49 protein-coding genes and 1 pseudogene are annotated in these 55,067 nt (G+C 40.3%); 23 read left to right on the top strand and 27 right to left on the bottom strand.

Annotation, left to right across the window (positions count from 1 at the left end; translation table 11 throughout):
* Positions 1-17 precede the first annotated feature (17 nt).
* Together F7734_RS31645 and F7734_RS31640 are read right to left on the bottom strand one after the other, a co-directional pair.
* Positions 18-656, bottom strand: coding sequence for a GNAT family N-acetyltransferase (locus F7734_RS31645; RefSeq protein ID WP_155748517.1), 639 nt, complete (start codon positions 654-656; stop codon positions 18-20).
* Positions 657-684: 28 nt separating this feature from the next.
* On the bottom strand, positions 685-1,542 hold the full coding sequence (locus F7734_RS31640) for a PD-(D/E)XK nuclease family protein (RefSeq protein WP_155748516.1): 858 nt from the start codon (positions 1,540-1,542) through the stop codon (positions 685-687).
* 636 nt (positions 1,543-2,178) lie between these two features.
* Here F7734_RS31640 and F7734_RS31635 point away from each other — a divergent pair.
* The gene (locus tag F7734_RS31635) at positions 2,179-3,072 is read left to right on the top strand and encodes an NmrA/HSCARG family protein (protein WP_155748515.1); all 894 of its coding nucleotides are present in this window, start codon (positions 2,179-2,181) and stop codon (positions 3,070-3,072) included.
* A 72-nt stretch (positions 3,073-3,144) separates the two neighbouring features.
* On the opposite strand, the gene F7734_RS31630 is transcribed toward F7734_RS31635, so the two are convergent.
* Together F7734_RS31630 and F7734_RS31625 are read right to left on the bottom strand one after the other, a co-directional pair.
* Entirely contained in the window at positions 3,145-5,739 is a 2,595-nt protein-coding gene (locus F7734_RS31630) for a hypothetical protein (protein ID WP_155748514.1), read from the bottom strand.
* Positions 5,740-6,090: 351 nt separating this feature from the next.
* Positions 6,091-6,519, bottom strand: a complete 429-nt coding sequence (locus F7734_RS31625) for a hypothetical protein (protein WP_155748513.1) — start codon at positions 6,517-6,519, stop codon at positions 6,091-6,093.
* Between the two features lie 291 nt (positions 6,520-6,810).
* Between F7734_RS31625 and F7734_RS31620 the strand changes: the two genes are divergently transcribed.
* On the top strand, positions 6,811-7,788 hold the full coding sequence (locus F7734_RS31620; protein ID WP_155748512.1) for a D-glycerate dehydrogenase: 978 nt from the start codon (positions 6,811-6,813) through the stop codon (positions 7,786-7,788).
* Between the two features lie 240 nt (positions 7,789-8,028).
* On the opposite strand, the gene glgA is transcribed toward F7734_RS31620, so the two are convergent.
* On the bottom strand, positions 8,029-9,507 hold the full coding sequence (gene glgA / locus F7734_RS31615; RefSeq protein ID WP_155748511.1) for a glycogen synthase GlgA: 1,479 nt from the start codon (positions 9,505-9,507) through the stop codon (positions 8,029-8,031).
* 236 nt (positions 9,508-9,743) lie between these two features.
* Between glgA and F7734_RS31610 the strand changes: the two genes are divergently transcribed.
* Positions 9,744-10,037, top strand: coding sequence for a DUF6679 family protein (locus F7734_RS31610; RefSeq protein ID WP_243147192.1), 294 nt, complete (start codon positions 9,744-9,746; stop codon positions 10,035-10,037).
* A 22-nt stretch (positions 10,038-10,059) separates the two neighbouring features.
* Here the strand turns inward: F7734_RS31610 and F7734_RS31605 are convergent, their stop codons facing one another.
* Positions 10,060-10,197 (bottom strand): hypothetical protein, encoded by a 138-nt coding sequence (locus tag F7734_RS31605; protein ID WP_155748509.1) that lies wholly within the window; start codon positions 10,195-10,197, stop codon positions 10,060-10,062.
* A 134-nt stretch (positions 10,198-10,331) separates the two neighbouring features.
* Between F7734_RS31605 and F7734_RS31600 the strand changes: the two genes are divergently transcribed.
* Positions 10,332-10,646 carry a hypothetical protein gene (locus F7734_RS31600; protein ID WP_155748508.1) on the top strand — a complete coding sequence of 105 codons (315 nt, stop codon included), beginning with the start codon at positions 10,332-10,334 and terminating at the stop codon, positions 10,644-10,646.
* 175 nt (positions 10,647-10,821) lie between these two features.
* On the opposite strand, the gene F7734_RS31595 is transcribed toward F7734_RS31600, so the two are convergent.
* Positions 10,822-11,148 carry a hypothetical protein gene (locus F7734_RS31595; protein WP_155748507.1) on the bottom strand — a complete coding sequence of 109 codons (327 nt, stop codon included), beginning with the start codon at positions 11,146-11,148 and terminating at the stop codon, positions 10,822-10,824.
* A 104-nt stretch (positions 11,149-11,252) separates the two neighbouring features.
* Between F7734_RS31595 and F7734_RS31590 the strand changes: the two genes are divergently transcribed.
* On the top strand, positions 11,253-11,570 hold the full coding sequence (locus F7734_RS31590; RefSeq protein ID WP_155748506.1) for a hypothetical protein: 318 nt from the start codon (positions 11,253-11,255) through the stop codon (positions 11,568-11,570).
* Entirely contained in the window at positions 11,567-11,908 is a 342-nt protein-coding gene (locus tag F7734_RS31585) for an aspartyl protease (protein WP_155748505.1), read from the top strand. Before F7734_RS31590 ends, F7734_RS31585 begins: the two co-directional genes overlap by 4 nt.
* 90 nt (positions 11,909-11,998) lie before the next feature.
* Here F7734_RS31585 and F7734_RS31580 read toward each other — a convergent pair whose 3' ends face one another.
* From F7734_RS31580 to F7734_RS31550, 7 genes and pseudogenes are all read right to left on the bottom strand, one after another.
* Complete coding sequence (locus tag F7734_RS31580) at positions 11,999-13,090, bottom strand: ABC transporter ATP-binding protein (protein ID WP_155748504.1); 1,092 nt, start codon at positions 13,088-13,090, stop codon at positions 11,999-12,001.
* Positions 13,091-13,254: 164 nt separating this feature from the next.
* A complete protein-coding gene (locus F7734_RS31575) occupies positions 13,255-13,851 on the bottom strand; it encodes a hypothetical protein (RefSeq protein WP_155748503.1) in 597 nt (198 codons plus the stop codon).
* A gap of 79 nt (positions 13,852-13,930) precedes the next feature.
* The gene (locus F7734_RS31570; protein ID WP_155748502.1) at positions 13,931-14,815 is read right to left on the bottom strand and encodes a carbohydrate ABC transporter permease; all 885 of its coding nucleotides are present in this window, start codon (positions 14,813-14,815) and stop codon (positions 13,931-13,933) included.
* 131 nt (positions 14,816-14,946) lie between these two features.
* Positions 14,947-15,852 (bottom strand): sugar ABC transporter permease, encoded by a 906-nt coding sequence (locus F7734_RS31565; protein WP_155748501.1) that lies wholly within the window; start codon positions 15,850-15,852, stop codon positions 14,947-14,949.
* 122 nt (positions 15,853-15,974) lie between these two features.
* Positions 15,975-17,285 (bottom strand): ABC transporter substrate-binding protein, encoded by a 1,311-nt coding sequence (locus F7734_RS31560; protein ID WP_155748500.1) that lies wholly within the window; start codon positions 17,283-17,285, stop codon positions 15,975-15,977.
* A 376-nt stretch (positions 17,286-17,661) separates the two neighbouring features.
* Positions 17,662-18,048 (bottom strand): annotated as a pseudogene (locus tag F7734_RS31555) (ATP-binding protein); the annotation flags it as partial.
* 260 nt (positions 18,049-18,308) lie between these two features.
* Entirely contained in the window at positions 18,309-20,321 is a 2,013-nt protein-coding gene (locus F7734_RS31550) for a cation:proton antiporter (RefSeq protein ID WP_155748499.1), read from the bottom strand.
* 268 nt (positions 20,322-20,589) lie between these two features.
* Here F7734_RS31550 and F7734_RS31545 point away from each other — a divergent pair, with 268 nt between their 5' ends.
* The 4 genes from F7734_RS31545 to F7734_RS31520 all read left to right on the top strand — a co-directional run bounded on the left by F7734_RS31545 (position 20,590) and on the right by F7734_RS31520 (position 24,447).
* Complete coding sequence (locus F7734_RS31545) at positions 20,590-20,787, top strand: HAMP domain-containing sensor histidine kinase (protein WP_347566320.1); 198 nt, start codon at positions 20,590-20,592, stop codon at positions 20,785-20,787.
* A gap of 1,065 nt (positions 20,788-21,852) precedes the next feature.
* Positions 21,853-22,038, top strand: coding sequence for a type II toxin-antitoxin system MqsR family toxin (locus tag F7734_RS31540; RefSeq protein ID WP_155748497.1), 186 nt, complete (start codon positions 21,853-21,855; stop codon positions 22,036-22,038).
* Positions 22,039-22,312: 274 nt separating this feature from the next.
* Positions 22,313-23,653, top strand: coding sequence for a hypothetical protein (locus F7734_RS31530; protein ID WP_155744658.1), 1,341 nt, complete (start codon positions 22,313-22,315; stop codon positions 23,651-23,653).
* A gap of 356 nt (positions 23,654-24,009) precedes the next feature.
* Positions 24,010-24,447 (top strand): type II toxin-antitoxin system MqsA family antitoxin, encoded by a 438-nt coding sequence (locus tag F7734_RS31520; RefSeq protein WP_155748495.1) that lies wholly within the window; start codon positions 24,010-24,012, stop codon positions 24,445-24,447.
* Between the two features lie 385 nt (positions 24,448-24,832).
* Here the strand turns inward: F7734_RS31520 and F7734_RS31515 are convergent, their stop codons facing one another.
* Both F7734_RS31515 and glsA read right to left on the bottom strand, forming a co-directional pair.
* Positions 24,833-25,150, bottom strand: coding sequence for a hypothetical protein (locus F7734_RS31515; RefSeq protein WP_155748494.1), 318 nt, complete (start codon positions 25,148-25,150; stop codon positions 24,833-24,835).
* Positions 25,151-25,398: 248 nt separating this feature from the next.
* Positions 25,399-26,376, bottom strand: coding sequence for a glutaminase A (glsA, locus tag F7734_RS31510; RefSeq protein WP_155748493.1), 978 nt, complete (start codon positions 26,374-26,376; stop codon positions 25,399-25,401).
* Between the two features lie 754 nt (positions 26,377-27,130).
* On the opposite strand from glsA, the gene F7734_RS31505 reads away from it, so the two are divergent.
* Both F7734_RS31505 and F7734_RS31500 read left to right on the top strand, forming a co-directional pair.
* Positions 27,131-28,237, top strand: a complete 1,107-nt coding sequence (locus tag F7734_RS31505) for a septal ring lytic transglycosylase RlpA family protein (protein ID WP_155748492.1) — start codon at positions 27,131-27,133, stop codon at positions 28,235-28,237.
* 174 nt (positions 28,238-28,411) lie between these two features.
* Positions 28,412-30,010, top strand: coding sequence for a bifunctional pantoate--beta-alanine ligase/(d)CMP kinase (locus F7734_RS31500; protein WP_166482271.1), 1,599 nt, complete (start codon positions 28,412-28,414; stop codon positions 30,008-30,010).
* A 103-nt stretch (positions 30,011-30,113) separates the two neighbouring features.
* Here the strand turns inward: F7734_RS31500 and F7734_RS31495 are convergent, their stop codons facing one another.
* Entirely contained in the window at positions 30,114-30,359 is a 246-nt protein-coding gene (locus F7734_RS31495) for a hypothetical protein (RefSeq protein WP_155748491.1), read from the bottom strand.
* On the opposite strand from F7734_RS31495, the gene F7734_RS31490 reads away from it, so the two are divergent.
* Positions 30,350-31,219: a DUF5895 domain-containing protein gene (locus F7734_RS31490; RefSeq protein ID WP_155748490.1), complete on the top strand. Its 870-nt coding sequence runs from the start codon at positions 30,350-30,352 to the stop codon at positions 31,217-31,219. The genes F7734_RS31495 and F7734_RS31490 overlap by 10 nt on opposite strands.
* Before the next feature lie 395 nt (positions 31,220-31,614).
* On the top strand, positions 31,615-34,314 hold the full coding sequence (locus F7734_RS31485) for a CHAT domain-containing protein (RefSeq protein WP_347566319.1): 2,700 nt from the start codon (positions 31,615-31,617) through the stop codon (positions 34,312-34,314).
* A gap of 359 nt (positions 34,315-34,673) precedes the next feature.
* Here the strand turns inward: F7734_RS31485 and F7734_RS31480 are convergent, their stop codons facing one another.
* From F7734_RS31480 to F7734_RS31465, 4 genes are all read right to left on the bottom strand, one after another.
* Entirely contained in the window at positions 34,674-35,408 is a 735-nt protein-coding gene (locus F7734_RS31480; RefSeq protein WP_155748489.1) for a DUF928 domain-containing protein, read from the bottom strand.
* Between the two features lie 45 nt (positions 35,409-35,453).
* A complete protein-coding gene (locus tag F7734_RS31475) occupies positions 35,454-35,720 on the bottom strand; it encodes a hypothetical protein (protein ID WP_155748488.1) in 267 nt (88 codons plus the stop codon).
* Positions 35,721-35,891: 171 nt separating this feature from the next.
* Positions 35,892-36,173: a type II toxin-antitoxin system RelE/ParE family toxin gene (locus tag F7734_RS31470; protein WP_155748487.1), complete on the bottom strand. Its 282-nt coding sequence runs from the start codon at positions 36,171-36,173 to the stop codon at positions 35,892-35,894.
* Entirely contained in the window at positions 36,142-36,366 is a 225-nt protein-coding gene (locus tag F7734_RS31465; RefSeq protein WP_166482270.1) for a hypothetical protein, read from the bottom strand. The genes F7734_RS31470 and F7734_RS31465 overlap by 32 nt, the downstream gene beginning before the upstream one ends.
* Before the next feature lie 252 nt (positions 36,367-36,618).
* On the opposite strand from F7734_RS31465, the gene F7734_RS31460 reads away from it, so the two are divergent.
* Positions 36,619-36,834 (top strand): hypothetical protein, encoded by a 216-nt coding sequence (locus F7734_RS31460; RefSeq protein WP_155748486.1) that lies wholly within the window; start codon positions 36,619-36,621, stop codon positions 36,832-36,834.
* Between the two features lie 7 nt (positions 36,835-36,841).
* Here F7734_RS31460 and F7734_RS31455 read toward each other — a convergent pair whose 3' ends face one another.
* Entirely contained in the window at positions 36,842-37,375 is a 534-nt protein-coding gene (locus F7734_RS31455; protein ID WP_155748485.1) for a hypothetical protein, read from the bottom strand.
* Positions 37,376-37,487: 112 nt separating this feature from the next.
* Positions 37,488-37,976, bottom strand: a complete 489-nt coding sequence (locus tag F7734_RS31450) for a hypothetical protein (RefSeq protein WP_155748484.1) — start codon at positions 37,974-37,976, stop codon at positions 37,488-37,490.
* 301 nt (positions 37,977-38,277) lie between these two features.
* Here F7734_RS31450 and F7734_RS31445 point away from each other — a divergent pair, with 301 nt between their 5' ends.
* The 5 genes from F7734_RS31445 (at position 38,278) to F7734_RS31425 (ending at position 43,380) form a co-directional block, all read left to right on the top strand.
* Positions 38,278-39,909, top strand: coding sequence for a filamentous hemagglutinin N-terminal domain-containing protein (locus tag F7734_RS31445; RefSeq protein WP_155748483.1), 1,632 nt, complete (start codon positions 38,278-38,280; stop codon positions 39,907-39,909).
* A gap of 40 nt (positions 39,910-39,949) precedes the next feature.
* Positions 39,950-40,603 (top strand): hypothetical protein, encoded by a 654-nt coding sequence (locus F7734_RS31440; protein ID WP_155748482.1) that lies wholly within the window; start codon positions 39,950-39,952, stop codon positions 40,601-40,603.
* Entirely contained in the window at positions 40,575-42,245 is a 1,671-nt protein-coding gene (locus F7734_RS31435) for an S-layer family protein (RefSeq protein ID WP_155748481.1), read from the top strand. Before F7734_RS31440 ends, F7734_RS31435 begins: the two co-directional genes overlap by 29 nt.
* A 170-nt stretch (positions 42,246-42,415) precedes the next feature.
* The gene (locus tag F7734_RS31430) at positions 42,416-42,868 is read left to right on the top strand and encodes a hypothetical protein (RefSeq protein ID WP_155748480.1); all 453 of its coding nucleotides are present in this window, start codon (positions 42,416-42,418) and stop codon (positions 42,866-42,868) included.
* A complete protein-coding gene (locus F7734_RS31425; protein WP_347566318.1) occupies positions 42,865-43,380 on the top strand; it encodes a helix-turn-helix transcriptional regulator in 516 nt (171 codons plus the stop codon). Before F7734_RS31430 ends, F7734_RS31425 begins: the two co-directional genes overlap by 4 nt.
* 373 nt (positions 43,381-43,753) lie before the next feature.
* On the opposite strand, the gene F7734_RS31420 is transcribed toward F7734_RS31425, so the two are convergent.
* Both F7734_RS31420 and F7734_RS66335 read right to left on the bottom strand, forming a co-directional pair.
* Positions 43,754-44,026 carry a hypothetical protein gene (locus F7734_RS31420; protein ID WP_243147193.1) on the bottom strand — a complete coding sequence of 91 codons (273 nt, stop codon included), beginning with the start codon at positions 44,024-44,026 and terminating at the stop codon, positions 43,754-43,756.
* A 239-nt stretch (positions 44,027-44,265) separates the two neighbouring features.
* A complete protein-coding gene (locus F7734_RS66335) occupies positions 44,266-44,370 on the bottom strand; it encodes a type II toxin-antitoxin system RelE/ParE family toxin (RefSeq protein ID WP_166482272.1) in 105 nt (34 codons plus the stop codon).
* Between the two features lie 5,046 nt (positions 44,371-49,416).
* Here F7734_RS66335 and F7734_RS31410 point away from each other — a divergent pair.
* A complete protein-coding gene (locus F7734_RS31410) occupies positions 49,417-50,955 on the top strand; it encodes a CHASE2 domain-containing protein (protein WP_166482269.1) in 1,539 nt (512 codons plus the stop codon).
* A gap of 148 nt (positions 50,956-51,103) precedes the next feature.
* Here F7734_RS31410 and F7734_RS31405 read toward each other — a convergent pair whose 3' ends face one another.
* Entirely contained in the window at positions 51,104-52,243 is a 1,140-nt protein-coding gene (locus F7734_RS31405; RefSeq protein WP_155748478.1) for an S-layer family protein, read from the bottom strand.
* Between F7734_RS31405 and F7734_RS31400 the strand changes: the two genes are divergently transcribed.
* Positions 52,231-53,244 carry a C2 family cysteine protease gene (locus F7734_RS31400; protein WP_243147191.1) on the top strand — a complete coding sequence of 338 codons (1,014 nt, stop codon included), beginning with the start codon at positions 52,231-52,233 and terminating at the stop codon, positions 53,242-53,244. The genes F7734_RS31405 and F7734_RS31400 overlap by 13 nt on opposite strands.
* A gap of 98 nt (positions 53,245-53,342) precedes the next feature.
* The gene (locus tag F7734_RS31395) at positions 53,343-53,843 is read left to right on the top strand and encodes a hypothetical protein (protein WP_155748476.1); all 501 of its coding nucleotides are present in this window, start codon (positions 53,343-53,345) and stop codon (positions 53,841-53,843) included.
* Between the two features lie 203 nt (positions 53,844-54,046).
* Here F7734_RS31395 and F7734_RS31390 read toward each other — a convergent pair whose 3' ends face one another.
* A complete protein-coding gene (locus F7734_RS31390; RefSeq protein WP_155748475.1) occupies positions 54,047-54,583 on the bottom strand; it encodes a hypothetical protein in 537 nt (178 codons plus the stop codon).
* Positions 54,584-55,067 lie beyond the last annotated feature (484 nt).

Below are 55,067 nucleotides of genomic sequence, written 5' to 3'. Positions count from 1 at the left end.
CCTTGTCCCCCTTGTCCCTACTCCCTACTCCCCACTCCCTCATTCTCCGGTTCGCCTACCAGAGTATTGAGGACAATTTCACCAGCGACTCCATCAGTTTTTCGGGGACGCATGGTTGGACGAGAACGCTTATAACCTGCTCTTTCAGCTTTTTGATGTTCGTAATCAATCAGTCTGCCATAGTACTCGTGCCTGCTAAGATTCATAGATAGGAAAATATGTTGGCGGACATTACCAAAACCTTTGCGGGTGAAGAATTTTACGGCTGGTACATTGGCAGGATCTGTGTCTACTAGCATGAATCGCGCCCCATCTTCTATCATGCGTGAAACAACTTTATCAACCAGTTGGTCTCCCACGCCGCGACGTTGAAACCTGGGACTAACTCCCAACCACAAAATGTATCCGTATGTCCAGCTTGCTTTGGTAATAATGGTTCCCAAAATGAATCCTGCAAGATCCCCATCAACTTCGGCAACCAGGCAGTATTCTGGATCGGTGTTGTAAAGCCCAATCACCTCCCATTCATCCCAGCAACGATATAGATAAGGATATAAATCGCTGGTAAATAACTCTTCGCCCAAGTGGTAAATAGGGGCAATGTCGTCTATTCCTAATTCGCGGACATAAACCGCATCACTATCATCAAAATGCATAAAATAGTAATTAAAAGTTATCTGCAATTTACAAGCTAACTTCTTGAATACTCTCTAGATTTAGTAAGGTTGTAGCTGCTAGAACAGGAGTTGCGATAAGCCGAGTACGGCTTGCGCTAAGAGCGGACGCAGATGTTTGCTCGGACATAGCTTGGGTTCGATTGCACCGTGTCGTGTACTGACAGTAGTTGCAGGCTTTGCTACCGTCAGGTTCTTGGGGAAATAATTCTCCTTGAGAGTAACGTCCTAACCAATATGTTAACCGATTTAGGAGTTGATTCAGCCTGTTAGCAGTTTGCTGGTGTTGAAAGGTACTGTAAACAAACTTAACATTTTGTAATTGACCTTCAGATTGGACAAACCAGTAAGTCATAGAAATATTTTCTGGCAAATAATTGCTAGTTTCAGCTAAAACGTACATATAGAGCCGTGTTTGCCAGTTTTGTTCTAATTTGCTTTTATTTGGTGGTTTTGGATAAGTTTTCCAGTCATGAATTTGTGCTTGCTCTCTATCTGCAATTAATAGGTCATAAATAACCGCCAGTAAATAATTTTGAACTTGGAGTGTCCGGTAATGTTCGCTTTCACGAAAGGTTTGGGTCTGAGAGGAGGGCATCAAAATTTCAGGTGCTGCATTAGCAAAGGCTGTCATCCAGCTTTGTAATTGAGCATCTTCTTTTAAGAGAGAGTCAATAGGCAACCCCATTTCTCGCTGTTGCATGAGCAGGTGAAAGCGACTACCCAAAGTTTGCCGTTCCTCATGCTCTGGGTTAGAGGGAGAATGAAGTTGTTCTAAGTAGGTGTGTTGAAATTGGCGGGGACAACGTTCAAGTACGTTGAGTTGTCCTTGTGAAAGTCGTAAAAGTTGAGGTTGAGTGGTTAGCATATTTATATTCTAAAGGGGTTTCCCGCCCACTCTACAGGAGCTACATCTTAACGCAATATGCAAGTTAAATACTTGACAGCTTAGCTAAATATTACTGATATCATGTCCGGTTAAACAATTATGGTTTACCTGACGCAAAATTTAATTGACTCTCTATTTCCAAAGCTCCAAGATTACCTTCACCAAAATAGTGAGCACTGGTGTTGGGATGTTTTTTTGTAAGAAATTACATTTGTAAATAGGAGTTGAACACTTCCCTGTAACGTAGTACTCAGAGCAGCGCGTTGCCGGGGTTCCCCCGGTTGAAGCGACTGCTCAAAGGTACTTAAGCGGGTCAGCTATCCTTAAAGGGGAGGCACGAAGCCCCGTCCTTTAGGTCGGGGTGCTGACAAGCATTTCATCGTGAGACATATTTCCTATTATGGGCAGTTTAAGCCCTCAGTACAAGAAATATGTCATTAAATCAAGTAATCTGTTGAAGATTAAGATAGGTTTATGACTTCTTCTAGCTAAGCAGAGCCAACAAATTTAGAATTAGCGGGGACAACGTTCAAGTACGTTAAGTGACCATAAGCCGTGAATGTTTTAATTTTTATGTAAATTTTAATCCTAAATTTTCCTTAGAAGGTGTAAAAAATGGATAAGATTTTGCTGATTGGAGTTACCGGAGGCACTGGCACAAATGTCGTCAAGGGATTTCTCGAACAGGGAATGACTAACCTACGTGCCATAACCAGGAAAATCGATCTTGAGCGTCCTTCCCTAGCAAAGATGAACGAAGCAGGAGTTGAGCTTGTGGAGGCAAATTTAGACGATGAAGCTTCACTAGAAGTCGCCTTTGCAGGAATTTCGGCTGTTTACTGCCACGCCACCTCTGCAGATTCTGCTCAACCCGATCCACAAGAAGTCGAGAGAGCAAAGAGAGTTGCACGAGTTGCAAAGAAAAATAACATCAGGCACTTTGTGTATAATTCTGCAGGTGGGGCAGATAGGAATTCTGGAATCAGCCATATTGAACAGAAGTACAAGGTAGAGCAGGTGTTGAAAGAGGCGGGTTTACCAACAACGATGTTGCGGGCTTGCTTGTTCATGGAGGAATTTTGGAAGAAGTACACTCGCCCGTCTATCCTCAAAGGCGTTTTCCCATTCTCTATTCAACCAGATAAACCCATGCATTTGATTACAACTAAGGACATGGGGCGCGTTGCAGCTTATGTAATGAAGAATCCCTCCAAGTATATCGGTCAAGACATTGAGCTTGCTGGCGATGTACTCACTCCAAAGCAAATGACAGAGGCTTTCTCCAAGGCGCAAGGAATTCCAGTAACCTACAGAGAGACACCATCTTGGATATTTTTGCTCCTCTTGCGAAAGGAATTGTTTGATTTGATTCAGTGGTATCGCACCAAGGGTTATCAAGCCGATGTTCAGCATTTACGGGAAGAGTTTCCCGGGCTTTTGACTACATTTAGTGAATTTCTGGCAGAAAGTCACTGGGCAAATAAAGAACTTACCTATGAAAGCTTATAATTCATCTGCGTGCATCAGCGTTCATCTGCGGTTAAATATTCATTCCTAACCCCTAATTCCTAATCCCCTTAGTCAAAATCGAAACCCTCCTTGTAATCGAGTATCCAATCCCTTTTCTCCTATACCAATTTGAGCTTCTAAATATTTATGTTTTAGAATAATGCCGTAGTTAAGGTTGGAAGCTCGACTGTCAAGACCAAGGTTAATTTCACTAAAATTTTTGACATATGCTCCAATAGATGTGTCTCGATTGATTCTTTGTAAGGCATTTAAATCAAAAAAAAGTTCTTTGCCTATTTCTAGTATTGTCTTACATTCTAAGCCAGTTTTTAGACTAAATTGTGTGGTAAGAAATTTTGTCCATTCACTGCGATCGCGACTTTCAGTAAAAGTAATACCTGGAGTCACTGAAAACCCAAAGTTCTGATTTTGGTAAGAGTAGGAATAACTGAGGGTGGCGGAAAAGGGATTGTTTCTATTACTAGCACTATTCCAATTCGCATTAAAGAATGAAGCGTAAGTTTTAATTGCTTTTGGTTTATAGCTAGCATCTCTTTGCACATCTATCTTCTGAAAGCTCAGCAATATATTGCTGTATATTCCTAAGGCAACTTCTTGCAAACCCATATTGTTATGAAACACACCAGGAGCCGTGTTAGAATTAGTATTAAACCAAAAACCTGTCGTAGTGCTATAGTTAAATTGACCAGAAGAACCAGCATACACAATTTCTACTGCTGGTAAATATAAATAGCCATTAAAACTGCTGAAGCGAATATCTTGACGATCTGTTTTGGTTAGTTCAATGCGATCGAAGGCTAAATCTGATGATTTAATACCAATAGGTACTATCTCAGTATTTACTAAATCAAATTGTTGAACAAAAGTTTTCCCGTTTGGATGTTGTAAGATAATCTCAGCAGATGCGGATTCGTTTATCGGAGTCACAGTAGTTTTCCCCAAGGGAAGTTGTGTGCTGATAAAAGTCAGCAGACCAAAGTTTTCATTGGAAAGTCTTAGTTGAGAAAACGAAGTATTTCCTTCTATGACTGGGCTACTATCCTTGTTGAAAAACTGTGTTCCCCGTCTGTAAAGCCCTGCTCTCACTTGAACAATGTTGGAATTGACGGGTGTAATTTTGCTTTTAAAAGTCATGGTTCCAGAAACCTGTTTTAAACCACTGACCAAATTAGCATAAGATAATGTGCGATCGAGCCTGTAATTGATTTGCCTTCTTTGAAGAGCAGTTGCTTTCGTTGTCAAGGCGCTAAACTTCTCTCGATTGTTAAAGCGGGTTTTAGCATCTTCGAGATGAGTCTTGAGGTTATTAATATCAATATTTTCAAAAATTAAACCAAACGCCATTCCTATAGTAGAATTGACACTTTGAGTTTCATCAATCTTGCCATCTTCTAAATTGAGGGTAAGTGATATACCAGGATTAGCAAAAACATTAGTATAAGAAGCACTAACATTCACAGGGTTGTACTCAATCGTAGTGCTGTTGCGAACACGGCTAAAATACACCCTGTACCAATCGTTCTCAGCTTGACGTTGTGTAGTAACGACAAACTTGGGTTTTCTTTGACCATAGGACACCCAATATAACGAATTGAGATAGTGTAAATCTCTTTCGATATCTGTTTGCAAGGGATTGACTAAGGTGTTTAATAAATCTGTATTATCAAACTTTCCTAACTGTGCAACTTTAATCCCTGGAAAAGAAGTGATTGGTGCTGTAAACTGAGATGGTTTTCCTGTGAAAGAATCTCCCCAGAAAATTCCAGTCGCTTCTAAAACACCTTTGGGAATAATCTCTCGTTCTGCCAATTTCACATGACCATCATTGAGTAGAGGTTTTAAATCAATAGTAGGAAAGCCTTGCAAAATTCGGGGAGAATTAGAAAAATTTAAGAATTGAAATAAAGAATTACCGCCGTTGAAACTGTAAGTCGAACCACTCCCCAGATTGGGAACAGTATTTTTCAAAATCGTTATATTAGAATTTCTAGTATCAATTCCACTGTGAATCATTACCCGATTGGCTGGAATTCCTGGTGGATTTGTTATTTGTCCTCCAATAGCCATGATGGAAAAGTTTTGATTTTCGACATCCCCGGTTAGATTCTCAAAATTATTGGGAATAAGCGAAACGGCTTGAAAACCTCCAAATGCTTGCTCTAGTGTGATGCTTTGCGTTATTTCAGTGTCAGTGGATTTGCCTTGATAAAGAATTCCTCCCTGCCATCCTTGAGTCTCGAAAATAATTTTATTACCGGGGAGTACCCAGTAGAATTGGTTTTGTTTAGGAAAAAGAGCAAATGTAAATTTCTGAATAATGGGATTTTCTTTAGCAAAATTTATATCAAAATCAAAATAGCTATTATCTGTATTGGGTTTAAAGACTTGAGGAGAAAAGGTTAAGTTATCGGTTGGATTAACAAGCCAAGGATATTTACTAGCACTAACTGTTAAAGCGTCTAGAAGAATTTCTTGTTGATTTTGATTTTTATCTCTCGGTTCTAAGTTTTCTGATTTTTGAGGGTTTTGTTCTGATTGAGGAGGGGGAGATATTTGGGCTTTTGCTGATTTTAAGGAGTAAAAGTTATAAGTTATTATAGAAAGCAAAAAGATACTGATATTTTTGATGAAAATCAAATTTTTCATTTGATGAAAAGTAAGAAAAAGAATTTGAGTAGTCTCATGTAAAATAAGTAATATTGGTTATTAAAATATTGGCGACAGATGAACGTAGGTTGGGTTGAGGAACGAAACCCAACATTGACAGACATTTGTTGGGTTTCCACACGGGTTTACCCAACCTACAATTTCTAGGTCTATTAACTATTTCAGACTGGTGTGTACACCGTAAGGGGATTTTAGGGGAATCTCAATGTCTTACTTTCATAAAGAGAATTGGGAGCGATCGGATTAGTAGTTGCGCCGATCGCGCTAAAGCGCAACTACGAACCAAATAGAAAAAATTGCATTTTGTTACATATCTATGCAAATTTCTTCTTATTCAAGACCGCTTAAACCATTGACTCCAGCACCTGATTTAATAATTGCTGATTGAGCAGCAACATCATTGGCTGTTATAGCAGCTTTTAAAGCTGCGGCTGCTTCTTGAAGAAAGGGATTAGCACTGACGGAATTCGTGACTGCGGTGACTGCACCAGGATCGATCAGTAAATTAGTAATGCTTTCGTCATTTCCACCTGGAGTTTTTCCTGCTGCGACTGTCGGTTTCACGTTCAGAGGTCCCTGAAAATAAAACCCAGCAGGTAAACTAATTTCTCCACTGATAGTTTGTGACCCGCCAGAAGGTTTAAATAACACAAAACTTCCACTTGCTTTGGCAGTCTGAGCAGCTACGGGTGCTGCTAAAAGTGTTGTGATTCCTAGTAAAGTTAGAAAAGAGAAACTAGATTTTACGCTGAAGTTCATTATGGTGTGCTTCCCGATATTGATGTGCGACTAACTCAAAAATAGAACTAATTTTTCAATGTTTTTTGTTCTTCTTTTGTTCCAAGAAGAAAAGAAAACGGCTTGCTGTTGATTTATTCTTTTATTTCTTTTATTTCTTTTTCTGTGTTTTGTAAATTCGTAGTTCTACAGAGTTATTTTAAAAATTTCTCTTAAAATAAGAAAGGTACAAGTATTTATATCAAAAGCTAAGCGATCGGCTATTACTACGATCGCACACCCTAAATCTGAAAACCTTGTAAACCTTAACCCATGCACCAAGCCAAAGTCTTTATCACCCGCCGCCTTCCCACCGATTTAGCTCAACTGCAACAAGTTGCAACTATCGAAGTTTGGGAAGAACGCCAACCACCTCCTTATGAAGTTTTACGGGAAAAGGTGAAGACAGTAGATGGCTTGCTTTGCTTGCTGACTGACCGGATTGACAAACAACTGATAGAAGCCGAAACTTGTCTTAAAGTAATTAGCCAAATAGCAGTTGGGTACGATAATATTGATATCCCAACTGCCACTGCAAAAAAGATTCCAGTCGGTCACACTCCTGGTGTACTCACAGATGCAACTGCTGATTTTGCATGGGCATTATTAATGGCTGCTGCACGACGAGTTGTGGAGGCGGATAGGTTTACTCGTGCTGGTTTGTGGCGCACGTGGGAACCAGACTTGTTACTGGGGGCAAATATTACAGGTGCTACCTTGGGAATCGTTGGCTTAGGGCGTATCGGTCAGGCAGTTGCCCGTCGTGCCAAGGGGTTTGAGATGCGGCTCTTGTATACTAGCAAACATCGGTGTCGGGTAGAAGTAGAGCAATCCTTGGGTGTGGAGTTTGTAAGTTTTGAAAGTTTACTGCAAGAATCAGATTTTGTGACGATTCATACTCCGTTATCTGATGATACCTACCATCTCTTTAGCGATCGGCAGTTTGAACTAATGAAGCAGTCTGCCATTCTCATTAACACCGCACGAGGAGGAGTTGTCAACCAAAATGCCCTGTACCAAGCACTTTTAGACGGACAAATTGCAGGTGCAGCTATAGATGTTACCGATCCAGAGCCAATTCCCATCGATAGCCCGTTACTCACTCTCGATAATTTGATTATTGCTCCTCACATTGGTAGTGGCAGTCGCCAAACACGGGAAAAAATGGCGAATATGGCGATCGCTAACTTAATTGCTGGGTTGAAAGGCGATCGCTTACCTTATTGTGTCAATCCGAAAGTTTATGAGTGAAGTCATTAACCTATAACTCTACATACATCCTAGCGAAGCTTGAGAACTGCCTGTGAATTACAAAACACGGGAAAAAATAATTCCCTGCCCGTGTAACAGAGCAAGGAATTAATCTACAGGTAGTAAATCCAAACTCATTTACCAAGTAGCTAGGCGGAGATAAACCGAACTACATTACAAAATGACAAATGACAAATGACAAATGACCAATGACAAATGACAAATGACCAATGACAAAACTTACCACTGATATCGAATTTGGTCGTAAATCTTCACGTATTCTTCTCCTGGGTTGTTCCAAGAGTAGTCATACTCCATCCCTTGGAGGGCAAGCTTGCGGAATTCCTCTGGCTCGTTGTACCACAACTTCAGAGCGCGATCCATTGCCGATTCAATGGCATGATAATCAGACTGGTAGAATACGTAACCGTTCCGCTCTTCTGGGGGCTTGTTTTCATCGTAATCTCGGTCAAACACGGTGTTGACAAGTCCACCGACTCCCCGAACTATAGGCACAGTACCGTACTTCAAACCAATCATCTGAGTTAACCCACAGGGTTCATAATTGCTGGGAACAACAATCATATCAGCCCCTGCATAAATTAAGTGGGATAATTCTTCGTTAAAGCCAAGTTCCAGATGAATATCAGGATTATCGTTTAAGAAGCGTTTTTCGTGCTGGAAGTGAGCATTAATCTTTGACTCTGTTGCCGAACCTAACAGCACAAATTGTGCTCCGTTGTGGATGGCGTGGTACATTGCATGATGGACAAGATGCACGCCTTTTTGGTCATCCAAACGACCAATGTAAGCAATGAGTGGTTTATCGACATCCTGCAATAGCAGCCGTTCTCGTAAAGCTTTTTTGTTCTTCGCTTTCTCTTCAAAATTGTCTTGACTAAAGTGATGGGGTATGTAACGGTCTTTTTCTGGATTCCAGAAATCGTAATCAATGCCGTTCAAAACTCCAGTAAATTTACCTTGGTGCAGGTGCAAGGTGTGACCTAGTCCGTACCCAATGGGAGTATAACGAGCTTCCCAGGCATGGTGGGGTGAAACGGTCGTGACTGCGTTGGAGTAAACAATTCCCCCTTTCATAAAGTTGATGGCAAAGGGGTTGAAGTTGTCTCGCAGGCGATCGTAATGGAAGTAATGTTCTGCTCGGTTTAAACCCGTTGCTCGTAGAATCTCACCACCACCAAAGCCCTGATGCTTGAAGTTGTGAATGGTGTAGCAAACCCGTTGATGACTCATCCCGTGATATTGGTAAATCTCATAGAGCATCACTGGAACTAAGCCTGTTTGCCAATCATGGCAATGGATGACATCAGGTCGCTTGTTGCTCTGTTGCAAAAATTGCAAAGCGGCTTTGCTGAAGAACGCAAATCGCGTAGTGTCATCATCGCAACCGTAATAGCAGCCGCGATTAAAGAAATTATCCTGTGAGTGAGGTTCGATAAAGAAACACACTCGCCCGTGTACCCACCCACAGTAGACCGAACAGTGAATCGCCGCACCATTCCAGGGTACCCACAGGTTCATGTAAGCGTCATGTAACCCCCATATGTGGTCGTAGCGCATACAGTCGTACTTCGGGAGGATAAGTTCGACGCAATGCCCCCGGATTTCCAATTCTCTGCTGAGTCCATAAACGACATCGCCTAAGCCTCCAGCTTTAATAACAGGAGCGCATTCTGAGGCAAGGTGAACGATGTACATGTCTATCCTCGCTTAATAAAATTTTACTTTATATTATGTTTTCCATAATTACAGAAAAAATGTATCTCTTGGCAAGTAAGTTACCTATTCATTAGGAACAAAATTACCGAGTGACTGGATAAGTGCCGTTTATCCGTGAAAATGACCTTCTCTATATTTAGAACCCGTGCAAGAATATGTCTTAAGCTATATTGACAGAGTATGTTAATATTTTTTAAATTGGGATTCTAAATATTATGGGTATGGAGAGTAAACTCAAAGAACTCATTGGCTCGCCTAACGTGTGGCTTTTCGTCAGGAGCAGTAATGGCTGGTTAAAGAATGTAGAAATTATGGATGTCAGCAATGATACTGTAACATTTCGTTACGAGCACGAATCAGATACAGAAAAGAGAATGTGGGAGAAAACCACTCGAATTGACAATATTGCGGAAATAGAAGTTCGTTTGTTAACACTGCCAAAGTGCGATCGGCAAGTACAAGATATCAAGGACAGGCTTTCCAAGCTGCTAGAGCAGGAAGAAAAATAAAATATTCAATCAGTTTCACACTCTATAGATCCCCGACTTCTTTGAGGAATGGATCGGCTCCCCCACCTCGTTCCCAGGCTCCGCCTGGGAATGCCTGATTGGGAGGCTCCGCCTCCAGTGTGCAACTAGCGATCGCTCTGTAAAGCCTCGCGATTTGCATTCACAAGCCTTGGCATCGGATCGAGACATACTAAGATGGCTAATTTACAGGAATTGTATTCGATTCATATCCAAATAATAATTAATCTAAGTATTATTAGGTTATATTGATACAAAGTTCTCGTAGGAGATTATTTGAGTACAAGTGACAGCGATCGGCAGTTGGAAGTTCAGGTTGATTGGATAGAAAAGCTTCTTTCAGAAACTAAAGCTTTTGAACCCAATACTCATGAAGAAGCATTAGCCAGAGTTCTTGTTGAGCAAGCTCTAAAAAATGCTGAAAGAACTGCTACCGCACCCGGTATTTCACTTGCAGCTGCTTTTGACCTCATTGTCGCTGCTGAGTACTATACAAAAGTAGTTAACACGGGATGGCTTTATTGTCCAGTAAATGATTCTCCTCTTTTAATTTATCCATACACTAACACCTGTACGTTCGCTCATTTTTGAAAGGGTGAAGGATACGAATCTATTTCTGATGATTGTGATATCATGTCCGCTTATATACCCTGAATAAAACTCACGCAAAGACGCAAAGGCGCTAAGAAATTAAGACACTTTTATTATGGTTATGCTACCGGACATGATATGATTTGTGATTTAATCTCCCGTATTTGTTGTGGATTCATTTCTTTGTTCGCTCCTCTAAAGCTGAAGATTCTTTGATTCCTAGCACCTCTTGTAACAACTTACGTTCTTCAATAGGAAGTTCTAGCAAGGTACGCCTGTCTCCTTTTGTCTCTCGATAGCGGACAGCAGTATTTAAAAGACTAAGGGAAACTTGAAACTCAGGACGATTTTCTACTACTTCCCGCCATACTTCCAGCCATGTTTGTGCTGCTTTATCACTAACCATTTCTGACATCAACGCCCGAATGCTCTCCTGTCGCACAAGCCCCTGTGCTAATACTGAAGTCACTTGGTGTTTATCGTAAAGCTCTACTATGGACATGATACGAGTTTTCCACAATGTTGCATCGTTTGTACTGTTTGCTGAAAAAGTGGATTACGATAATTAGTAGCTTGCCAGCTAACGAAATACAGCAAAGGACAAAAATGACACAGTTACATAACAGCGATCGCCCTAGAAGAGGCAGATTATTTCCAGAACGTACTATTTCACCTACAGAAAAAGCCAAACGCCAAGCAGAGGTGGAAGCTTTTCATCAACGCGGTCGTATCATTTTTGAGCAACTTCGTCTCCAACTCATTCAAGACCACTACAATTGGTTTATCTTAATCGAGCCAAATAGTGGAGACTACTTCGTCGCACCAAATAGTATGAGTGCTTTACAACAAGCGCTGCAAAAATACCCACAAGGTCAATTTGCAACTTTCCGTTTGAATGAGACAGGAGTCTGCGGACGGATATGATCCAAGGAGAATTTGATGATATAGGTCAGTTATTCTTTGAAATTGATTTGATTAGTGCCAGTGGCGAGAGTTTTTCAGTAACCGCTTTACTTGACACAGGTTCTACAGAGTGGTTGGCAATCAACGAGCAAGATTTGGAAGCTCTTGAGTGGCCTCGTGTAGAAACAAGAAATGTTGTAACTGCTATGGGTGAAACTGTATTCAATACTTACTTGGGAAAGGTAGTATTAGATGCACAGGAGTATACACTTGAGGTGGTTGCTGGGTCTGACTTGAGAGAAGTTATTTTGGGATTGCCTTGGTTGCAAAGTCGTCGGTTGGTTGTTGATAGACAGTAGGGAATACTGACGTTATCTTAGGGCGATTGTCTTGTCTCTACTCAAATCAGAGCCAGGTTTGATATTACCTCAAACAATACAATCCCAAATCTACGCTCCAACACTCGACATTTGTCGCCTGATAAGAGCATCCCCAGATCGAACATCAAACCAGTGAATATGTTGGGGAGACAATGCTAAGGTAATATCCTCACCACTCCAACTTTGGTCTGTTGGTAGCAATGCACGTACTGTCGTCTGCGATCCTTCAATCCTCACGCTGACCAAATAGTGCATACCCAAGTTTTCTACTAGATACACTCGCCCTTTAATCGTTTGTGTATCATTTGCTTCTGGAATCCGAACGTTTTCCGGACGAATTCCCAAGACAATTTCAGGTGGAACAGTTGGTAAATCTGGGAGAGCTATCTGGAAATTCCCCAGCATTGCGTGTCGCCCTTTACAAGGCAAAGTCAGTAAATTCATTTGAGGACTCCCAACAAATCCAGCAACGAATAAATTGGCTGGATGGTTGTAAATGAGATCGGGTGAGTCAAGTTGTTGGACATAACCATCATTGAGCAAAGCCACTTTGGTAGAAAGTGTCATCGCTTCTGTCTGGTCGTGGGTAACATAGACAACCGGAACATTTTGAGCAGCAAATAGTTGCTTGATATCTGCACGCACTCGTTCGCGCAACAGTGCATCTAAGTTACTTAATGGTTCATCCAACAAGTATACATTGGCACGACGCACAAGCGCTCGCCCTACCGCTACTCGCTGTCGTTGTCCCCCGGACAGTTGACCGGGCTTGCGGTTCAATAATTCTTCTAATCCTAAAATATTGGCAACGTCTGCTATTCGGCTTTTAATCTCTGTAGGTGGAGTGCGGTGTAGTTTGAGACCAGAAGCCAGGTTGTCGTACACTGTCATGTGGGGATAAAGTGCATAACTTTGGAACACCATTGCGATATTGCGATCGGCTGGTCGTTTGTATGTGACATCCGCGTCTCCAATTGTAATTTGACCGCGAGTCGGTTCTTCAAGCCCTGCAATCATTCGCAATGTGGTAGACTTTCCACAACCAGAAGGACCTAGTAAAGTGAGAAACTCTCCATCATTTACGGTTAAGCTAATATCTTTTACCGGAACAACTTTGGAGGTGTAGGTTTTATTTAGGTTTTTTAGTACGAGTTTAGCCATTTTTCGATTTTAGATTTTAGATTTTGGATTTGGGATTGATTAAGGATTTTGGATTTTAGATTTTGGATTTGGGATTGATTAAGGATTTTGGATTTTAGATTGATTAAGAATTTTTGATTTTAGATTGGCGATTGGGGATGCGATCGCCTATTTTCAAAGAAAGTTTATTGTAGAATCGATAAAAAAATTCCTAGTAAGCGATCGCATGGAAATAGCGACAACTCTAACTTATCAATGTACAAAATGTTGTTAATCAAACGCAAAAACTTCCAAGCAGTCCCTGACGTAACACACCCGTGAATAGCAGATACATCCTTACCCTCATTTTCATTAAAAATTTTAGCAGCTAGCATTTCTGCACCACACTGACCCAATCCACTATTCAGATTGTTATTTTTTGCTTCAACAATCGTCATGACCGGGGCTGAAATGAAATATTGTTCTTTATCAAGACTAATCAAAAAGTCTGGATTACCATTTAGCCCAAGATTCGGATCGACTGTGAAATCGTTGCCACTAAACAGCGCTACCTCATTGCACTTTTGCTCCTTTACCTCCAATAGTACTGGAAAAATTATCATTTCAGATCTAGATTTTTCTGTGTCTGTTGCCAGAGCTAAAGGTACAGTTTTATCTAGGAACCGAACGAGAAAATCTGAGGGTGGTACTGGTGTAATTTCTGGGAAAAGCACAATGTTTTCCTCAATTTTCAAATTAAAGTCTTTTACCAGTTTTTTGAGAGTAAATTGGCTGTATGGCATTCTTCAATCCAAAATCCAAAATTCTTAATCAATCCCAAATCTAAAATCCCAAATCTAAAATCCCAAATCCAAAATCCATTCATCCTTTAACAGCACCAGCAGTCAGACCTTGAACAATTCTACGCTGGAAAAACAAAACAAGTAAAACTAAAGGCAAAGTTCCCACAACAGTTGCAGCTGCAATTGGACCATAGGGAATTTCATAAACTGAAGCACCACCTAACTGTGCTGCAGCCACGGGAATTGTCTTTAACTCTTCACGAGTCATAAACGTGAGCGTAAAAATAAACTCATTCCAGGCAAAAATAAAAGTAAGAATCCCAGTCGTTACCAGGGCGGGAAGAGTCATAGGGAGTACAATTTGCCACAGCAATTGAAAAGTATTGTATCCATCAACTCTAGCGGAATCTTCTAAATCTTTGGGCAATTGCTGGAAAAAACTTCTCAAAACTAAAATTGTCAGAGGTAAATTGATAGCAGTGTAAGGTATAATCAACGCCAAATAATTGTTACCCCACCTGAGTGCTTGAATAATTTCTAACAATCCTATAAATAGAAGAATTCCAGGAAATAAAGTCACAATAAGCACACCTGCAAGAATAAATCGTTCACCCCAAGGACGTAACCGTGCAAGAGCATAAGCTGCAGGTGCTCCAATCGCTAAAGAAAGAGCTGTAGATGTCACAGAAACGAAAGCACTGTTGAAGATATAACGCCAAAATGGACGGCGGACAAATAGCTCAATGTAGTGAGCAAGAGTGTATCGCGTCGGAACATAGACAGTGGGAATAGCAGCAATATCCTCATTCACCTTAAAAGACGTCAGCAGTTGCCAAAAGGCTGGTGCTAGACTGAACAAAACCACGAGTGCAATTGCTATTGGTAGCAAGAATTTTTTCCAAGGAATTGCCTTTTTAGGTGGCTTTGAAGTTCTTGGTGGAATTGTTTCTCGAATTGCAGTCATGAGTTTATAACTCCATATATCTAGTAATTCGCCACATAAACTCTCACGGGTAAACCAACGATTAAATTTCTTCTCTCTTTCTCTTCCTCTGCGCCCTCTGCGCCTCTGCGGTTTTAAAAAATCCCTCAAATTCAAAGTTGCGAACCACCAGCACGAGATTTGTTAAGCAAGAAACTAGCGATCGCCACCGCTGCAACAAGTATTAAAAACGTTACAACCACAAGAGCAGCCCCATATCCAAAATCCAAGTAGCGCATCACAGTAGAATAGATATACAGCGACACCACTTCCGTTGCACCACCAGGTCCCCCTCCAGTCATCACAGCAATCAAGTCGAAAATCCCAAAAGCTTGAGCAAACCGAAACAACACCGAAATTAGGATTTGCGGTAACAGCAACGGCAGAGTAATTTTATAAAAGTTTTGCCATGGCGTTGCACCATCAACGGAATGAGCTTCATAAAGATCCTGCGAAATTGACTGCAAACCAGCTAGCAGCAAAATACTAATAAAAGGTGTCGTTTTCCAAATATCAGCAAATATAACTGCTATCATGGCCAGCGTTGGATCTCCCAACCAGTTAATACCAGTCTCTATCAACCCCAATCGCCACAGAATATCATTCACAACTCCAAACTGGTCGTTAAAAATCCAAGCCCAAGCTAAACCAATCAGAGCCGTAGGCAAAGCCCAAGGTAGAATTGCGATGGTACGCACAACTCCCCGTCCAAAAAACGCTTGATTGAGAACTAAGGCAATTCCCAATCCCAGCAATAACTCTGAAACCACGGATGCTGTTGTAAACACAGTTGTCGTCCAAAGACTCTGCCAAAAACGACCATCCCCCATCATCCGTACATAATTATCCAAACCAGAGAATACAGGTTGTAACTCCGTTCCCAAATTTCTAGTAAATACACTTAACCAAAATGCCCGTGCGATCGGATACGCAAATACAAACAACAGCAGTAGCAATGCTGGTGTGAGTAAAACCCATGCTGTTCTTTGTTGCCGACTTCGGAGTGTTTGCGAGTTCATATAATACCATTTTGGGTTTTAGATTTTAGATTTTGGATTGAGTAAGCTGTGTCTCAACTTAACCTCAACCAACTATCTGTCGCATTCTTTTTTTCAATTTGGTATAGTCTTCAGTATTAACTTTATTCAATTCTTAGCAGTTGGCGTGTTTCCCTAGCAGCAGCCTGCATTGCTCGTTCTGGAGTCATACGATTACTGAGTGTTGCACTTAAGTAGCGCTGTAAAATATCTGACGCCTGAGCATATTGAGCAACTGGTGGGCGTAAGACTGCCTTATCCACAACTTTCAGCAACTGAGGAAAGTGAGGAAATTTAGCTACAATCTCCGGATCTTTAAATAATGCGCGTCGGCTTGGCGCATAACTTTCGCTCAGAGTCACTAGGCGTTGTGCTTCTTCACTTGTGAAATATTGAATTGCTTTCCAAGCTTCTTCTTTGTGTCTGGAAGATTTCGCAATTCCTAAACCCCAACCCCCAAGACAAGCCCCTCCAGTGCTACCAGGTGCATGAACCATCGTTTTCATGCCAAATTTGCCCCGGATTGGCGAACCCTCTTTATTAGCTAAAGTCCAAACATAAGGCCAACTTCGTAGAAATGCCACTTGACCGCTTTGGAACATCCGCCTGGTATCTTCTTCGATATAAGTCGTCACTCCAGGAGGGGAAATACCTTCCCGCACAGTGCTACGCAAAAACTCGATCGCTCTGAGAGTTTCCGGTCGATCCAGTCCCACCTCACCCGTATCAGAATTAATCCAGAAGCCACCAGCACCTTCGAGAACTTCCACAAACATTGCCACCAATCCTTCATACTGGCGACCTTGCCAAACATAACCCCACTTTACCTTGTCTTGTTTCTGCAAGGTTTGGGAAATTCGTATTAAGTCCTCAAAGGTTTCAGGGGGTTTAAATCCTGCTTCTTTGAGCAAGTCTTCTCGATAGTAGAGCACTCCTGCATCAGAACGCACGGGAATCCTGTATAACTTGTCTTGATAGCGTCCCGATTCTATATCCTTTGGTGAAAACGCTGCTAACTCTTCCTTGGAAATGCGATCGTCTAAAGGTAACAACCAGTTAGCGGCGGCAAACTTAGGTGCCCAGATAGTATCCATATAAATCAAGTCATACGGAGACTCACCCAGGATAAAAGCAGAAGTATACAAGTCTTCCAACAAATTGGTAGCATTCGGTCCTTCAACAAGGTTAATCCGAATACCTGGATTTTTAGCTTCAAAGTTTTTAATTAAAAACTGTTTCCAAGGTGGAGCATCAGGAGCAGCAATCAACATATTCAAGACAACTGGTTGCTGCGAGAATGCCACCAAAGTGTATAATATAATACTCAATAAAAGTGTCAGAAAAACTCCTGTAGGCAAAAAACCTTGTTTTCGTAACAAGTTTCGCAGTTTACTAAGAGGCTTGCGGTACAACATTATAAATGAATATGGTCATTAACTGCTAGCAAATCAAAAGATTCAACTCTCTAAACATGATTTTTTGTTTACTTCTTTTCTTATATTAATACACAACTTTCCAAAGATAGAGAAAGCTAGCAAGGATAACTTTCTTCAGAAGTAGAGGAAGGATATTTCTAAAGTTTACATTTTTTCATATTTAGCCAGTTAGCTAAAACGACAAAGTAGAGCAATTCTCATTTTTTTTCTCTGCGATCTCAGCGCCTGGAGCGGTTTAAAAGTAATTTATTTAACCGCAGAGACGCAGAGTAAGCAGAGGTAAGAGGAGAGAGTTGATTTCCTGTATATTTGTATCCACGTTGAAAGGGTTGGCAATGCCCACCCTACGTATATTTCAGATTGGAATTTCAATCAAGAACTCTGTTCCCTCACCTAGAACTGAATTACAACTCAACTTGCCACTATGGGTTTCTTCAACAATTTGTCTTGCTATAGCCAATCCCAAACCCGTCCCTTTACCGACTCCTTTGGTTGTAAATAAATGGTCAAATATTTTCTGTATAACTTCCGCGCTCATTCCCTTACCATTATCAGCAATAAGAATTTTAGCTTGATTATCTTTGCGGAAAGTTTTCACAGTAATTCTGTTAGGATGTGCTTCAATTTCTGTAAAACTCCGTCCACTATTGGATTCTTCTAAAGCATCAATGGCATTAGCTAAAATATTCATGAATACTTGATTTAGTGGTTGTTGACCAAGAATTCGTTCTAATTCGGGTATGACTTCAATAATTACTTGTCCACTTTCCCCTACAACATCTAATATTTTGCTTTTTAATGACTGAATTTTTGCATCGCTTTCTGTTAAGAGTTGTTCCATCAAATCCGGGAAAGCATGAATGATACGCTCTCGATAGACCAAATCTTAAACACCAGATTTAGTATTCCCAATTAATTCCAATGTCATTGCGTTGGCATATGCCTACTCTAGCGCGATCGCATAGACAATTTGGAGGCACGTACAGTACAAGTGCCCAGTCTTCAGTTTTCTTTAATAGTTTCTTGATTTTGTATCAAAACTTGAAATGCGGCTAATTCATCCGGTTCACCCACTGCAAGCAAGCGATCTCCGACTTGCAAAACAGTTTTGGCTGATGGATAATGCAGTATCTCATCGCCTTTTTGAATTGCCATGACAGTCACTCCTGTCACTTTACGGATATCTGCTGTTGCTAGTGTCATACCTACTAAAGGAGAGTCACTTGCCAAAGCCATCCACTGCTGCTGAAGTTCTGGTACATTGAGAGCAATATCTAGTTCGGGGTTAAGAGTACCACTTTGCACTCGAATATTTTGGTAGCGGTTACTTCGCATCCCTTCCATAAGCGAGTAAATAATTGATGGGCGTTCTCCCAAAGTACCCAACAGATGCGATCCAATTTCCAATGCTGCCTCAAACTCTGGTTGCACCACTTCCTTCGCCCCCAATTGAGTGAGAATATCGATTTCCTTATTCTGATGGGAACGAGCAACCACATCTAAATCGGGTGCTAACTCCAAGGCGCGTTTTAGTAACAAGCGTGTACTAGCTGGATCGGGTAGAGCAATAGCGAGGGCTTTGGCTTTATCTAAATGTGCCTTTTCTAACACCAACTCTGAATCTGCATCACCGAAAATATAAGGAATATTTTCAGTTCTTAAGCGTTTAATTGCTGCTTCACTACTGTCAATAACTAGAACCTTATGCCCTTGATTTTGTAAGATATTGACAACAACTTGCCCAACTCGTCCATATCCTGCAACAACTACATAATCGCGAAACCCTTCTGGGATAGACAAATCTTTTGTATCTCGAAATTGACGTAAGTAGCTAGCCAAAAACGGTATATTTATTATCTTGTTAGCTAACACTGGAGAAAATCGCAAACAGACAGGAGTGAATAATAAAGTAATTGCCGTGGTTCCTAGTAGTAATAAATACTGTTCTTGAGCAATCAAGCCTTGTTGCCGACCCACTAAAGCTAACACAAAAGAAAATTCACCAATTTGATTCAGTCCCAAACTCGCAATAACTGCTGTTTTAAAGGAGTAGCCAAATTTCAAGACAATAGGCAAGACAATTGCTGCTTTTCCTATCATCACGACTACAACCAAACCCAAAATGATGCCAAAATTTTGAATTAAGATATTGGGATCGATCAGCATCCCAATAGAAGCAAAAAACATACTGGCAAAAGTGTCTCTCAAAGGCAGAACTTTTGCCAAAGCTTGATCGGCATAATCAATCTCAGAAATCATCAAGCCTGCAACAAAGGCTCCCATCTCAATGGAAAGACCAAGCTGAGCAGTAATAAATGCCACTCCCAAACACAGAGCAATGACTGTCAGAAGAAATAACTCGCTATTTTCTGTTTCCGCTATCCGTTTCATGACTTGTGGAACTAACCAGCGCCCTGCAACAAAAGCCACTGTCAGAAACACCAGCACTTTTAATAAAGCAGTGAGTAGTGCTAAACCAATATTGGCAGGGTTCTTGAGAGTTGGTAAAATTGCTAGCATTAGCCCTAATGCCAAGTCTTGAGCAATCAAAATTGCCAGCATAACTTGACCATGTACCGTATTGGTTTCTCCTCGTTCTGTAAGAGTTTTGAGAACAACCGCAGTCGAGGAAAGGGAGAGAACCGCCCCCAAAAAGATACCTTGAGATGGTGTATCTACCCAACCAACCAAAGTTGATAGTAATGCCACCAAAGAAATAGTTAAACCCATTTGCAGTAAACTGCCGTTAAGAGCAATATTTTTTACCCGTTTGAGTTCTGCAAGGGAGAACTCGACGCCAAGGGCGAACAATAAGAAAGCAACACCAATTTCTGCAAAAGGTTTAATCTGGTCAACTTCTCTCAGGAGTCTGAAACCAAAAGGACCTACAACTAATCCACTCGCTAAATAGCCCAACAGAACTGGTTGGCGCAGCCGATTAGCTATATAGCCTCCAACTGCGGATGCACCCAGAACTGTTGTCAGATCTAAAATAAAATTTTGCCCTACCGCCATCTTTTTTTCCACTAAGTAGCATACCTAGCTTCATTATTAAGGTAGTCAGCTAAAACACATTTAGATTGCAAGAACAATTTTTTAACACTTTTGTGGCAGAGAATTTCGGTTCTTCCGTACTTAGTGGGCTAAATTATCAATAAGCTTCGTATCTGAACCTGATTGTATGGGATTTCAATGCGGTGATTAAGTGCTTTATGGATCGATCTAGCTTAGATAATGCTTAAAAAGCTGACTACACAAAGCTTTCAAAAAAGTTTTATATGAAATTAGCCCACTAAGTACGGAAGAACCTCCCTTTTTTACCACTAAGCCTGTAGGTTCTGGTATGGGGTTGGGTTTATCAATTAGTTATCAGATTGTTGTTGAAAAACACAGAGGACGGCTATACTTTCATTCAACTCTAGGAAAGGGAACTTGTTTTGTTGTTGAGATTCCCGTGCTGACAGTGACCAGTGACCAGTAACCAGTAATCAGCGATCGCTAACCAGTGACTAAGGAACCACTCTCGTTCCCCGTCGAAACTTCATATTACCTCGTTCCCAGGTTCTACCTGGGAATGCCTTGTTGGGAGGCTCCGCCTCCTGTACTCATCTAACTGCGCGAGGTAGAGCCTCTAGATCTGCATTATGTTCATGCAAGATTTTCATAAACTGCTCGTATGTTGATATTCCATATTTTGATTGTATTGACGTCACTAGAAGTAGTAAACGTAAGACACTAGCTTTCAGTTTCTCTGAATTGCGTAACAAAATCGACCTATGAGGGATTGGTTCTTATCTTCAGCCATTAAGTCTTCGGTTAAATTCTTTAACTCCCGTAAAAATTTTGATAAATTATAAGTTCTTGCGCCGTCAGTTAGGTTTGTATCCGTCGAACTCCATGTCTCCCACCAATTTGGCTCTAATAGGTCAGTTGCAATAGCATCTACAGTAAAGAAATAAATATCGAAAAAGTTCTTCGAGGTAGAGGGATTTATTGGATGTTAAGTTTAGAAGGAAATAATTATTTAGTTCCTAAAAAAAATTTGAGAGTTACCGAACATTTATATAAAGCAATAGAAGCCTTTTTTGTTTGCCACATTACTAGTTGGCACTTTAGTTTTGGTTGCTTTTGTAGCTGGTTAGGACTTAGTAGATTTCGGTATTAATATCTCCCATCACTATTTAAACTTCTCCCAATCACTTGCCTCGGTTATCAAGCCGGGGTCTTTTGGTTGTTATGTAGCAACTTCCACTCTCGTGAGGTACAGAATAATGAACCAACCGCAGATGAACACCAGTGTACGCTGATAAATTTGTACCTCAACAGACTAGAAACGTCCCCTAGATCCAATACATTCAGCACAAGCGAGGCAGTTGCCGCTAAGCTAAAAAATTAATCAATATGTTGGGTTCGGAAAATAAACATTAAAAAGCTTGATACTTGAGAGTTGTATTACCTTGGCAAGATCGACTGTATCTACTGTTGGTAAGGTGTTAAAAACAGCAATTCTTGCTTTTTACACCTTAATGGTGTAAAATCTGAATTTATGACGGATAAGCGAAAGCCAACCTATGACCTCGAAGCATTTAAAGCTGTTGCAGGTACTTTGAATGGTCTCAATGCGACTAGCAGTGCCATTAAAGGAGCTGCAAGCGTCGGATTTGGACGAGCAGAAATTGTAGCAACCATTCAAACAATGGAAAAGTCGCATTTCTACAAGTCGTACTACTAGATAAGAGAATCGTGGAGTCAAATGGAGTCAATCAGAGTCTATATCTCTGACAATACGCTCCAAGCACTCACTAACACTAAGGTCTGAGTCAATTGCCAAAGCTTGTAGCTTTTTCCATACTGTAGGAGTAACGACTATCATATGTCTCTCCTTCATTTCATCATAAAAAACGGGTTGGTTTTTTATTCTCTTTTTTCCTTTTTTTGGTTGCATGATTTATTAGGTGCAGATATACTAATAAGATAGCAGACAGCAAGAAGGGAGGTGATAACTAATGCTGAAGAAAAAGAAAGGTTTCAGGATTGCAACTAAAAGCGTTAAATGTAAACTTGAGCGGAATGGGTTTGATTTAAATGAAACCAAGGCAGCTTTTAACGAGGTTGTACATTTTTACTTCGCACTAGTTAACACTCATCCGTCAGGTGTCAACATACCTGTTGCGGAAGATGGGGGATGGAGATATTATGAAAAGTTAACGATAGGGTCGAAGACTGTATATCCATTCCCCTTTAACGGATTTCCTGTGCAATTTCGTCGTGCTGCTATCAGAAAAGCTATTGGTGCTTGGCAGTCCTGGAATAGCAACTACCAGAAGTGGTTGAATCGTCCCAATCAGCAAAAACATCATAGACCGCCACTACAGCCTCGTTCTTTCAACTTCTCTCCTAGCTTTGATGCTGGGGTATGGAAAGAGGACGATGGGCAGTCTATCATACTCAAAATACTAGTTAATGGTCAGTGGAAGTGGGTTAAATTCCAATACCTTGCACCCCTAGTAGATGCCGAGTGGGTAAAAGGTTCTCCATTAGTAGTAGTAAAAGGAAATGCGGCATACATCGTTTTTCCGCTACAAAAGTATATTCCAGCAACGGGAGGAATTAAAACAATTATGGCTCAAGACTCTTTGAGAGTCTTGGGTGTAGACATGGATTTAGATCGTCATATTGCTATATGTTCTGTCCTAGAGGTCAACGCTAAGGGCGAGGTGTTTGAGGTCACACGTCACTTCATCAAACAAACAAGCCACACTAAGCGTAGGAAGCGACAACTAGGAAGGATAGCCAAAAAGATGCAGCAGACGGGTACTATCCACAAAGGTTTTGCATCAAAGATGTGGGAAAACTTGCACAACCGGGAGGTTGAGTTGGGTAGAGCCTACGCCAGACAAATTGTTGAGTTGGCAAAAACTTGGGGTTGTTCAGTTATTGCATTTGAACATTTGGGCAACCTCAAACCGATTCGTGGCAAATATTCCCGTCGTTCAAACCAGAAACGAGCTTACTGGTTAAAATCGTCGGTGTACCGACAAGTAAGTCGAATAGCTTACCAAGACTACGGCATCCTCACAACAAGGGTTAACCCTCGTAATACATCGAGATTTGACCCTTGGGGTAATCCGGTCTGGCGTAGCAACGAATTCCCGAAGACCTTGTTTGATTTCCAGTCTTATGAAAAAGGGGCTAACTTCGTGGGGACGGTTAATGGCTACATTGCTCATTCTGGATTGAACGCTGCACGTAACATAGCGCTAAAAGCAATATTGCGACACAGAACTAATCTCGTGTTTAGGACAGGTACAAAGTATCAGGCTAACTCTGCACGAGAGAAAGCCTAGAACAGTAATGTTTTAGGTGTGCAATGAAACTAGAACGAGAATCTGCAACCTCTCACTTTCATTGTACTAGGCTTGGGTAGACTGCCTAATGGTTCCTACCGAACTACGCTCCAAGTGGTTGGGTCTACGATCCGCTTGCTACTGGAAGCGACTACGGAGTGAGCCTAGAAAGTGAAGAAATGATGGTGTTTGACTCCGGTTTACTCCGTTATTTAGCTACTCTATGACAAGCTATGCCGACCATCGCATTTGGCAAGACGTGTACCATGTTCCATCAGAGGTTGGAGTCCTTTATATCAAATTTACAGCAGACGCAGTAACAGAGTTTCTGTTGCTATCTTTCAAGGAGAAGGAGAATGACTGACATCACACCTGTTTGCCCAATGACAGGGGCTTCAATGAGCCGCGATGTCCGCCCTATGACGTTAACTTATCGCGGGTCGAGTATTACATTCGATATGCCGGGTTGGTATTGTGATGAGTCGGACGAAAGCATCCATACAAGTGAGGATATGAAGGTATCTGACAGGATGCTTAACATTTTGAAAGCGCGGGTCGAGGGTTTGCTTAACCCGGAGGAAATTCGCCGTATTCGTAAAAAGTTGCAACTGACACAGACTCAAGCAGGAGAACTGATTGGTGGTGGGCCACGGGCATTTCAAAAATACGAGGCTGGGGACTTATTGCCTAGTCGCGCAATCACTAGTGCGCTTATACTACTTGATCGCGACCCGGCTGCCATTGCCATCCTCAAGAATGGGCGGAGCAATTCCGTTCCTAATTCCTTTTCATAGCTGTTCTTCTACTTCTTCTACTACTGACGTTTGCAAGTTATTGTATTTAGGGACGAGCAGTGCGATTTTGTGAGGTACTTAAAATTAGGGTACTAAATCACCTAATCAGAGGCGCGATCGTGGCGAAAAACCTGTTTTTATTGAGAATAAGGTAATCTAATTGAGAATTAAAATCCGATCCAATAAAATCGCATCGCTCCCTTTTTTGTTTGCCATAACTATCAACCTGGATATTCTAGAAAATTTCAATTGCTTAAAGCAGGAATCGTAACTCCTCTTCCTCAAGGAGAAAATTGGCGATTGTTGGAGCAAGGAGAATTGCAGTTTGAATAATTACTAATTTTATGATTACTTATTTTAGTTATCTCACCAAAAGTACCATTTATCATATCGTCCCGCACACACCTGTTTCGTTAATACGGAAAGTATGGAACCTGTGGTTAGGATATTTCTCGCGTGCTTCTAAAGCACCTTTTATTTGGTCTTGGTTAATGAAATACTCGCCGCTGTCAGGTTCAATTGTTATATACCAGTTGTAATGAGTTTCTATTAATTCTGGTTTGAGTCTTTCAAAAATAGGCAGACAGCGTGCTCTAAAAGCTTCTCGTTCGGCTTGGCGTTGCTCTTTTTGTTCCTCAGTCCACTGTATTTCTGGGAATATTCTTCCTCTACGGACTGTGCAGGTTGGTTTTGTTTCGGTCATGGCGTTTAAAATCGCAAAGTACAATATTTATATATTAGAGCGTCCTCTCCGGGGTAGAATACTGAGTCATTGCACAACCCCGAAACCCGACACACCACGCGAATGGTGCAGCTAATTGAACAAAGCCCACCTTCGTGGGCTTGTGGGTTCGCAGATAACATGAAATTTGAACAACGAATTTACACGGGTTTCAGGCGATGAGATTCGCGCATAAAGTGAAATCGATCGTAGTGACTAGTGACAACCACTCAATCGCAAAACTGTAATCCTTGGCGCGAACAGTCGAATAAGTGTAAACCAAACTTTTGGGAAAGTTCTTCGCATACTTTAACGCCGCGAACACTGTTACCTCGTGAGTCTAACAGAGGTGAAAAGACTCCAATGCCCATAACATTGGGAATGACTGCAATAATTCCGCCAGAAATACCGCTTTTTGCTGGAATACCAATTTTATAAGCCCATTCCCCAGCAAAATTATACATTCCACAGGTATACATAACACTGAGAATGTCTTTAATATAACGGTTATCTACGGATTGTTCTCCTGTTATGGGATTAATACCTTTGTTGGCAAGAGTTGCTGCCATAACTGCTAAATCGCGACAGTCTACCATAACCGCACACTGCTGGAAGTAAAGATCCAACGTTTCATCAAGGTTTTGGTCGATGGTGCCAAAATTTAACATCAGGTATGCCATTGCACGGTTGCGGTGCCCTGTAACACGCTCTGAGGTAAATACTGAGATATCAACAAATACATTATGACCCGTATATCGACGGAACATATCTAGCATTCGATTGAGACGTTCGATCGCGTCTGTACCCTTAATCAAGCTTGTGGTTGCGATCGCTCCTGCATTCACCATTGGGTTGTAAGGGCGTTTTGATACCTCATCAAGAACAATGGCGTTAAACGCATCTCCTGTAGGTTCAACACCCACTTTTGTCAAAAGGTAATCTCGTCCGCGATCTTCGAGAGCAAGCCCGTAGACAAAAACTTTGGAAATCGATTGAATCGTGAACAATTCGTTGTAGTCTCCAACTTGATAAACTTCCCCTTTCACAGTGGCGATACAAATGCTGAATAACTCTGGATTGACTTTGGAAAGTTCTGGAATGTAGTTGGCGACTGCGCCTTCCTGCAATGACTTGTACTTGGAATGCAGTTCACCAAGAAAAGATTCTAGAGACGATGCGGTTGTTTTTAATTCTTCTGGCTTTGCCATGAGGGCTGTTAGTTCAGTATTAAAAGTTATGCTTTCTTTTTATGCCGTAGGCAAGATGCGATGTATGTTCTCAACTGAAAGTATTTTCTTTAACATTGTTACATTTTTGACTTATTTCTTTTATACATTATATCTTTTTTTTAAGTCAATAAATTAATAATCATCATGGTTATTAAAAAAATGTTTCTTTCAAACAGCTTATAATCAAAACTTTTGACCTAACTAGCGATTGTAAAAGTCACGCACGAGTCAGTTGTTCTCAGTGTGAAGAAAGCATTATTCAGGCAATCGAGGGTCTTTACTCGAACTTTAAATTTTTAACCAACTCAGTGCTGATAACTTACGTGTAAACACGCATTTTTGGAGTTGATTTCGCTACGATAGCATTAACTAGCTCTAAATACAACCGTATATACCGTCTTGATTAATTTGATTAATAAATATGGTGAAGATTTAGTAATAATTTTTTTTATTTAAGAAAAAAAGCGATACAGGGCGAAAATACTCGTGAGAGTAAGGTTTTGCGCGAAAAAGAAGAGTAAAAATTCGATAAATTTACCAACACTTCCGCTAAAACCCCGATCCCCAACACCGTTCGTTCGTGTTACTGTGATGCAGTTAAAAGCAAAAAGTGAAAGCGGAACGAGTTTGAATTTTGGGAACCTGTAGAAACGCTTTATGTAAGGTTTCTACAGTCAAAAACCCCGCTAATTTAACGAAAATTCTGTTCTTCAGTCGCTTTAATATCGGACGCATGAATCATAAACTTTTGTGGGCTGTTGTCGTATTTACTACTGTTTTTGGCACACCGTCAATTGGTCGCTCTCAAGCTATCGAGAAAACGGCTTCAACTTCGCCAACTGTAGCTTCATCAGATGTGGTGAAAGTAGGGGAGTATCAATCAAAAACAGAAAATCTTGCTAACAATGCATCTGCGATCGCAGAAATTCACTCGCATAACTTAGCAGGACGTCAAGCAGCAACACTTTATCTTCGCAAGATCCCCGTTCTTACCTTTGTAGGTAAACAGCCTGTATCAACTTCAGGAATTAAGGTTGGTGCCATTGGTGATACTAGTGCCAAGCTTGGTAGTAGGCAATATCTCAGCACCAACGGATTGAACCAAACAAAGATTGCCTCAATGGGACTGAACGCGGACATCAAAAATCAGCCTGTAGCTGCTGCTGACGATCCAGTACAAAGAGCAACAGTGGTAGCAGCAAGAATCAATCAGCTAGTTTTGGACAAAGTAGATCCTAACAAGATCGGAGTGAGTTGGGAGTCTGCTAAAGAAATGCCAGCATTGGAGAATCAGCCAACACAAAACGGGCGCTATCTCATCAAAATTGACGGCAAAGAACTCGTGGAAATTAATGGCGATACACGACTTGCAGATACAACCAACAACCCAGCAAAAGATGCATTGCAAGCAACAAATCGCATACGGAGACTGATTGGTAATGCACCGCCTCTGAACGAAATTGCGAATTTACCCGTGCAATCGCCCCTGCAAATTCCAAAAATCTCATTACCAAAGTTGCCGACTCAAATTGCAAGCAGAGTGCGCGGTACGCTTCAAGGTATAGCATCTTGGTACGGCTATGACGGTTCTGGCAATCGTACCGCCACTGGCGAAAGGTACAATCCAGAAGGATTAACCGCAGCCCATCGCAGTTTACCCTTTGGGACAAGAGTCCGTGTCACTAACACCCGCAATGGTCGATCTGTCGTGGTGCGAATTAATGACCGTGGTCCATTTATTCGGGGTCGAATTATTGACCTTTCTGCTGGCGCAGCACGAATTTTAGGTGTAATGAGGACAGGCGTTGCTCCCGTGCGGATCGAAGTTTTAGGAAGGTAAGGAATGATGAATTATGAATTATGAATTATGAATTATGAATTGGGAAGCAATACCTGATTTCATAATTCATCATTCAGCATTCATAATTCATTCAATCCCCTAGTTTCCGCTCTCTCCCTCAGTTCAGTTATAAACTAACGGGGGAGAGAAGCTAGAAAAACTAGGGGTGTTTTTGTGCGATTGCTGTCAACTGTTGCTGCTTTACACTGCTATTTGGCTAAACGCCGATTTGAAATTGAACCTTTAAACAAAGAAAAACTGCTGCAGTATGAGATAACCGCAAGGTCGAAGACAGCAGTTGGTTTGGTTCCCACTATGGGGGCTTTGCATCAGGGACACGTGAGTTTAATTGAACGTGCGCGACAAGAAAATGCCACGGTGATTGTGAGTATATTTGTCAATCCACTGCAATTCGGACCCAATGAAGATTATCAACGCTATCCCCGGACTTTAGATAAGGATTTACAATTGTGCGAAGAGTTTGGAGTAGACGCTATTTTTGCTCCTTCTCCGGAAGAAATGGGAACAAGTGAGAAGAGTATACAAGAATCTATTGATACACAAGTTACCCCGCCATCTGCTATGATATCTGGCTTGTGTGGTCGTTCTCGAGTGGGTCACTTTCAGGGTGTCGCGACAATTGTGACCAAGCTTTTTAACTTGGTACAGCCAGACCGCGCTTATTTTGGTCAAAAAGATGGTCAGCAACTTGCCATTATTAGACGGCTGGTTGCCGATTTGAATTTTCCGATAGAGATTGTTGCTTGTCCAACTTTACGGGAAGCATCCGGTCTTGCTTTGAGTTCTCGCAACCAATATTTGAGTGCAGAGCTTCATCAGCAAGCCGCCGTGCTGTACCGCAGCTTGCAACAAGCTCAAGCAGTGTTTCACACGGGTGTTCGCAAGAGCGAAACTCTTTTATCAGTAGTCCGGCAAGAAATAGCAATGGCGAGTTCTGTTTTCGTGGAATATATTGAATTGGTTGAACCAAATACGTTGATGCCTATAGAAACAATAGAGGAGGAAGGGATGCTGGCGATCGCAGCTCGTCTTGGTTCCACACGCTTGATTGATAATATTATCTTGCGCGATCGCAAACCTATCATCGCAATAGATGGACCTGCGGGAGCGGGAAAATCCACTGTCGCCCGTCAGGTGGCGGGGAAACTGGGTCTAGTTTATTTAGATTCAGGGGCAATGTATCGTGCCGTGACTTGGTTGGTGCTGCAAAAGGGAATTCCCCTTGACGATGAGTGCTCCATAGCAGAAGTTGCGAGCCAATGTTTCATAGAACTCACCCCTAATGAGGACTTACAGGCTCCAGTGCGGGTTTGGATTAACGGGACTGACGTTACCCAAGTTATTCGTACCATGGAGGTGACATCCAAAGTTTCAACTATAGCAGCACAGAGTTCTGTACGTCAAGCTTTAGTAAAGATACAACAAATTTGGGGTAAAAAAGGAGGTTTAGTTGCTGAGGGCAGGGACATTGGAACTCAAGTTTTTCCTGATGCCGAGGTAAAAATTTTCTTAACTGCTTCTGTCAGTGAGCGTGCTCGCCGACGTCAAGAAGACTACAAAAGACTTGGTCAACCAGAAGTCAGTTTAGAGCAATTAGAACAGGATATTGCCGCTCGAGACTGGAAAGATAGCAATCGCCAAATTTCTCCCCTCAAGAAAGCAGCAGATGCTGTTGAGATTAATACTGACGGTATGAGTGTGGCTCAAGTCATTGAAACAATTATTGACTTCTACCAGCAAAAGTTGTCTTAACTATCTCAGTCTTTTCCACTGTTTTTATCCGAGCTCTTATCGTAAATTGTGCCTTATGGCGATTTAAATTGATATATAGCTACGGGCATAGAAACCCGGTTTCTTAACGAAACCGGGTTTCTTGACCCAAGGTGAGACAACCGCTTGTTAAGATCTGCTGTGTTGTTGCGGCTATCATCCAGATATAATGATACAAAAGTATTACTTTGGGATTTTTCTTTCCCGAATGCCACGCCAGTCGCTTCAAGTGGGGTATTGCCCGTCCAAAGCTCTGGCTCCTCTGTCCTCCGCCTTTTTTCTTGTAAACTTGATATTTAAAATACTGAGAACTGCCGTAAGATGAAAACATCTGCAAAATTCGACTTTGAGGACGAGAAGTATAGCGCACCAGCTTCTCAAGTCATCCCTTGGTGTCAGATGATCAATCCTCGGTATGGCACAGAAGGCTTACAACCCTATGGTTTGGCGATTAAGCTAGATAATGCTCATGCAGTTGGCTTTCAAGGCGATCGCAACTGGCAACAGATAGAGCATGAATTTAGTTCCGGAGTTGAAACAGTCTTTATGACCACAACTCCACGTCTAGTCATAGTCAGGCGAGGACCTTTATCTGTCAAAGACCGAGAGACTGGGATAAAATTAGGAACACTAAAAGATCATTACGATGCTTTTTTAGCAGACAAACTTAAATTTAAAACATTTACTCGCTATTTAATTTATTTAGTAGGGGAAAATAAAAAGTTTTTACACGAGACGCCATTACAATTAACTCTGAATGGTGCAGCTGGAGCAAGTTTCAGTAAAAGCTATTGCGAGTATCAACAAGGTAGGATTTCTGGCGGATTTCTGGCTGAATTAGAAAGAGCATATGCTGGATTTCGTCATCTACCTGTGACACCTAAAGGTCCCCTCTTTCACGCTCACGGTATTTTTTCCCCAATTATTAATTGTGAAGAAAGAGGAATTGAACCAAATACGGTTTTGGTGGCTTCAACAGTGGATTACAAACATCCCACAGTTTCTACCCTGACAGATTATCTCATTGCTTCTGATGCTGAGGAATCTGAACTCATTTGTAAGACTTTTGAAGAGAATAAAGAGTTTGGCAAAGATGCTCCAAAAGCAGACACATCTAAAATGGCAATGGCAGGAGTTTCAAATTCCTACGTCTATCCTGATGAAGATGATTTTGCTTATCCACCCTATTAAGCCACCCAATTTTGGATTTTAGATTTTGGATTTTGGATTGAGATGTCAACTCGTTCACCTCGTTCAACTCGTTCCCAGGCGGAGCCTGGGAATGCAACACTAGAGGCTCCGCCGAGCACTCTGTGGTAGAGTACAGCGAGGCTCCGCTTCCCGTGTTGCCTTCTGTGCCAGAGGCACCGGATCGAGGTGACAGCCCATCAAAATCATTGTGGTGAACTACTAGTAGTGTCAAAGAATTTTTGATACTCTACTGAGTAAAACCTACCTGAAAATTTTACGTAATGCCAATTTAAAAAAAGAATACGACAGGTAGGAGCGTGAAATTTTGTTTGAGTAAAGCTTTCCCAATCCAAAATCCAAAATCCAAAATCCAAAATTCATACAGGAACTAGCTCGTGCCTACCGATCGCAAATCCCGCTTGCGTCAATTCCTAGTTGTTCTGTGTCTAATTAGCTTTACGTGCAGTTTGTGGTTGGGAGTGCAAACCTCTCCCACAATCCAGTCTCAGGAAAAATCAACTTGGTTTTTGAGAATAGGAGAGGTAGCAAAGGCACAATCGAATGTAGCTGAGCGCTTGGTGCAGCAAGGACTTGAACGCCATCAAACAGGAGATACCAGAGGAGCCATTGAAAGCTGGCAAAAAGCTTTAACTATTTACCAGAAAAATAATAACTCTGCCCACGAAGCAATTGTCCGAGAAAATTTGGTTCGGGCGTATCAACAAATAGGGCAACCAGAACAAGCAATCAATCGTTGGAATGAGTTAACAGCTTACTATCGGCAAGTTGGGAATTGGCAATTCTTAGGACGTTCCCTGAGCGAACAATCACAGGCATACAATAGCTTAGGGCAACCTTTAAAAGCGATCGCACTCTTGTGCAATCCAGACAAATACAACAATTGTCGGGATGGGAGTGCTTTGGAAATTGCTCGTGCGACTTCCGATCGTATGGGCGAAGTAGCAGCGTTGGGAAGTTTGGGTGATGCTAAAAGGCTGACGGGAGATTACGAACTCGCTATCAAATATCTTGAAAATAGTCTAGAAATTGTCAAAAAACTTAAAACACCTGCACTGCGTGTTTCAGTACTTAATAGTTTGGGCAATGCTTATATCAGTTCTGCTCAACTAAAGTACAGAAGAGCAGATTCAGCTACACAAATAGGAGATAATCCAGAAGCCAATAAACTAAGAAACGATGGTAAACAATTGGATGCCAAAGCACTAGGTTATCTACGGGAAAGTTCAGAAATTGCCCGCAGTCAGAAAGATATTTCAGGTGAAATGCGATCGCTTGTGCGTATCATTCCCCTATATTACCGTCACAACCTTACCACAGATGCAACCAACAGCTTGCAGCATGCAACAAAATTGCTAGAACAGTTACCTGATAGTCGTGCCAGAGTTTACACCACAATAGATTTAGTGCATTTACTGGAACCGGTAGCAAACCAAAGGACATCTTTTAGGACTAGATGCTTGGCACCAAACATTCTACCCAAAGCCACAAGTCTCCTCAATCAAGCCATCACCGTTGCACAACGCCTTCAGGATTTTCGTGCAGAATCCTTTGCTTTGGGAGAACTGGGACATATATATGAATGTCGTCAAGAATACCCACAGGCATTAGAAATGACTGGCAGAGCGAGATCGGCAGCCGAACAAAATTTAAAATCACAAGATAGTTTGTACTTGTGGGAATGGCAAATTGGACGCATCTTGAAAGCACAGGGAAAAACTGACGGGGCGATTTCTGCTTATGAAAGAGCAATTAATACCCTAGAAACCATTCGCCGGGACATTTTAACAGCAAATCGAGACATCCAGTTTGATTTTCGCGACACCATTGAGCCGATTTACCACGATTTAGTAGCACTGAGACTGAGTTCCGAGCAACCAGTTCAAACAGCAAATAAATCACTTCTTTCTAAGGATAGCAAGGAGAATTTTCGTTCTATCCTCAAAACTATTGACTTGCTAAAATTGGCAGAATTACAGAACTTTTTTGGGAATGATTGTGTCTTAAGTCTGATTCCACAACAAAGCATTGATAACACTGGTAATTCCACAACAGCGTTTTTGAATACTATTATATTAGAAGATAAGACCGCAGTTATATTAAGTTTGCCTAGTGGTCAAAAGAAATTAAGCTGGATACCCGTTCAACGGCAAGATTTAATTAATCGAATTAACGAATTTCGCCGGGGATTGGAAAGATTTCGAGATAATACTTACGATACCTCACCGGCTGAAGAAGTATACGATTGGTTGATACGTCCTTTTATTGAGGACTTCAAGCAAACTGGTATCAAAACTATCGTGTTTGTTCAAGATGGCATTTTAAGAAGTATAGCAATGACAGCACTTTACGATCGCCAACTCAAGCAGTTTTTAATACAACAGTATGCGATCGCAACAGTTCCCAGTATTAACCTGACAGATACCAAACCCTTAAGTCGTAAAGAATTGCGAGTACTGGCATTAGGTTTAAGTCAAACAGCCACAGTTGACGGAACAACATTTGCAGGGCTAAAGAATGTTATTAGAGAAATAACTGAAATTCTCCAAAAAATTCCTGGAAAAAAATTACTCGACGATGAATTTACAAATTTACGCCTCCAAGAAGAATTAAGTCAAAAAGTTTACCCCATTCTCCACATTGCAACCCATGGAAAGTTTGGTGCAGAACCACAAGATACCTTTATTGTGACAGGCAAAAATCAGAAACTTACCTTTAATGAACTAGATCGGCAAATCAAAAGTGTGAGCCGTAACACCCAACCATTAGAGTTATTAAGTTTAACTGCGTGTGAAACAGCTGTAGGGGATGAACGTGCCACACTAGGACTAGCTGGTGTTGCCATACAAGCAGGAGCAAAAAGTGCCTTAGCTACTCTTTGGGCAATTGACGACGTAACAACCGTACAAATTGCAACTGATTTTTACAGCAAATTGTCCAGCGATCGTAATACAACCAAAGCACAAGCATTGCAAGCCGCTCAAATAGGACTCATTGAAGGAAAAACAGCAGACGGTCAAAAGTACACTCACCCCTACTACTGGTCACCTTTTCTTTTAATAGGTAATTGGTTGTAAGTAAGTGTCAACAATCGTAGAGGCGCAATGCCTTGCGCCCCTGCAAATGCTGTAAACTCATTCTGAATCAGAACAGTTGTTCGGCGTTTACAATATAAAACTATACGGTTTAGTGAGGGAGCATCCCAATTTGGAAAAAACACGTTTGCGATTGAAATCACAGCTATACAGGCGCTCGTCCGCAAGACAAGGACTTAATATAAAAGTCCACTTACGTGGACTTTGTTTGTATAGCCCCAGAATTCCATTCTGAGGGTTATTTGCCCTCGTAGGGATGCTCCTTAACTGAACTGTATTGCAACATAATAGCCAGTTGTTAATTGTTCTATAATTATCAGCCACTAACCACGAACCACTCACTATTTTTGTTGAAATATCAAAATTTGCTGAAGTTGCAGCGCTTGTTGCTGTGCAGCCGTATTATTTGTATTTGCTGCTTCCAACTTCCTTAATTCTTCCAACAGCTTTAAGATATAAGCCTTATTTTGAGGTTCTTTAAGAGCCTCACCCAAAGCATCATACCAAAAGCCAGCTTCAGCGTATAATTCTGCTCGTTTTAAAGGTTCCGTTGTACGTGATAGTGCATTCATCAACTGAGATGGCATTGCGACAACTTGAATTTCTGCCTCAGCCACCAAATCTTGTGAAGGACGATTTGGATTACACAGGAGTGCAATTTGCCAAAGATATTTTTGCCCTACAGACAAACTCAGTTTTTCTTTGGCAAAAGAAGTTGACATAATTCCCAATTTACTCTGCAACTGAACTCTTTGAAGGCGCTTACCTTTACCGTTTGCAACATACTCGTAAAGACTCAATTCCATCTCACGCTGTTCAGAATCTGGTACAAACCAAGCAAATACAGGTTCAGAAGAACTGGTTTGACCGGAATGACTTGTAGGCGCAAGTGCTGTGAGAGTTGTTTGTGCTGTTCCAAAACATCCATTTGTTCTTGTACCGTTTGAACCAGTCGAACCTCTAGGTCTAGAAGGGTTTGCAGGTGGTTTGTAGTCAGCTAAAGCTGTAGTTGCTACTACTAGCGATAAAATGAGAACACTACTTAGTAACAGTTTATTAATCAATTTTTTATTCATCACTATTTATAAAGAAGAAACACTATATTTTTCTCGCGTGTATGTTTAAGTAGATTTACTGATAGAATAAAGTGTTATGGAGTTAAGAAAGATTAAAAATTTCTGTAGATTTCCCAAGATCGCACTAAAGTTGCAGCTTAATTCCAGCATGATTTTGAGAAAATAGTTTTTACCAGCAATTGTTGCATTGGAAGGCAAATGAACTCCACCTTCTGGTGCTTCAGGATACTTTTTGCCGTTAAATTTTAGTAACCAAAAACCATCTGTTCCACTGTGATGGCGGTAGCCACCGAAACCCGGATTTCTCACCACAAACGCGATCGCCTGCTTCTACAAACAATTCCTATCAATGGAAAATTGGTGACCCGATTATAGAACCAACTGGGGTGTATCGACTGGAAAATGGACAGCTAGTGATGAGTCGAGAGTGTCTTTAAAGTCCAATGACATTGTAACAAAAGTGATATATGTGAGTGAGCAGCTTCACTTTTTATAAACATCTCCTCTTGCTCCAATTGCATAAATTTCGATGTCTCTAGAATCAACATTGACTGTAAAGATAATTCTGTTTTTACCTATACGCAATCTATAAAATCCCTCCCAATCACCTTTCATCTTTTTGATATCTAGTTCTGTAAACGGGATAACTCCTTGCTCTTCAACAAAAACAACAAGTTGGTATATTTGTTTCCGAAGAATTTCGACCTCTTCGGGATTTGCTTTTTCTAAAAACTTAATTGCTTTTTTGCGAAATCTGATTGCCATATTTCACCCAATCAGTCATATCAACTACTTCATTATCAGTACCTTCTGAAGGTGAACCAAACTCCGCCTCAAGTTCGCTTTGTTCTTCGTCACTAATGTAAGGCATGAGAATTTGACACAGACGAAGTCTTTCTTCTTGTATGACTTCACGCATAGTTTCTTTAATCAATGCTTTTAATTCTTGAATTTCCACGCTTATTCCTCGTATTTAGAGTGAAATACACACAGCATTTTTCCAACAAACGAAGTACAAGGGGCCGGAGCGCCCATTTATACTTTACACTCGTTATAATCTACTGTATATTGCCAAAGCTATATTACAGTGGATTGCAATTCTATAGTCTTTACGTAATTAATCTAGCATGGCAATTAGGCTTGGGAGAAGATCGCTCTACTCGCAAACAGTTGTATAGCAAGACGCAACAACGAGCAAGGTGGTACTTTCTTGATTACAGGAGGTGGTGGCTTACCCGAACGACCGGGTGATGCACCACTCGAACCTTTTTCTACTGGTGCTATGCGAGCTGTATCTAGAGAAAATGAGTCACTTGTGACAACAAACCAAAACCGTCCGTGGACTCTTGGTGACCCTATTGTTGAACCACAAGGCTTGTACCAACTGGCAAATGGGAAACTGGTGTTAAGTCGAGAATGTCCTTAAAAACACTTTAACAAGATGCCATCAATATGTCTATTTTTCTGATGACTCTCTGCTTATTGCTCAAGAAACTCAAACCACCAAAAGCATCATTTGGATATACTAAAATATCTCCTTCATTCTTTGATGAAAACGGAGAGTATGCTTTTTCAGCCTTACTTGTGCGATCGCCTACTTTGACACCTTTTTCAGTAGGATACTGCGAACTAGAAGCGGTAATATGATATACTTGATTCTTGTTTGCTATGGAAGCCGGAATCCCACGAACTCCCAATCCACTGTAATTCAAAGCACGAATTTCTAATCCATCATATTTCCAAGTAGTAATATACGCACTATAACAAACATCGTCATACACTTTGGTTCGGCTCTTAGGTTTACCCAATTTTTTGATAATGTCCTTCTCTTCCATCCCCAGCTTAATACCACCTATAGATATTCTAGTTACATCAATTTCTTTCTTGTTAGACTTGTAAAGAAGATTGTGACCGTAATCTAAACTGGTATTTTCACCGATCGCTACAGTATTTACAGCAAGTAGCATCCCCATACCAAGTCATATCGCTATTTTCCTAAACATAATTTTATCCCCCAATCATCCATAAAAAACTATACCAGAACAGGCATTGTTAGCTTGAGAAATTAAAGCGTGAATATTAGGTAACAAGGCTTTTGCAGCAGCATGATTTTCTAGATAAACAATCAGCAGCCAGAGAGCGCGTTTTGGTAAGAATTTGCTGGTCTTTTAAATTCTGGCTAAACCAATCGCTTGTTGTAGTGGAACTACTTCCTGAACTCACTAGATTAACATGAGAACTATTTTCGTAACCAAATATCTCAACTTGATTGAAGTAGGTATCAATATCCCAAGTGTTTGAACTAGATTGAGTTGTACCTTCTTGAAAACCCGTAATATCCCTATCCCACTCAATTATATTTTCAGAATGATAGTTGTCTGATAATATTTCAGGCTCGAAGTAAGAATGATTCAACATCAAGTTAGAATGACTGCGATCGCTAAAAATGGAGAAGAATACATCGTTTGGCTCGGATAGACTTACTAAACTTCTGGATACTCCATCACTGGAACCAATACCAGAATTTTCCGCTAAATCTAGTAGATGAATCGTGTAGTTTAAAGACATATATGACCCTGTATTGATAACTTAGTGAAACTTAAAATTGACTTTTGTGAAATCTTTTGTTGCTTCAGTTCTTCTTAGTCGATCTGAAACTGTTTTGTTCTTAATTAAGAGAGAAAAAAATAGCAAAAAAAAAGAAGTAACATTTCTACAAAATAATTGTTACTTTCCTGCTTGCTAGATTGCATTTTTCTGCAACAGCGAATTTTCGTTCAATGATATGAGTGGTTGAAAATTTTTGTTGCGGTATTGCCTAAAGGTAAAGTTTCGTTAGACACTTCTTATTGTGTAAGGAGTATAGCCAATGACACTAAGACAATCGTTCCGTAGGTGCTTACCGTTAGAATTTGCAGTATTTGTGGGATTGTTAGTAGCGTTCGATATAGCATTGTTTGAAATACTTACAAGTCCCAAAAATGTTCTGGCTCAGAGTAACATTGTGCCAGATAACACTCTCGGTGCAGAATCTTCTGTTGTTATAACCAACTATCAGGGATTGCCTAGCGGAGCCAGCGCGATTACGGGTGGCGCTGTTCGTGGAATTAACCTATTTCACAGTTTTCGTGAATTTAATGTCAGCGCGGGACGAGGAGCATACTTCTTGAGTCCTGATGCTAGTATTCAAAATATTCTGGCAAGAGTGACAGGTAGTAACTCCTCGTCTATTTTGGGTAGACTCGGTACTTTTGGCTCCTCTCAACCTAACTTATTTCTGATTAATCCCAACGGGATTATATTTGGAGCAAATGCAAGTTTAGATGTTGGTGGTTCTTTTGTCGCAACAACAGCCAATGCAGTGCAACTAGGTGAGACAGGATTTTTTAGTGCAACGCAGCCCCAATCTAGTAGTCTACTAACGGTCAACCCTTCTGCACTGTTGTATAATGCCATTGTTAATCAGTCGCAAATTACCAACGGTTCGAGAGCAACAAGACTAGGAACGGTTATCAATGGTTCTCCCAATCGTCAATTTAGTGGGTTGCAGGTTCTTGATGGTAAAAGTTTGTTGTTAGTAGGCGGCGATATACGCTTTGAACGGCTTGGGACTTTACAGGCTCCTGGTGGAAGAGTTGAGTTGGGAGGCTTGACTAGCCCTGGAATAGTTGGACTTAATGTAGATGGCAACATCCTCAGTTTAAATTTTCCCGATACAATTCAACGAGCAGATGTATTTTTCGGTACTTTCGCTAGAGTGAATGTGGCATCTACTGGAGGCGGTGATATTGCGATCGACGCTCGAAATATCGATGTTTCGGAATTCACTTCCCTCCGCGCCGGAATCACTTCAAGAAGCAGGACAACTGATAGTCAAGCGGGAGATATTACTCTCAATGCCACCGAACAAATCAAAGTAGAGCAGGGAAGTCAGATTCTCAATAGTGTGAATCCTCTAGCTACTGGTAACAGTGGCAATATCCGTATCAAAACGGGTTCTCTTATATTAAGTAATAACAGTGAACTAATTACCAGCGCTTATGGAGAGGGAAATGCTGGCAGTATGACAATCGATGCTCGCGATCGCATTGTCATTGATGGTGGTTCTGTCATGAGTGATGCATCACAAATTTTAGATAACAAAGGAAAAGCTGGAGACATCCGAATTACCACTGGCTCGTTACTGGTGAAAAATGAAGCTAAATTAAGTACCAGTACTAATGGACAAGGAGATACAGGCAGTATAATTGTAGATGCCCGTGACAGTGTTTCGTTTGACAGGAGTAATGCTTTAAGTGAAATTGGACAAGGAGGCATTGGTAAGGGAGGAGATATCCGCATTAACACTCGTTTTCTTTCCGTAACTAATGGCGCTAAATTAAGTACCAGTACTAGCGGACAAGGAGATGCAGGCAGTGTGATTATTAATGTAAGCGTTCGCGAAGCGCAAGCTGTACCCAGCTTATCGCATTGTATTAGACGGAGGTCGCTTTTACTTTGATGATGATTTTATTGACGAAGATGCAAACATCTTCAGTAATGTGGAAGAAGATGCTAGAGGAAACGGTGGAGACATTCGCATCAGCACTGGCTCACTCTCAGCTACCAACGCTTATTTAAATACGGGTACAAATGGAGAAGGGAAGGCAGGTAATATCATTATTGATGCTCTTAACGACATCACATTTAATAGGAGTAATGTCTCCACCAGAAGTAATATCTCCGCTAAGGACAGGGGTGGAAATATCCGCATTAACAGTGGCTCACTTTCAGCTACTGAAACTTCTCTGGATACCAGTACAGGTGGAGAAGGGGACGCAGGTAGTTTAATTATCAATGTCCGTGACAAAATTTCCTTTAATGACAGTGTCATTACCAGCGACTCAAGTACTAGAGGAAAAGGCGGTGATATCAATATCACCTCTAATTTCCTATCCATGAAGGAAACTACTGTAGCAAATAGTACGAGTGGAGAGGGAAATGCAGGTAATGTAATTTTTAATGTTCGTGATGGCATTACCTTTGACACAAGTAATATCAACAGTGGCACACTTGATAAAGGAAAAGGTGGTAATATTAGTATCTTCTCTGATTCACTCTCACTTAGAGAAACTGTTGTGCAAAGCACTACGAGTATAACAGGAGATGCAGGCAGTATCAACATCAATGAATGCAAAACAGCGTGTATCTCTTGATGGGCAAAGTTCTGTTTTCAGTAATGTGTTCAACACAGGTACAGGAAATGGTGGAGATATCCGTATCAACACTGAGACTCTTTTTAGCAATGGTTCCGTAATTACTTCTAACACCAATAAAAAAGGAAATGCAGGCAATGTCATTATTGAGGCTCGCGAGCAAGTCTCTCTAGATAACAGAAGTGTTGTCGCAAGCAGTGTAGGGAGTACAGGTATCGGTAAGGGCGGCGACATTTATTTCTCTACTGGTAAGCTTTCACTAATCAATAACTCCATATTAAATTCCAGCACTTCTGGACAGGGAAATGCAGGCAATGTCATTATTAATGCTAAAGAGCAAGTCTTCTTGGATGGCAGTAGTCTCGTTGGAAGCAGTGTAGAGAATACAGGTATCGGTCAGGGTGGTGATATCCGTCTTACCACAAATTCGCTATCACTTACTAATGGTGCTCGACTGAGTGCTCGCACAAACGGACAAGGGAATGCAGGAAATATTCAAATTAGTACTTTCAATGATGTTAGCGTTTCTGGTACTACTTCAACAGGAGAATTTTCTAGCGGTTTATTAACATCCACAACAAATAATTCTACAGGTAAAGGCGGCGATATCACCGTAAATACAAATGTCTTGCGTATATCAAATGGTGCTGTGTTTAATGCAAGAACCAGTAATAATAGGAATGGTGGTGATATTACAATCAATACCAGTCTTTTTGAAGCGCTTAATGGAGGTCAACTAATCGCCACAACTTCAGGTGAGGGAAGCGCTGGTAAAATAACAGTTAATGCCACTGACCAAGCGATCGTTAATGGTAGCGATGTGACTTTCAATGACCGACTTGCCAAATTCCCAGGAACTATAAGTAATATTGGCGCTACCAGTGGCTTTTTTGTCCTCTCCTCAAGTTCAGGTAGCGCGGGCGATATTGAAGTTATCTCGCCCAAAGTGACTTTAGACAACCAAGGAAGATTCATCGCTTCTTCTGCATCCGGTGATGGTGGTAATATTGCACTGCAAGTCAGTGACTTATTACTCCTACGTCGTAACAGCCAGATTTCTACCAACGCTGGTACGGAGCTTAAAGGCGGTAATGGCGGTAATATTAATGTCAACTCAAAGTATATTGTTGCTGTTCCTGAAGAAGACAGCGATCTCACAGCAAATGCATATACAGGTGCTGGTGGTCAAGTCCAGATTAATTCCCAAGGGATCTTTGGTATTGAAGTGCGATCGAGAGATACAAACAGAAGCGATATCACAGCGAGTTCTGAGTTAGGCGTTGCTGGTGTGACAAATATTAATTCACCTGACACCAGTTCTCTTCGTAACAGCCTCAACCAACTTCCGGAAAACATTATTGATACCAATGCACTCATTGCTAATAGCTGCATTGCCAGACGCAACAACAGACAAAGTGGTACTTTCTTGATTACAGGAGGTGGTGGTTTACCAGAACGACCGGGCAATGCACTTCTGTCACCTTATGTAACTGGAACAATGCGATCTGTACCTATAGAAAATGAGTCACCTACGACAACAAATCAAAGCCGGACATGGAAAATTGGTGACCCTATTATTGAACCGCAAGGTTTTTACCAACTGGCAAATGGGAAACTGGTGTTAAGTCGAGAATGTCCTTAAACTTACGGCTTTGCAAGCGCAACTGTTGCTCTGAAGAGAGAATCACTCCAGCAGTAGAACCATTTAACTGAGTGCGGTAAAGCTAGTTTTCGGCTGCGATCGCAACCCGACTTTTCGTAAATATTCACCTTAGTAGCAGATAATTAAGATATTTGTTATGGTGTGAGTTAATGATTCCCGAATTCGATGAAAACGGTAATTTACCACCAGGGGTGTATGTTTGTGAATGGGAGGAGTTTAAAGAACGATTTGGTTACAATAGGCGTCGTGTACTGTTAATAGCAGGCTTGGAAATGGCAATGCAAGAGTTACAAGAGGCAGGATGTAGTATAATTTACATAGATGGTAGTTTTACATCAAGTAAACCAACACCTGGTGATTTTGATTGCTGCTGGGAGGAAAGCGGAGTTAATGCTTATGAATTAAAATTATTAGCACCTACTATATATAACTTTTCATTACAACGTATACAACAAAAAGCTAGATATAAGGGTGAAATCTTTCCAGCTAATTATCCGGCCAATGACACTGGAACATCATATATAGATTTTTTTCAATTCGATACTAGAAACGATACCTCTAAAGGAATTATAGCAATAGATTTAACGAGGTGGGCACCGTGATAATTAAAAGCGAACAGCAATATAATACAACCAAAGAATGGTTACAGAAGTTTGAAAAATCAGTAACCGAAATTGATAGTAATGAGAGTTTAAAAGCAGACCCAGTAAAATGGCAGCTATATCACGATGCATACCAAAGCCAAGTTGACGAGTTTAAGCAAGAAATAGCAGAGTATGAAAGATTAATTAATTGTGATAAAAGCAAGTCTATTCAAATAAAAGTCGAATCATTGAATAAACTACCAGATGCATTAGTAAAAGCCAGGATAGCAGCTTCACTCTCACATCAACAACTAGCAGAATTATTAGGTATTGAGGTACAAAGGGTTAAAGATTATGAAGATAGTGACTACCAATGTGCTAGCTTTGTGGAAATATTAGAAGTTAGTACTGTGTTAGGTGTAGAATTTGAAAATGCCACTGTACGTGTAGACTTTGAAGAAATAGAACACGTCAAGAAAGTTATAGAAAAATGGGATAAGAACAAGGCAAGTGCGACAAGTAAAATATAGTAAAAAAATGCACTCATTGCTAATAGGGTTCTTCAGTACTTGTTATGCTAAACTAACAAGTACTGAAGAGCCGCTAATAGCTGCATTGCTAGACGCAATAACAGACAAAGTGGTACTTTCTTGATTACAGGAGGTGGTGGTTTACCAGAACGACCGGGCGATGCACCACTCGAACCTTTTTCTACTGGTGCTATGCGGGCTATATCTATATTATAAGGATTTCACGCAATGGATCTCCCCCCTATAAAGGCTACGGTGTACACACAAATCTGAAATAGCTATTCTAGCCAGCAAACATCGCTGTGACATTTTCTGGGTTCTTATTGCACCAGTTTCTTAGTTAAGCGCTTCCATTGCCAAAATTTTGTAGCGCTTATTGGGGTGTGCTGCTACCACCATTACGAGCGCGCAAATATTCCCAAATCTGGCGAATCTCGTTACGAAATTCTTGGCGGTCAATAGTTGCTTGTTGTCTGTCTTGGGCTGCTTGCGCTCTATCCTGCTCTGCTTGTATGGCTAGAACATCAACACGATTGGTTACAGTGTTAACGTTTTCGGTTAATTGCTGGATGTTGGCAACCAAGACATCAATCGTGGCGCTCTGAGCTAACACATTTTGGTTAGTTTGTTGGATGCTAGCACTCATAGCAGCAATAGCATCATTCTGAGCGAGTACTGTTTCACCTACGTTGATAAACAGAGTTTCTAGGCGGCTGATTCGTTGCTCATGGCGAAGCCGTTGATAAATGGCTGGCTTCGTGGGGAAGTGAAAGCGAGATGCCAAAAGTGCAACCTTATTGATACAAAAAGATAGAAAATCATTAACGACTCCTGTTTTGTTACATTCGCTCAACATAATCAAACTGATAATGTACTCTTTACTAGTTATTCATCCTTATAAACTTCCCTACGATGTCCAACTCTTACAACTGATATTATTAAAACGTCATCAAAAATATCGTATAAAACGCGATAGTTACCCACGCGAATCCGAAAGTATCATTCTCCTTCTAGCTTACAACCCATTTGACGAGGATTTCAAATAGTTTATAATTTTTTGTAATCTATTCTAATATCTTGTTGTAGCTTTTTTAATTGCTTCCACCTCACTCTCACTCATCTATAGGTCACGATCTATCTCGCTTAATTCTTCACTATATAGTACATTTTTAGCTTCCTAATAGCTGAATATCTTCTCATCTTCAGCCTTGCTAAGTTTACAGTTCATACATCTTCTAAAGGTGCTCATAGCCTGTTCTAATTTTTCGTAGTTACTTTAACACCTGCTTTTTTAGTTGTGTTTCCATTTTTATATCCTAATAAATTTATACGAAATTAGCTCTAAACTTTCTATTACTGTTGATCGTACTTACCACAAGATATACTATAGAGATACTGATTTCCACGATGATTCCCTGTTGCTGCATAATCCATTGGATGCTTGTTTAAGTCGGATGTCCTAAAGACCAGCACTATTTTTAAGCCGTGCGAATCAAGGAGATGTACCGTCGAGACAAGAATCATACAGGAAGATATTGTAGTTCTTAAACCGTCATTATCTCTTTAAATTATTGATGGCAAAACTGTTGTTAGCGTGTGATGTGCTTTGGAGAAGATTTTAGGGTTTTGGGGAGATTGAATTAGGATTGCAGAACCATAATAGGCTTGGCGAATAATGATTGAGCTGAATTTTTCCAATAAGTAGCACGACAATGTGTCATTATGAGCAAGCTAAATTTCTGGTGGAACGTCGGTAGTATGCAACAATGCTGAAAATAAACGTCAGGTATGTCGCTATTGCGGATGATTGAAGCATGTGCGGTAAAGTCAAGTCAGAGATATACCCTCAATGCACAGCTGCAATTAAATTATGAATTCAGTTTAATATTATGATTAAATGATGCTACTGGTAACAGTGGCAATATTAATGTTATTGCTACTCCGTATCTTAACTGATGAAGCTACTTTGCTAGTACTTTGGAGAGGAATGAGCAGCGTTAATAAGGCAACAGATTCTGTGTTACACACATCATTGTTATTATTTGAATTGAGCCCAGAATTATAGAACAAAAGAATAGAGAAATAAAGATAAGAGTATATTCAACATAATTTGACTCTAGCATGAATTGTAATGTGCGATCGCTCCAACTTCTTTTAAATCTACGGTAGAGCGATGAGAAGTACATTTATAACATTTGTTTGAATCAGAAATCCTTCATATCTCTCACTTATGTTCATTCAAAAATCTAATTGATTGCCAACTGATAGGTATAATGCTTTTACTTGTTCACTCAAGTACCGTTTTATTTTAAATAAAAAGTATCTCAAATTTTGTAATGGCTCGCTGTCTCGTCTTTACTTAACAATCTTAAACTAAAATTTTTATTTTAGAATTTCTTACCGGCGAAAAACACACTGCAATCAATATCTCATTGGTGTTGTTGTTGTCTATGGTGATTTTTTTGTTCTTGGCTACGAGTCCGCTTGATTTCTATATTTTGATTGGTATGGTTCATTGCTGAAGACTTCACCACTAACTCATGCCCCGAACTGTGTGGAATAACTTGTTAAATTGTGCTAAAAAGTATTAGTAGCAGAATTTATCATAGGTTTACTTCATTAATGCAATGGTTTCTATACACTTTACGGTGTTCGCAACAGTTGTCAGAACCATTCTGGGTTATCAAAAAAAAAAAGAAAGAAACTCCATCCAAGAAGTTGGCTTTCAACAAAACCTTATGTCAAAGTGCCAACTTATAACACTACGTCCTAATTCCCCAAAGATTAAAGCTTAATTTCTGGTAAGATTATAAAACGCACTACAAAAAATATTGCTGCAATCCTAACTTAGGTCAATTTCACACCATCCCATAGCACACTCTAAAGCACTGACATAGTTTACGTCAAAGAAGTAGAAGAGTCGAATGCGTCTGTATATGTTGACAACTCGCGATCCAGCAAATCAATACTTTAATGGAGTTATATTATCTCAACTATCTTTCCGATTATCCATTAGCTAAGCTTTCTCGGCTAGAGCATCCCATACTCGAATGTTTTTTGTAAATGTCCTGTTGCGAAACAAAATTTCCAGACACACACCTTTATGCTACTGTTACTATCGAACTCATTTACGTAGAAACAGTATAGTATTGTATATTCCATTTCTATGAAATATTTGAATGTTGAGGTGACGGAAAGCACTTCACCTAACAGTAAGAAGTACATCATAAGATACTTGTTATTTCCTATAGCTCACTCATTTGGAACAGAACCGTTTGCTTTTCATTTGAATTTTTTTGTTTCGTTGATCGTTACTGCGAATGTACCCAAAACATTACACTAATTTTCCTGTGGTGCCATTTACCAGCATATAAGTTCCTAGACTTTAATCTATTTTGCATTGGAGATCACATTTAAGTTTATTCGATAAGACCGCGAACATTATCGGCATTTAAAGTAGCGAATTCTCACACGTCTTAAATTATTCAGCCCTGAGAGTGGGTATCGCGAATCTGACAATACACTCGTTTAACACAGAAACTCCGCAACGTGTGCAGAATTTAAAAATTGATACAGACATACAATATAACTGCCCCAGTAACAGTACTTTATTGATGATCAAGGAAAAGGAGGTTAGGCTACTGCTAGCGTACACTTCCCAAGGTAGTTAGTCACTCAATCTGGTTTGGAATGCAGGAGATTTAACTTAGAAACAGGAGTTGATAGTTCAATATAACGTTCAATCCTGTACTTTAATCAGGTTGGATTATAATAGCTAAAGGAACATCGGCTACATCCGGAGCAGCAAGACAGGAAAACAAGTAATATCAAATCAACTCCGGAATTTTACAAGCATAACCCCTATTTACACGCTGCAATGTCAGGTGAGTTCTATGAGTAAAATATTTTTCAGCAATAAAACATTAGATCTAAACTTATTGTGCCCGAGAATGCTTCGATAATTCTATCTGCGACCATTATTTCCTGGAGATAGCAATTTTTGCTTTGCTCCTGAACCAAACGTTATATATCTTTAACACTGTGTTTAGTAAGTTCTCTTTGTATCGACTATACAACAGACTTATGTGCTACTCTCAAGCATTAATCACAATCTGTTATTCTGCTCAGTCGTTAGGAGTGGTAGCATTTTGTGTATGACCTCTTTTCTCCTCCTCACGATTTACCCATAACTTATGAGCTACCACTGATTGCAATAGTTTATTGCAAGACGCAACCAACGGCAAACGTATTTCTCATTAAAGGAGTGGGTTTACCCCACGTCCGCGATGCCCCTTTCTCCCATATAACGAACAGCAGTCTATAACATCACCACTCTACTCCGTGGAAAAAAGACCATTGTTGAACACAGGTGTGTATAGAAGAAAATGGTTTTGGTAATGAGCCGAGGTCTAGCGTAGTTTATCAGAATTAGCGCGTTCAAGGTGATGTTCCCCATCACATGGAGCTCGACGTTAGATGTGTTGTTAAGCTTTTGCGTAAACCTTTAAGTTCGTTATGAATTTGGAAAGGTCCGTACTTTAAAATCTCACGACACAATTTGCTGGACCAAGGATCTGACAACATTCCTTCAGGAATTAGAAATGTCAATTCCCTCCCATGTTGGCTAAATTCTCGCCTGCTGTTTCAACCGATATAATAATTCCCCGACCGTTATCACACATTAAGAAAAATTGAAATTTAAATACTTTGATATAAATTACTTCAGTTTAGTTTCCTTGAGCGTATTCCAATTAGTACTCTCCTCACAGAAACCGACAAATGCTTCTTAGTCGAGATTAACTTCCGCTCATCCATTGTTCAAATTTAGACTTTAATCTTACAGTTTAAAACAAGATATCCCTGTCCAAACTCGTTATAATTCGTGAGAATTCGTGAAGGTTGTTGCAATTCAATGTTGTTCTCTTACAGGTGTAATACTGACCTCATACTCTCTCAATAACTTATACACTGGAAGTTTGATTCAGTGCTATCTCTGAAAAATTTGAGGACCTACTTTTTGTTCAATTTTTCGTAGTTAGCTAAGGTCGCAATGGCTGATGTGAAGTGTCGAATTGGTCAATAACTAACTGACGTCTTTAATACGCGATCGAAACTCTCTATCTTTTCAAATGATGCCAATACAAAATTCAATACCAAGCCAAAAAGCTGTAAACTGAATCACAACCGTAACGTAACCATAACATTTCAATAGAAAACTGCGAAAGACAAGAAGAAATTTCAAGAAATGATAATTCGTCCCAGGCTATGCCAAAACTACTCCCATACTAGACAAAATTGAGATTGGTGCCCATCAAGCCAGCATAGTTATGGGTGACATTGCTGCATCTCACTAATCCATTAAAGAGGATTTTCAATATTCTTCCTTTGCAAATTTAACACTTGAATCAAAATACTATTAACACTATTTTGCCACTAATCCTATTGATCGACTTTCCTTGTAGATTTATCAACGAACAATGTAAAAGGGTTCTGTCGTTACGAATTATACTAAGTGTAACCCAGATTAGGATAATCTTTAATTTTATTAAACAACCTATGCTTACGTCTTCAATTATTATCGGCAATTCCTTTTTGATAATAATTTTACCTATTGAAGAAAAAAGAAATGCCATTATTTGAATTTTCTCTCCCGATCAATTTTCTGCTTCCCATCTGTATCTATAATTATCAGTAAAACCTATTTTTCTGAGATACACAGGAGAGCATTGCATAAACACTGCGATCGGAAAATTTTTCAACACATTACTTTTGTTTTTTCAAAGTTTCCAAATTCTTATACCCGCCAACATAATCTCTAAGATTCAACCAATTACGTAGTTTAAATTTGGATTTTTTTGTTAAGCGGTAACTCGCCAGAGCGGATACAGACGATTTCTTTATTCTCATCAGAATGAAGAAATCGTCTATATCCGCTCTGGCGAGTTACCGCTTAACAAAAAAATCCAAATTATAAACTACGTAATTTGTTGAATCTTTAGAGATTATGTTGAGCGGGTATAAGAATTTTTGGAAACTTTGAAAAAAACAAAAAACTTAATTGTTGTTGAAAAAGTTTTACCCGATCGCAGTGGTTTTATCGTCAATGCTCCTCCTGGTGTATCTCAAGAAAAAATAGGTTTTACTGATAGTATTATAGATACAGATGGGAAGCAAAGACGAAATTTACTAGTGACAGCAAATCTTCAGAATAAATGGCGATTTTCTTTTTCTCTTCAATTGGTAAAACATTATTTATCAAAAAAAGGAATTGAACCGGATAATGTAATTGACGATCCTTATAGCATTAGGTTTGCTTCTACTAAAATTAGAAGGATTCATCCTAATTCTGGTGGTTATGTAAGAGCGGATACAGGTGGCAGTCAGATACTTATTAATTTTCGTAACAGACAGAACCCTTTTAACATTGTTTCGTTAGATGACATCTACAAGGGAACAGTCGAATCAGATAGGATTAGTGGCAAAATAGTGTTAATAGGTATGATGACTTCAAGTGTTAAAGATTATGCAAATTCATCAGCAACAAATATTGAAAATCCTGCTTTGAATTATGGAGTTGAGATGCAAGCGCATATGGTCAGCCAAATAACTAGTGCTGTGCTTGATGGGCGACCAATGCTCAATGTTTGGTCTGATGTATGGGAGTATGTTTGGATTGTGGCTTGGGGTATATTAGGCATTAGCCTGGGACGAATTATCCATTCTCCTTGGAAAATTCTTCTTCTTGTTCTCTTCGCGAGTTTCTGCTTGATTGGAATATGTTATGGGTTACTGGTTATCGGTTGGTGGATTCCAGTTGTACCAGCTTTCTTGGCTTTGGTATTGAATGGTTCTGTATTGGCATCTTTTGAAAGATACGATGAAGCTTTGCGATCGCGTATTAAAGACCGTCAGTTAGTTATTGACCACATCTTCGACACTATCCACAGTCAGCCATTGCAGACCCTTAGCATAACATTACGAAAAATTCAAAGCAAAGAAGGATTGGCTCCTCAACAATTTTTGTCAGAGATGCAGCAACTGAATCAAGAACTTCGCAGTGTATATGAGTTAGTTAAAAAAGAAGCTTTGACTGAGGTCAGTAGTTTACACTTGGGAAAAGAACAACAATTGAATTTGCAACAACCACTTCACGAAATTCTTCACGAAATTTATAACGAGGTTGTGGACAGGGACTATCCTTGTTTTAAAACTGTTAAGATTAAAGTCGTAAAATTTGAACAAATGGATGAGCGGAAGTTAACTCTCGAACATAAGCGAAGCCTTTGTCGGTTTCTGGAAGAAGCATTACATAATGTAGGTAAGTACGCTCAAGGAACAACTAAACTTGAAGTGATTTGTATTCAAGAGTCAGGTGTAAATACAATTCGAGTAGTCGATAACGGTTCGGGAATTAATGCGATCGCCAATATATCATATGCGGGTTTTGGAACACAGCAAGCGCAGAATTTAGCCAAACAATTGGGAGGTCAATTTGAGCGATTTCCTAATTCTCCTAAAGGAATAGTTTGTCAGATCACTTGGTCCCCAGCAAAATTGTGGTCGTGGAGATTTTAACAGTACTCCCTTTCCAGAATTGCATAAACGGAACTTAGAAAGGTTACGCAAGCAAGCTTAACCAACACCCATACTAACGCTCGTAGCGTTCCCATTGTGATGGGGCAACATCACCTTGGGGACGGCTGCTAATATCTGATAAACTACGCTAACGACACTCCCGGCTCATTACCAAAGACCCATTTTCTAGTCTATACACACCTTGTGGTTCAACAATGGGGTCTCCTATTTTCCACGGACGGTGAGAAGTGGTTGAAGTCGTTATAGACTGCATAGTTCCAGTTATATAGGGAGAAAGGGGTGCATCGCCGGGACGTTCGGGTAAACCACCACTTCCTGTAATGAGAAAAGTACTGTTTTGCCGATTGTTGCGTCTTGCAATACAACTATTAGCAATCAGTGCGTTAGCGTCAATAATGTTAGCTGGTAAATCTGTGAGGCTATTTTGCAGAAAAGTGATGTCAGGTACACCAATAATGCTACCACTCACTATACCACTTGCATTCACATCAACACGATTATTACCATCTAATGCTTGAAGAGTAGCAGCATCAGTCCTTGTCTGTATAGGTCGATACAAAGGAGAACTTACGAAAGCACGAGTGTTAAAGATGATATTACCGCCTTGGCCTTCAGGAGCAAAAGCAAAAATATCGCTATCTTCCAGGGAAATAATGGTGTCAGCAGATAGGAATATATTACCGCCACTTCCTCCTCCACGAGATAAGTTAGTCCTAATGTCACTGTTATTGCTGAGGAACATATCTTTAGCTGCGATAGAAATATCACCTCCACCCGCTTGAGTTGCAGCTGTGGTAATGTTGCCGTTATTGGCTTGTAAATTATCGCGGAGGTTGATGTTGATATTACCTGCTTTTCCCTGTCCTTGACTGCTACCTGTGATAGTAGCCCGATTGTTGAGAGAAAGGGAGTTTGCTTTTAGCTGGATATTACCGCCAACACCTTGATTAAAAGTAGCAGCGAATATGAACGCTTCATCTTGAACTATCAAACTCCCTGTTTCTAAAGTTAAATCTCCTGCATTTCCAGAACCCAGAGTTTGAGTGACTAAGCTACCTCTGGTACTAAGTTGTACGCTATCAGTAGCAGTGACTGCTAAATTACCTCCTTTTCCTTGACTGTCAAGTAAAGTACCTGTGGATACTGACGCACCATTACGTATTCGTAATTGTCTGGTATCAATTTTTAAATCTCCTGCATCACCGCTTGCGGAAGTTTCTGTTGTTAAACGAGTGTATGTGTCAGCATTCGCGGATGTACCGCCCACTTCCACAAAGTCAGGAGCTATCGGAATTGAAAGATTTAAGAACGATTGTGAGTAATTCCAGCTACTTTAAAATGCCAGATCATGTTCGCGTCTTATCGAATAAACTTGTGAATGGTGATGCTGCCAATGCAAAATATGATGGTAAAAGTCTAGGGAACTTATATGCTGGTAGTAGTGGCGACCACATGGAAAAATTAGTTGGTAAATGGTTTTTGGGTAGCGATCGTCCAGTAAGCGATCAACCAGAAACCAAAGAAAAATTCAAATATGAAAAAGCAAACGGTTCTCTGTTCCAAAATGGAGTGAGCTATCAGGACATTAATCAAGGCTATCTTAATGACTGCTACTTCTTAGCTGGTTTAGGTGAAGTTGCTTTCCGTTCACCTCAAACAATTCAAAATATGTTCATAGATAATGGCAATAGTACCAATACTTATACTGTCCGCTTCTACGTAAATGGAGTTGCTGACTACGTAACAGTAGATAAATATTTACCTGTAGATAAATCTGGAAATTTTGTTTACGCCCAACCAGGACAGTTTAACAAAAAACATTTCACAGATCCAAATAATGAACTATGGGTTGCTCTAGCAGAGAAAGCTTACGCTCAATGGAATGAATCTGGAAAGATAGTTCGAGATAATACTAACTCCTATAAAGGTATTGAGTTTGGCTGGGATCGCGAAGTTGTCAAGCATATTACAGGACGCAATTCGACTCGTTCTACTTCTTTTGACTTTAACACTATGGTCAGTGCCTTTAACAGTGGTAGCCTTATGGGTGTCAGTTCCAATCCTAATGCTTCTCAAATTGACCCTAAGTCTAGGATTGCAGCTAATCATGTTTATGTAGTTGTCGGTTATAACTCCTCTACTCAGAAATTTAAGCTTTTTAATCCTTGGGGAATGAATGACGACGTAGCTGGTTATAATGTTGGCACTTTTGACATATCTTTTAATGAATTGAAAGCCAACTTCTCTGGATGGAGTCGTACAACCTAACTTAAGAAACCCAGAAACCCGGTTTCTTGGACAAACTGGGTTTCTAACACAGTACAAAGGTGTCATGAAAACCATTGCCAATTAATGAAGTAAACTCTATGAATAAAATTCTGCTACTAGCAATACTTTTTAGCACAACTTTAACAAGTTATTCCCACACAGTTTCAGCCATGAATTTACCTACGATTGTAGTCTCTCAAGCAATGAAACCATCACCCAATCAAAATATAGAAATTCAAAGCGTGACTCTGTTAGCCAAAGAACAAAAAAACTCACCAATAGGACAACCACCAACATCCAATCGAGATATTGGATTTGCTAGTGTGTTTTTCCGTTTAAGCAACACTGTAGAGAAAGATTCTAAAATAACAATTTTAAGTATTAAGATTGTTAACGTTAAAGACGAACAATTGCAAGATTTTGCATATTCGCAAAAGGAAATAACATTACGTCCATTACAAAATTCTGAGATACCTTTTTATTTAACAAATAAGACGGGTTACCTTGGAAGTGACAAAGTAAAAGCAGTTATTACCTATCAGATTGGCAATCAAATTAGATTTGTTGAATCAGAACCAGTTACAGTGGAGAGATATTAAGGATGTTCTTGATTCAACACAAACTGCTATAAATGTACTCTCTACGATCGCTCTACAGTAGTTTTAGAAGAGAGTTGGAGCGATCGCACATTTACAAATTTCATGCATAGAGTCAAAATTATGTTGAAGTATACTCTTAATCTCTTTACTTTCTCTATTCTTTTGTTACTCTGTCTGAATAATTCAGCATCATCTCAAAATAATCACAATGACTGTGGCTGTATCACAGAATCTGTTGCACTTACTTTCACGCTGCCTGCATTTCCTCTTCCATAAGTACTAGCAGATAGTTGAGCTTCATCAGTTAAAGATACGGAGTTAGCAATAACATTAATATTGCCACTGTTACCAGTAGCATTACGATTTACATCATTAATAATTAAACTCGATTCATTAATTTTAATTGCCCCTGTGGCATTGAGGGTAATATCTCCTGCTTGACTGTTAACCGAACCCTGCTCCACATCTATTCCCGCAAATAGCCGACTATCCCCTGAAACGTTTATATTTGCAGCATTGATTGCAATACTACCCCCGTTCCCAGCCAGAACATTTAGTCTTGCTGCATCAGTAATGGACACATCTGCTCGTGCTACGTTCTTGGGAAAATTCAAGCTCAAAATACCATTATTCGCCCAAAGCCCTACTGTTCCTGGTTCTGCCAATCCCCCTAATTCAATGCTCCCACCAAAAGCCCCTAAAAATCCTCTCTCCAAACGCACATCACCACCGACTAACAACAGGCTTTTGCCATCAAGAACATTTAAACCATAAGTCGGACGGTTTGAAGAACTATCAATAGTCGTTCCTGGTACTGTAGTTCTTGTCCTCGAACGGTTAACTATCTCCCCTTGATTCGCAACGGCATTATAAAATAGTGCTGAGTGCTTTTAAGGACATTCCCGACTTAACACAAGCAATCCAATTGTGGATTATGCCGCATACAGGGGAATCAGTCGTGGAAATGCAAAGGTTATCTACTATAGTATAATCTTTGTTGGGTAAGTACGAGTCAACAGTTAATAGAAGAGGTCTTAGGAGCTAATTTCGGTATTAAATTTGATTAAGGATATAAAAATGGAAACCACAACTAAAAGACAAGCGTTGTTAAAAGTAATCTACGAAAAATTAGAACAGGCTTATGAGGACACTTTAGAAGATGTCATAGAACTGTTAAACATTCGCAAGGCTGAAGATGAAGAAGATATTCAAGCTATTAAGGAA

This window comes from Scytonema sp. UIC 10036, from assembly GCF_009725235.1.
Note: the sequence above shows the minus strand (reverse complement) of the source record. Positions and strands in the feature narration are given on the sequence as shown.

Bases quoted from the DNA above. Each gene is read 5' to 3' on its own strand.
- F7734_RS31645 (WP_155748517.1), bottom strand. From the start codon at position 656: ATGCATTTTGATGATAGTGATGCGGTTTATGTCCGCGAATTAGGAATA.
- F7734_RS31640 (WP_155748516.1), bottom strand. From the start codon at position 1,542: ATGCTAACCACTCAACCTCAACTTTTACGACTTTCACAAGGACAACTC.
- F7734_RS31635 (WP_155748515.1), top strand. From the start codon at position 2,179: ATGGATAAGATTTTGCTGATTGGAGTTACCGGAGGCACTGGCACAAAT.
- F7734_RS31630 (WP_155748514.1), bottom strand. From the start codon at position 5,739: ATGAAAAATTTGATTTTCATCAAAAATATCAGTATCTTTTTGCTTTCT.
- F7734_RS31625 (WP_155748513.1), bottom strand. From the start codon at position 6,519: ATGAACTTCAGCGTAAAATCTAGTTTCTCTTTTCTAACTTTACTAGGA.
- F7734_RS31620 (WP_155748512.1), top strand. From the start codon at position 6,811: ATGCACCAAGCCAAAGTCTTTATCACCCGCCGCCTTCCCACCGATTTA.
- glgA (WP_155748511.1), bottom strand. From the start codon at position 9,507: ATGTACATCGTTCACCTTGCCTCAGAATGCGCTCCTGTTATTAAAGCT.
- F7734_RS31610 (WP_243147192.1), top strand. From the start codon at position 9,744: ATGGGTATGGAGAGTAAACTCAAAGAACTCATTGGCTCGCCTAACGTG.
- F7734_RS31605 (WP_155748509.1), bottom strand. From the start codon at position 10,197: ATGCAAATCGCGAGGCTTTACAGAGCGATCGCTAGTTGCACACTGGAG.
- F7734_RS31595 (WP_155748507.1), bottom strand. From the start codon at position 11,148: ATGTCCATAGTAGAGCTTTACGATAAACACCAAGTGACTTCAGTATTA.
- F7734_RS31590 (WP_155748506.1), top strand. From the start codon at position 11,253: ATGACACAGTTACATAACAGCGATCGCCCTAGAAGAGGCAGATTATTT.
- F7734_RS31585 (WP_155748505.1), top strand. From the start codon at position 11,567: ATGATCCAAGGAGAATTTGATGATATAGGTCAGTTATTCTTTGAAATT.
- F7734_RS31580 (WP_155748504.1), bottom strand. From the start codon at position 13,090: ATGGCTAAACTCGTACTAAAAAACCTAAATAAAACCTACACCTCCAAA.
- F7734_RS31575 (WP_155748503.1), bottom strand. From the start codon at position 13,851: ATGCCATACAGCCAATTTACTCTCAAAAAACTGGTAAAAGACTTTAAT.
- F7734_RS31570 (WP_155748502.1), bottom strand. From the start codon at position 14,815: ATGACTGCAATTCGAGAAACAATTCCACCAAGAACTTCAAAGCCACCT.
- F7734_RS31565 (WP_155748501.1), bottom strand. From the start codon at position 15,852: ATGAACTCGCAAACACTCCGAAGTCGGCAACAAAGAACAGCATGGGTT.
- F7734_RS31560 (WP_155748500.1), bottom strand. From the start codon at position 17,285: ATGTTGTACCGCAAGCCTCTTAGTAAACTGCGAAACTTGTTACGAAAA.
- F7734_RS31550 (WP_155748499.1), bottom strand. From the start codon at position 20,321: ATGGCGGTAGGGCAAAATTTTATTTTAGATCTGACAACAGTTCTGGGT.
- F7734_RS31540 (WP_155748497.1), top strand. From the start codon at position 21,853: ATGACGGATAAGCGAAAGCCAACCTATGACCTCGAAGCATTTAAAGCT.
- F7734_RS31530 (WP_155744658.1), top strand. From the start codon at position 22,313: ATGCTGAAGAAAAAGAAAGGTTTCAGGATTGCAACTAAAAGCGTTAAA.
- F7734_RS31520 (WP_155748495.1), top strand. From the start codon at position 24,010: ATGACTGACATCACACCTGTTTGCCCAATGACAGGGGCTTCAATGAGC.
- F7734_RS31515 (WP_155748494.1), bottom strand. From the start codon at position 25,150: ATGACCGAAACAAAACCAACCTGCACAGTCCGTAGAGGAAGAATATTC.
- glsA (WP_155748493.1), bottom strand. From the start codon at position 26,376: ATGGCAAAGCCAGAAGAATTAAAAACAACCGCATCGTCTCTAGAATCT.
- F7734_RS31505 (WP_155748492.1), top strand. From the start codon at position 27,131: ATGAATCATAAACTTTTGTGGGCTGTTGTCGTATTTACTACTGTTTTT.
- F7734_RS31490 (WP_155748490.1), top strand. From the start codon at position 30,350: ATGAAAACATCTGCAAAATTCGACTTTGAGGACGAGAAGTATAGCGCA.
- F7734_RS31495 (WP_155748491.1), bottom strand. From the start codon at position 30,359: ATGTTTTCATCTTACGGCAGTTCTCAGTATTTTAAATATCAAGTTTAC.
- F7734_RS31480 (WP_155748489.1), bottom strand. From the start codon at position 35,408: ATGAATAAAAAATTGATTAATAAACTGTTACTAAGTAGTGTTCTCATT.
- F7734_RS31470 (WP_155748487.1), bottom strand. From the start codon at position 36,173: ATGGCAATCAGATTTCGCAAAAAAGCAATTAAGTTTTTAGAAAAAGCA.
- F7734_RS31455 (WP_155748485.1), bottom strand. From the start codon at position 37,375: ATGCTACTTGCTGTAAATACTGTAGCGATCGGTGAAAATACCAGTTTA.
- F7734_RS31450 (WP_155748484.1), bottom strand. From the start codon at position 37,976: ATGTCTTTAAACTACACGATTCATCTACTAGATTTAGCGGAAAATTCT.
- F7734_RS31445 (WP_155748483.1), top strand. From the start codon at position 38,278: ATGACACTAAGACAATCGTTCCGTAGGTGCTTACCGTTAGAATTTGCA.
- F7734_RS31435 (WP_155748481.1), top strand. From the start codon at position 40,575: ATGAATGCAAAACAGCGTGTATCTCTTGATGGGCAAAGTTCTGTTTTC.
- F7734_RS31430 (WP_155748480.1), top strand. From the start codon at position 42,416: ATGATTCCCGAATTCGATGAAAACGGTAATTTACCACCAGGGGTGTAT.
- F7734_RS31420 (WP_243147193.1), bottom strand. From the start codon at position 44,026: ATGAGTGCTAGCATCCAACAAACTAACCAAAATGTGTTAGCTCAGAGC.
- F7734_RS31400 (WP_243147191.1), top strand. From the start codon at position 52,231: ATGTACCGCCCACTTCCACAAAGTCAGGAGCTATCGGAATTGAAAGAT.
- F7734_RS31395 (WP_155748476.1), top strand. From the start codon at position 53,343: ATGAATAAAATTCTGCTACTAGCAATACTTTTTAGCACAACTTTAACA.